The sequence below is a fragment of the Paenibacillus silagei genome (assembly GCF_017874735.1).
Taxonomy (GTDB): Bacteria; Bacillota; Bacilli; order Paenibacillales; family Paenibacillaceae; genus Paenibacillus_AQ; species Paenibacillus_AQ silagei.
Map to the genome: position 1 here is coordinate 1 of NZ_JAGGLV010000004.1, position 55,837 is coordinate 55,837.

Genomic DNA, 55,837 nt, shown 5'->3' on the forward strand with positions numbered 1-55,837 from the left:
ACTCCCGTTGCGCCCGTCACTCCAGTTACCCCGGTTGCTCCGGTGACTCCCGTTACACCTGTGGCCCCGGTTGCTCCCGTAGTTCCCGTAGCTCCAGTCGCTCCTGTTACACCTGTGGTTCCGGTCTCTCCCGTCGCCCCCGTAATTCCAGTTGCCCCGGTTACTCCCGTTGCTCCGGTTGCTCCTGTAGTTCCCGTTACACCTGTGGTTCCGGTTGCTCCCGTAGTTCCCGTAGCTCCAGTAGTTCCCGTTACACCTGTGGTCCCGGTCTCCCCCGTTGCTCCCGTAGCTCCAGTAGTTCCCGTTACACCTGTGGTCCCGGTCTCCCCCGTTGCTCCCATAGCTCCAGTCGCTCCCGTTACACCTGTGGTCCCGGTTGCTCCCGTAGTTCCTGTAGCTCCAGTCGCTCCCGTTGCCCCGGTTGCTCCTGTGGCTCCCGTTACACCTGTGGTTCCGGTCTCGCCCGTTGCTCCTGTAACACCAGTTGTTCCCGTAATTCCAGTCGCCCCGGTGACTCCCGTTCCTCCCGTAACGCCTGTCGTCCCGGTAACTCCCGTTCCTCCCGTAACGCCTGTCGGCCCCGTCACTCCTGTTATACCACTCACTCCCGTGGCACCTGTCACGCCCGTTACGCCAGTCGCCCCGGTGACTCCAGTTCCTCCCGTCACGCCTGTCGGCCCCGTCACTCCTGTTATACCACTCACTCCCGTGGCACCTGTCACACCCGTTACGCCTGTCGCCCCTGTGACTCCAGTTCCTCCTGCTATTCCTGTCGTCCCTGTGGCTCCAGTTACACCAGTCGCTCCCGTTACTCCAGTCACGCCAACGGCTCCAGAATAACCTAATAATTCTGCTGAGACTAGCCGATGAGGCGTAGTTAGCTGTCCTGAGCTTCCTTTTCCCCATACGGATATATCTGTATTTTCTACAGCTCCGCCAGTGATTGTAAATACAAACTCAAAGGAATTAAGATTACTATAATAATTCTTTGAAAACACCGTATTCGGCAGAATCTCATCCTGACTCAAGATAAATAATGCTCTGGTCCCACTGAGATTGTATCCCTGTGTTAAGACAACTGCGGTTTGAGTTGTACTTTCATTGACGATGATTATAGTCGTTGATACCGTTGGTCTAGAGCCGTTAACAGCGTTATTCTCAATAGGCCCTGTATTCCATACCGCCATTACCCGCCCTCCTTATCTAGATTGAACTACACATTCATCCAGAACCTATCGGCTCCTTCTTTCTATATGAATCCTGTAATAAAATAGTATGTAGTCTATCCTATTCATGCTAATTCCAACTGCGTATGCCGTTGACCCTAGTAACCAGATTTTTAGTTCAATTCGTACCGGGGTTCAAGCTATGTATAAAGAAGTTACTATGTATGTAGGGAACAGACAAAGGGGTAAGCCGGATCGCTTCAAAAAAACAAGCCGTACGCCAGCAATCTGCTGATTCGTACGGCTTGTTTATATTAACGTAGATTCCAGAGTGTAATCCGCTCCGGCTAGTAACGCGTTACCCCATCCTTGGTCACCAGCGCAAAAACCAGCGGCTGCGGCGGAACCGGCTGAGCGGAGATGCGGTACGCCTCCAGCACTTTGCCTTCGGCTTCCTGCATCTTGCTCTCGCTGGCATCGTTCACATGCAGTACTGCCAGCGTATCGCCTGCGGCCACGGCGTCGCCGACCTTCAGCGAGAGCTGAATGCCGACCGCCAGATCGATCACGGACTCCTTCGTCTCGCGTCCGGCACCGAGCAGCATTGCGGCCACACCGATCTCTTCGGCCTGGATGCTCTCCACATAGCCTGCGGCTGCCGCCTTGACTTCAATGAATCTGCGGGCAGCGGGCAAAGTGTCAGGCGACTCGATCTGTGAGACATCTCCGCCCTGGGCAGATACCATCTGCTTGAATTTATCCAGCGCACTGCCGTCTTCGATATGAGACAGCAGCATGGAGCGTGCTTCTTCTTCGTCCTTCGCCTTACCGCCGAGTACAAGCATCTGGCTGCCCAGGATCAGGCAGACCTCCTGCAGATCCTTCGGCCCGTGGCCGTTCAAGGTCTCGATGCCCTCTTTGATCTCCAGGGCATTGCCGATGCCGAAACCCAGCGGCTGGTCCATGTCGCTGATGACCGCAACCGTGTTGCGGCCAAGGTGAGTGCCGATATCTACCATCGCCTGGGCGAGCGCAATGGAATCCTCCAGCGTCTTCATGAACGCGCCGCTGCCGGTCTTCACATCCAGCACGATGGCGTCCGCGCCTGCGGCGATCTTCTTGCTCATGACGGAGCTGGCGATCAGCGGAATGGATTCCACCGTGGCCGTCACATCACGCAACGCATACAGCTTCTTGTCGGCCGGCGTGATGTTGCCGGACTGGCCGATCACCGCCGCGCCAATCTCGCCCACCTGGGCGAAGAACCGTTCCCGGTCCATCTCCACCGAGAATCCCGTAATCGACTCCAGCTTGTCCAGCGTGCCTCCGGTGTGGCCGAGGCCGCGCCCGGACATTTTGGCTACCGGAACTCCGGCCGCTGCGACCAGCGGTGCCAGCACAACTGTCGTCTTGTCGCCCACGCCTCCGGTAGAATGCTTGTCCACCTTGATGCCCGCAATCGGGCTAAGGTCCACCTGGTCGCCGGACATTGCCATCTCCAGGGTCAGGTCACCGGTCTCGCGGGCGTTCATTCCGCGGAAATACACAGCCATCGCCCAGGCGGAAATTTGATAATCCGGGATTTCCCCTTTGCTGTAGCCTTGAATCAGAAATGCTATTTCTTCGCGGCTAAGCTCACCGCCGTCTCTTTTCTTCTGAATAAGATCAACAGCACGCATTAGATCTGTACCTCACGGACGAAGGAACGCACCAGTCCGATGAATTTGGGCTTGGTCAGGTTCGCCACTTTAACCACCTGCTCATGGGTGAGCGGCTCCAGCTCATCGCCAATCGCCATATCGGTGATACAGGTAATGCCGAGCACACGCAGCTTGCTGTGACTGGCCACGATAACCTCTGGCACGGTGGACATGCCTACGGCATCGCCGCCGAGATAAGCCAGCATTTTCAGCTCAGCCGGGGTCTCATAAGTCGGGCCGCTGATGCCGGCATATACGCCTTCCTGCAGGACAAGCGCTTCACCGTCCACACCTGTAACTCCGCCTGCAAGCTTTTTCGCAAGCTGGATATATTCAGGGTCATAAGCACTGGACATATCAGGGAATCTTACGCCCAGCTCCGGATCATTCGGTCCGATCAGCGGGTTGTCGCCGGTCATATTGAGGTGGTCGGTAATCAGCATCAGGTCGCCTGCCTTGAACGCTCTGTTCATCCCGCCGCCTGCGTTGGTAATAACAAGGGTGCCGATGCCCAGCTTAGCCATTACATAGACCGGAAGAACTACCTTGCGCATCTCATAACCTTCATAGTAGTGAAAACGGCCCTGCATGATCATAACAGCCTTGCCTTCCAGCTTACCGATCACGAACCGTCCGGCATGGCCTTCTACCGTTGAATGGGGGAAATGCGGAATTTCTTCATAAGGCAGGTAGACTGCATCTTCGATCTGATCGCCCAGGTCGCCAAGACCTGAACCCAGAATAAGGCCGATTGCCGGTATATAACCGCCGAATTTGGATTGAATATAAGCAGCCGCTTCCTGAACCTGGGTGCCGTATGGGACTGTTGTTGGTGTTGTCATAGGTTGATCCTCCCGGATATGAATTGTGTATAGAATAACGCGTATGTGAAGCAGTTCCTACATTTTGGGAATAAAAGCAAGCACAAGCTTCAGGAACTGCTCGCGCACACGCTCAGCGGTCTCCATCACCTCTGCATGATTCAGCGGCTGCGGCAGAATACCGGCTGCCATGTTGGTGATGCAGGAAATACCCAGCACTTCAATCCCGGCATGGCGGGCAACGATGGTCTCGGATACGGTGGACATGCCTACGGCATCTGCTCCCTGGCGGCGCAGCATCACGATCTCAGCAGGCGTCTCATAGTTCGGTCCGAGCAGACCCGCATATACGCCTTCCTTGAACTCAAAATTCAGGGCTGCGGCAGCTTCCTTGGCAGCTGCAATCAGACGCGGGCTGTACGCCGAGGACATATCCGGGAACCGAACGCCCAGCGCATTGTCATTCGGTCCGCTCAGCGGATTGCGGCCGGTCAGATTCAGATGGTCCGTAATCAGCATGAGATCGCCCGGTGTGTATTCGGTGTTGACGCCACCGGCAGCGTTGGTGACCAGCAGGCTGGTTACGCCCAGCTCCTTCATTACCCGCACCGGGAAGGCTGTAACCTCAGGGCCGTAGCCTTCATACATGTGGAAGCGGCCCTTCATCATGACCACGCGGCGGCCTTCGATCATGCCGATCAGCAGCTCACCTTCATGACCTTCTACCGTGGACACCGGGAAATGAGGAATCTCATGATAAGGAATAACGACTTCATCTGTGATCAGATCCGCCAGGATGCCTAGGCCGGAGCCCAGGATCAGCCCGATTTCGGGGGCGACGGTGCATTTATCTTTGATATATACGGCGGCTTCTTGAATTTTGCTTGAGGTTATAGTGGTCATGGGTTACACTCCTTCTTTTTTCAAAAAATCCAGTTCAAGCTGTGGTGTGATTACTGTAATTCAGACAAAAAGCTTGTCCCGTACTGCGGAGCCTTCGCCCCGAAGTTATCGGCGATTGTCGCGGCCACATCCGAGAAGGTCTGGCGGATGCCGAGGCTGCCGGGTGTCTTGAATCTTGGGCTGTAGACCAGGAGCGGCACATATTCGCGCGTATGATCTGTTCCTGCATGAACCGGGTCATTGCCATGGTCTGCGGAGATGATCAGCAGATCATCCTCACCAAGCGTAGCGAGCAGCTCAGGCAGCGCCTGATCGAACACCTCCAGCGCACGGCCGTAGCCTTCCGGATCACGGCGGTGGCCGTAGAGGGAATCGAAGTCCACCAGATTGGTGAACAGGAATCCGTCGAACGGCTTGCGCAGCTCATCAATGGTGATCTGGATGCCGTGTTCATTGCTTTTGGTCGGATAGGTTGCGGTTACCCCTTCACCCGTAAAAATATCATTAATCTTGCCGACAGCAATCACATCCTTGCCGATATCCTCCAGCGCGTTCATCACCGTAGGCTCCGGCGGCTTCACCGCATAGTCATGGCGGTTAGGTGTACGCACAAAATTCCCCGGCTCGCCGACATAAGGGCGGGCAATCACACGGCCTACGGAGAACTCGGGTGCCATCGTCAGCTCACGGGCAATTTTACAGGCGCTGTACAGCTCCTCCAGAGGAATAATATCTTCATGTGCCGCAAGCTGGAACACGCTGTCCGCCGAGGTATAGACAATCCATGCCCCCGTCTTCATCTGTTCCTCGCCGTATTCCACAAGAATCTCCGTGCCGGAGGCCGGCTTGTTGCCGATGACTTTGCGTCCGGTAGCCGCTTCGAATTTCTCGATCAGCTCCGCAGGGAAGCCGTCAAAGTAGGTGTTAAAAGGAACCTCGATCTTCAGCCCCATCAGCTCCCAGTGGCCGGTCATCGTGTCCTTGCCTACAGATACCTCCTGCATTTTGCCGTAGTAGCCTGTAGGGGCGGATACCGGTTCAAGCGGTGGCAGCGGTGCGATATTCGCCAGCCCGAGCTGCTGCAGATTCGGAAGCTTAAGACCCGGAACCCGTTCCAGAATATGGCCCAGCGTATGGGAGCCTGTATCTCCGAAATTAGCGGCATCCGGCGCTTCACCGATACCTACACTGTCCAGAACAATAAATCCGATGCGTTTAAATGAGGACATTGCCGTCTTCACTCCTTTTATAGTTTGCCTAATCTTGTCGTCTGCTCTAAGCATGAAGAAACTCCGGGAGACCCTCTCCCGGGAGCGATTTCTTCAGTATGATTCCATCATAACTTTCTTACTCACAAAAAGCATCTTTTCGGCCCAATCCGATCCGCCCGCCCGTATTCCTAAGGTCCCTCATCCCTGTACAGCCGGCTATTTCGCCCGGGGATGATGATTCTCGTAGACCTCCTTCATATTCTTGCGGGCAATTCCGCTGTATATCTGAGTGGTCGAACTATCGGAATGGCCCAGCATCTGCTGCACAGAGCGCAGGTCTGCCCCGCCTTCAAGCAGATGCGCAGCGAAGGAGTGGCGCAGAGTATGCGGTGTGATGTCCTGCTCAATCTGAGCTTCACGTGCGTATTTTTTGATGATTTTCCAAAAGCCCTGACGGGTCAGCCGTCCGCCCAGACTATTCAGGAACAGCGCAGGCTCCTCCCGGCTCGCACGCAGCAGCTTGTCCCGCATCCCTGAGGTATAACGGGCTACGCAATCAGCCGCAATCACGCCGATCGGGACCACACGCTCCTTGCCGGAGGCGCCGCTGCAGCGTGCGAACCGCAAGGATGTATTCACATCCTCCACATTCAGCGAGATCAGCTCCGTCACACGGATACCCGTCGCATACAGCAGCTCCAGCATAGCCTTATCGCGCATCCCCTGGGGAGCAGCTTCATCCGGAGCCGCCAGCAGACGCTCGATCTCCTCAATGCTGAGAATGATCGGCGGCTTGTGACTCGGCTTCATGGCTTCCATATCCAGCGTAGGATCTTGGACAATCAGCCGTTCCTTTAGCAAAAAATGAAAATAGGCGCGCAGCGATACCGTATTCCGGTTCACCGTGGCTGCTGCCTTCCCTGCTCCGCGCAGGGCACCCAAATAGAGCATAATATGCGTTCTTCTAATCTCTTCGGCCGCGTCCAGGCCCCGCTCTTCCGTAAACTCCAGAAACTGCGAAATATCCCGTCCATAGGATTCCAGCGTACTAGGAGACAATCCTTTGTCCCCGGACAAATACTGCATAAACGGCTGTAAGTATGACTTCATCAATTCACGCTCCTGTCAGACTCAGGCTGCTTCATGCGGCTTCGCAGCGGGTTGAGATCCAGCAGCCGGAACAGCGTTGTTCCATGACATGCTATAGATTGATTCGACATACTTCTCCCTTAATCCTGCAATCCGTCCCGTTACTCCCCGTACCAGTAAAAAAGGCGCAGGCGATCCCCTGCACTTATCCCCTGTTCCCCATACTGGACATCCTGAAACGCCCGGACGGCGGTGCCTTCCGGAATCTCAACATTGCGGGCCGGACTGATCCATGCGCTGACCCAGCTCAAAACATAATACAGCACACAGCTTACCGCCACAAGCATCGTCATGAAATACAGCCGTCGCACCGTGCGGGGGAGAGAAATAATCATCTTGGCAGCCTCCTCAAAATGAAATCAGCGTCTGCGTCAGCATTCTGCATATGCTCCCCTTCTGCTGCGCTTGCGCAAGCGCACGGCAGGGTTTCCAGCAGAAGGGATAACGGTAGAAGGGATAACAGCAGAAGGAACGTGAACAGAACTCGTCCTTCACTCTATGCGTCAGAAGGCCTTGTTATGTATGTCGGGGAACAAATTCGCCTTAGGTTACTTAATCTACCTCTGGCTGGCGGCATCCGGGTTAACGGGGTTTAATGAGGCGCACTTATACACCTCATTCGCTTCATATAGCCCGCATCCGCTCAATTCAGGGGCACTTGTGCTCTTCATTTGCCCATATAGCCCGCATCCGCTCAATTCAGGGGCACTTGTGCTCTTCATTTGCTCATATAGCTCGCATCCGCTGAATTCAGGGGCACTTGTGCTCTTCATTTGCCCATATAGCCCGCATCCGCTCAATTCAGGGGCACTTGTGCTCTTCATTCGCTCACTTAGCCCGCATCCGCTCAATTCAGGGGCACTTGTGCTCTTCATTCGCTCATATAGCTCGCATCCGCTCAATTCAGGGGCACTTGTGCTCTTCATTTGCTCATATATCCCACATCCGCTCAATTCAGGTGCACTTGTGCTCTTCATTCGCTCATATATCCCACATCCGCTCAATTCAGGTGCACTTGTGCTCTTCGTTACTCTCCCTCTACTATCCCTCCAGCCTACTTTAAGCGAATTTAGGGGGATTTATCCCTTTCATTCCTCTTCAACCCCGCCGCTGCCAGCTAACCTGCTCTCCAAGCATTAAAAAGCTCCCCTCCAGCCATTCAGCCGGGGGAGAGCTTGCGCGGTCATTCTTCATCTGAAGATGAACTTAGGAAATCCGCAATGAAGCATTCTTAAGTCCACATTCTATATACGCTTATTCGGGAGTATTGTCCTCTGCCGGGTTCTTATCCTTGCAGCGGTGGCATATTCCGTGAAAATCAAGTCTATGATCAACCACCGTGAAGTTGTATTCCTGCTCCAGCCGCTCTTCCAGCGGTCCCAGCCAATCCTCACGAATCTCATCCATACTTCCGCACTGCACACAAATCAAATGATGGTGATGATGCTTCGCCGTATCCGTACGCAGATCATAGCGGGCCACACCGTCTCCGAAATTGATCTTCTCCACGACATGAAGCTCGCTAAGCAGTTCCAGGGTACGATACACGGTGGCAAGACCGATCTCGGGCGCCTTTTCTTTTACAAGCATAAATACATCTTCCGCACTTAAATGATCATCCTCGTTCTCCAGGAGAACTCTTAAGGTCGCTTCCCGTTGAGGTGTAAGCTTGTATCCTTGGGATTGTAGTTGTTGCTTAATCTTGTCTATTCGGGCTTCCATTGTCTGCCTCCCCCTTGGAAAATTACCACACCGGGCTTCAAGCCACTTCTTCCATTATAGGGGGATTTCCTTTGAGAAGTCAAACGGTTTTAGCATCTCGATCGGGCTGGCCCGCACATTCACAGATCCTCCATATTTGAAAATTCTTCCTCACCCGGCCGACACCAGAAGCGGCGTCACCCAGCGCATCATCACCGGCGTCACCCAAGCCTCGAAGCCAGAGACCCCCATCACCAGCAGCGCCATCCCCAGCGAGAGCAGCGTATACATCATGAACGGATGAGTCACCTGCGTGCGGCGCTGCTGTCCCAGTACCCGGCTGCGGATCATTAGCAGGGAGAAACCGAGGGCCGCCGCGCTGCATACCAGCAGCACCGGAATCAGCACCAGATTATGCGGAGCGACGGAGACCAGGGCGAACAGCATACCGTGCCAGGAATATTGGCTGACGAGAGTGCCGACGGTGAAGCCGATCAGCACGCCTTTGAGAAAATCCAGAATCAGAATGCCCGGAAGTCCGATCACGGACAAGCCGAGCACCCAGATCAGGCCGACCCACTTCAGATGAAAAGCGGCGATGCTCCAGTATGAATCCTGCGCGGCAGGCAGTCCCTGCTGATCGACCGTCACGAAGAAATTGCTTAAGTAATCGCCCAGCTCCTGCTGCTGATCCAGCGTAAGCGCAGTGACGATAAGCGCTCCGAAGACCACCCCGACCAGAAATAATACCGCGACAAAAATATAAAGAGGCGTCTGTTCCTTCACCATCAGCTTTAGACTGCGCACCCTGACATTCCCCTTTCCGGTCACATGTTACACCATATGAGGGAATGTCCTGATCTATGACTTGTCCTTAGTTCTTGAGCACCTTGCCGTAGGTGCCTCCGCCACCCGAGGAGAGCACGAGCTGTCCTGTACGGGCCAGCACGATCAGCCCGGCCAGCTCCGCTCCCGCTACAGCGGCAAGCTCGGCTTCCGCAGCCCGGTGCAGAATGTTCATCTCTGTGCCAAAAGCCTCCAGCAGCTGGTTCAGCTTACGCTTGCCGAGGCCGGGAATGAATTCCAGCGGCACCTGGTAATGGTACGCAGGCCGATATTCCGGAACCTGCGGCAGCAGACGGTCGGCAATGTGCAGAATGCGGTCCAGCACACCCTGGACCAGCTTCGGACTGCCGCAATACGGGCAGCGCTCCGAGGTGCTGTAGGCTTCATCGATGATGCTGCCGCAGCCGCCGCAGTAGGTCCGGTGATATTTGCCCAGCCGGGGATTCAGCCCGAAGTTGGCGCTGACCCTGCGTCCTTCCGAGCGCCGGAGCGCCAGCTTCAGCTCCTCGAAGGAGGGCTCCCGCATCTCGATGACATTGTACTCGCGGCCAATTTTGCCGAGGGAGTGGGCATCGGAATTGGTCAGGAAGCTGTAACGGTCAAGCTCCGAGATATACCCTGCCATCTCTGAATCCGCACTGAGGCCAAGCTCCACCGCCGCGATGCGGTCCAGATCGAATAACTCCGCCATCCGCTCGGCCGCGCAGCCATAGAGCCCCTTATGAGGCGTGAAAATATGTGCCGGAATCAGCAGCCCGCCCCGCCCGGTAATCTCGTCCTGAAGCACCCTGGAAGGAGCGTACAGGCGCTGCGAGCTGAGATTCACATTACGCATATGGGCGCTCATCCATGTGCTGAAATCCTCCATCGTTCCAAGGTCCGGCATGAAGGCCAGGACATGGCACTCCCGCCGCCCGGGCTCACGGATCTCAATCTCGGTTCCCAGCAGGATCGTTGTCCCCCGGTACGCAATTCCACCGCCTGCGGCTATCGTCATTTCACCGGAATCCAGCGCGGTATGAATATCACGCAGCACGCCCGGTGAGTGGCTGTCGATAATGCCGATCAGGCCAATCCCCTTGCGCTCCGCCGCTTCCCGGGCAATCCCGGCGAAGGTCAGATCACGGCTGCCGCTGATTTTGACCGCCTGGCCCTCCGAAGTCCGTCCGATATGCACATGCAGATCGCAGTAGACGCTGCTGAGCTCCTCCGCTAGTGCCATTGGCCTGTCAGCGTGTAAAGATGCCAGGCATAGACCGCCATCATCGTCTTGGCATCGGCAATACGTCCGTCCGCAATGTACTGGTAGGCTTCCTCCAGCGTCAGCTCGGAGACCTCCAGGAACTCATCCTCATCCAGTGCCATCTCGCCCGGCTGGGCATCTTCGGTCACATAGAGGTGAATGATCTCGTCGGCGAAGCCGGGCGAGGTGTAGAACGACTTCAGCAGCTTCAGTCCCCCGCTATGAAAGCCGGTCTCCTCCTGAAGCTCACGGCCCGCAGCCGCCAGCGGATCTTCTCCCTGATCCAGCTTCCCTGCCGGAATCTCCACCTCGGTACGGTGCATCGGCTGACGGTACTGCTCTACGACAAGCATTTTACCCTGATTCAGGGCCAGCACGGCTACAGCTCCAGGGTGCTTCACGACCTCGCGGGTTGCGGTGTTGCCGTCAGGAAGCCTCACGGTATCCACCTGAAGCGAAATAATGTGGCCTGCAAAAATCGGCTTCGTTGATAATGTTTCTTCATCCAATGCGGGGTTGCGGTTTATTTCATCTTTTTTCATAGATTTGTGGTCTCCTTTGGCATCGTTATGCATAGGGTGTATTATAGCAAACTTAAGAAGAAAGAAGGAATGCAGGCATGAATAACATCCTTGTCCAAGCAAGCTCATCCGCAGTTACAATGGTAGGTAAACCGGAACAGATTATGGCCGTAATGGCCGGGTGGATGAAGCAATACGGGCGCGATATGCCCCTGGCTTACATCCTGCTGCTCCAGGCAGATTCGCGGATCAAAGCTTCCAAGGCTGGATAATGCCGCTTCGTTCTTCCGGCAGCGTCTATGATATTCCAGGGTATAAGAAGGAGCTGTCTCCCGGATCATCCCGGAAGCAGCTCCTTTAATGTTATTCTTAAGCGGCAGCAGACCGCCTCAGCAAAAGCCTTGCCCTGGCCGGTCCCTGCACAGCCTCTTATTTGGCTTAGCCCTTCTGGCTCTCGGCCACAATGGCTACAACCAGGCTGGCCACCTTGACGATGTCTGCGGCCTTGATCCGCTCCTTCGTGGTGTGGATATCCTCGTAGCCAACCGCCAGATTCACAACCGGAACGTTCAGGCCGTTGAACACATTGGCATCACTGCCGCCGCCGGAGGCGAACAGCCGGGTAGTCAGGCCCAGCGAAGTGATCGCCCGGTCAGCCAATTGAACAACCGGATCATTCCCATTAAAGCTGAACGCCGGATAGATAATCTCGCTGCGGAATTCACTCTGCGCGCCGTGGTCGCGTGCGGTAGTCTCCAGCGCCTCCCGCATGGAGGCAATCTGCAGTTCAACCTTCTCCTGCACAATACTGCGGGCCTCCGCATCCAGCTGCACATGGTCGCAGACCACATTCGTCGGTCCGCCGCCGGCGAACTTGCCGATATTCGCTGTCGTCTCGTTATCGATCCGTCCAAGCTTCATCGCCGAGATCGCTTTGCTCGCTACCTGAATGGCGCTGATGCCATCCTCCGGGTTCACGCCTGCATGGGCGGACTTGCCGAAGATCTGCATCGTTACCTTCGCTTGTGCCGGTGCTGCAATCGCGATGGCTCCCACTTCTCCGTTGGAATCCAGCGCGAAGCCCATGTCTGCATCCAGATATGCCGGGTCCATCGCACGTGCGCCCATCAGCCCGGACTCTTCGCCTGCCGTAATGACGAACTGAATCTGGCCGTGCGGCAGCTTCTGCTCCTGAATGACCCGGATTGCTTCGAACAGGGCAGCCAGTCCCGCTTTGTCATCCGCTCCAAGAATGGTGCTGCCATCACTTCGAATCCAGCCGTCTTCCCCCAGGGCAGGCTTGATCTTCTGGCCGGGCACCACGGTATCCATATGGCAGGTGAACAGCAGCTTCGGCGCGCTCACTCCGCTGTCCGCAGGCCAGGTCACGAACAGGTTGCCGGCTCCGTGCCCCGTTCTCTCCTGCGAATCGTCCTCCACCGCAGTCAGCCCCAGGCTGCTGAACTTCTCCTTAAGCACATCGGCAATCTGCCGTTCATTCCGGGTCTCACTGTCAATCTGGACAAGCTCCATGAACTCATGGATCAATCGGTCTTCTGATATCATATGGACTTCCCTCTCTTTCTCAGATACGTTACAATGGTTGTACTGCGTTCAATTGTGGGCTTATGCTCATAACTTAAACTAATCTCAAAGGAGTCACTCATGCAACGACAAAAATGGTTTCGCATTATCATCTACATCATGCTGTTCGCTATGATCGCCTCTACGGTGCTGTTCGTCATCGAACCGTTTATGGCCGGTTAATCATGCTTAGCGCTAATTAACAGCGTCCGGTTCCCCGGGCGCTGTTTGGCTATACGGAAACTGCTCCAGGAAATAAGGCACCAGCTCTTCAGCAACCGTTCCGATGTCAAAAGCGCGCCCTGTGCATTCCTCAAGCGAGGTCACTCCGTATTCCGCAATACCGCAAGGGATAATGCCTGTGAAGCCGCTTTGCCCGATCCCGGCCGATACGTTGAAGGCGAAGCCATGACTGGTGACAAACCCCCGGCGGAATTTACACTTATTGAACTTTACGCCGATTGCACAGATCTTCTCATCACCGACCCACACCCCGGTATACCCCTGCTTGCGGGTTCCCGTAATGCCATAGGCCTCCAGATACGCTATAATCACCGACTCCAGCTTGCGCAGATAGCCGTGCAGATCAACCTTGCCGTTCTCGCCCAGCTTCAAAAGCGGGTACCCGACCAGCTGGCCGGGCCCGTGATATGTAATATCTCCCCCGCGGTCAATCTCAAACAGTGCAATTCCCTGCTGCCTGAGCTGTTCCCCGCTGAGGAGCAGATGCTCCGGATGATTCTGCGAACCGATGGTGTATGTGGGCGGATGCTGCAAAAGAATCAACTGCTCGGAAGCAGTGCCCGCGTCAATCGCATGCACCGCTTCCTTTTGCAGCTCCCAGGCCGCCCCGTACTCCATCACCGGAAGAATGGTAACTGTAAGTTTGCTTAGGTTCAGGTTCTCCATCATCATAAGTTCCCCTTTGCTTCTCATTCTCCCTGTCCCAGGAGTCCGCAGCCGCCTTACTTAGTAGAGCTTCGTCTCCGGGGTGTAGCCTTCCACATTATCCTTCACGCGCTGCAGGAACCGTCCGCTGATGACTCCGTCCAGAATCCGGTGATCCAGCGACAGACAGATATTCGCCATCGAACGTACGGCAATCATATCATTGATGACGACAGGCTTTTTGACAATGGATTCAAAAGTCAGAATTGCCGCCTGCGGATAGTTAATTATCGGATAAGACAGAATCGAGCCGAACGAGCCGGTGTTGTTCACCGTGAATGTGCCGCCCTGCATATCGTCCAGACGCAGCTTGCCCTCCCGTGTCTTGAGTGCCAGTTCGTCGATCTCGCGGGCCAGCCCGGCGACATTCTTCTGATCGGCTTTTTTGATGACCGGCGTCATGACGGAATCCTCTGTGCCTACGGCCAGCGAGATGTTGATGTCGCGTTTGACGATGATTTTGTCAACGGCCCAGACCGAGTTCATGATCGGGTAATCCTTGATCGCACTGACCACAGCCTTCATCAGAAAAGCGAGATAGGTCAGGTTAATGCCCTCTTTGCGCTTGAACTCATCCTTCAGCTTGTTGCGCAGCACCACCAGATTGGTCACATCGACCTCGATCATCGTCCAGGCATGCGGGATCTCCGAGACGCTCTGGCGCATTCTTGTAGCGATCGTATTACGGATCGGCGTAACATCGATCAGATATTCCGAGCTGCTGCCCCGTCCGCCTTCGATCTCAATCGTCGGAATCTTCGGTGATTCGCTAAGGTGCAGGCCGGAGTTACGGACCTGCTGATGCTCATCATGTACCGGCTGGAACACAGGCTGCAGCGCAGCGGGTGCAGGAGCGGCGTCAGGTACAGGCGCAGCTGCAGGGGCTGCTGCGGGTGCCGGCGGCTGAACGGAGGCGCCGTTCTCCAGGAACGTGAGCACATCCTTGCGTGTGATACGTCCGCCCAGGCCGGTGCCCGGCACGGCCGCCAGGTTGATGCCGTGCTCGGCGGCCAGCGTCTGCACAGCCGGAGAGTAACGGGCCCGCATTGGAGCTGCGGCGTCATAAGCCGCAGCGGGCACGGGCGGCCGCGCGGCGGCGTGGGCCGCCTGCGGGGCGGTGCCGGATGCCGCAGCCGGGGCAGCGGCAGGTACAGTGGCGTCGCCGGAAGCTGCCGGTGACGGGGCCGCAGCGGCTGGCGCAGCGGAGCCAGCCACTGCGATGCGGGCGATGATCTCGCCGACGCTGACCGTCTGGCCCTCTTCGGCCAGCAGCTCGGCCATGGTGCCGTCTACCGTTGCAGGCAGCTCCGCGTTCACCTTATCCGTGATTAGCTCGCAGATTGGCTCATATTGCTCTATCGAATCACCCGGCTGCTTCAGCCACTTCCCGATAGTCGCTGACACCAGCGATTCAGCCAGCTGCGGCATAATTACATCCGTCAGCGTTGTATTGTCAGACATAATGTCACTCCTTAAAGTTTTGTAAGCGCGGACTTCTTGAATTTACTTTGTACAAAACTGCTTCGGAAGCATAGGCTTAGTTTTGTAAGCGTGGACTTCTTGAATTTGCTTCGTACAAAACTGGCTTCGAAAGCCAGCCATGAAATCCTGCACTTAATACAACATTCGCTCATACAAATCTGCCCAAAATCAAAAATGTTGCTCAAAACGCAGCAATTCTCTTCATTCGGGCGGCTGAGCGGACATATTGTTGTATTTCGTGCAGCATTCTTCCCAATTCACTGTATATTTCATATCCAAGTTGCACTTTCTGCAGCATTCTTGCTCGGGTCCCGGTCGCGGTGTCAGGTAGGATGAACTATTGAACTTAATACTGCGCCAGACGCAGCATCTCAGCCTTAACCTTATCCTTGCTGAGCAGGAAGAACTTCTCCATCGGCGGTGAGATTGGCATCGCCGGGACATCGGGTCCGCACAGGCGGAAGATTGGGGCATCGAGGTCAAACAGGCAGTGCTCGGCGATAATCGCCGCCACTTCAGCGCCGATGCCTCCGGTCTTGTTGTCCTCATGGACAATCAGCACCTTGCCGGTCTGCCGGACAGCGGCAATAATCGCTTCCCGGTCAAGCGGTTGGAGCGTACGCAGATCCAGGATATGCGCGGTGACGCCATGCTCCTTCTCCAGCTCCTCCGCTGCCTGCATCGCAAAATGCAGCGGCAGGCTATACCCGATCACCGTAATATCGCTGCCTTCACGCAGCAGATTCGCTTCACCAATCGGCACCGTGTAGTCGCCTTCCGGCACATCGCCCTTGATCAGCTTGTAGCACTTCTTGTTCTCGAAGAACAGCACCGGATCAGGATCACGGACAGCAGCCTTGAGCAGACCCTTCGCATCTGCAGCCGAATAAGGAGCCACAATCTTAAGCCCCGGCGTGCCGAAGAAGATAGACTCCGGGCACTGCGAATGGTACAGCCCGCCGAAGATGCCGCCGCCAATCGGCGCACGGATGACGACCGGACAGTTCCAGTCATTATTGGAACGGTAGCGAATTTTGGCGGCTTCGCTAATAATCTGGTTCGTTGCGGGCAGCATGAAATCCGAGTACTGCATCTCGGCAATCGGCTTCATGCCGTACATCGCAGCGCCGATGGCCACCCCTGCAATAGCAGATTCCGCAAGCGGCGTATCCAGTACCCGTTCTGCGCCGAACTGCTCCTGCAAGCCTTTGGTCGTTGTGAAGACGCCGCCCTTCACGCCGACATCCTCACCCAGCACGAACACCGACTCGTCACGTTCCATCTCTTCCTTCATCGCCAGCCGGATTGCATCGATATATTCCATCATCGCCATGGCTTAAGCGCCCCCCTTCAGGCCGGATTCATCGTAGACATGCAGCAGCGTATCTTCCGGTTTCGGGAACGGCGCATTCTCCGCGTAGGTTATAGCCTCTTTCAGTTCAAGATTATATTCGGCAGCCAGATCACGCTCCTGCTCGTCACTCCATAGACCGAGTCCGGTCAGATAAGTGCGGAACGCGGCGATGCCGTCTTTTTTCCAGTTCTCATCCACTTCCTCCTGGGTCCGGTAAGCCAGATCATTATCCGAAGTGGAGTGCGGCGACAAGCGGTACATCATCGCTTCAATCAAGGTCGGGCCTTCACCGGCAAGCGCACGTTCCCGGGCCTCCTTCACCACACGGTAGACCTCCAGCGGATCATTGCCGTCCACCCGGATGCCGGGGAAGCCGTAGCCGAGCGCACGGTCGCTGACCTTGCCGCCAAGCTGCTTGTGAGCAGGAATCGAGATCGCATACTGATTGTTCTGGCAAAAAATAATCATAGGCAGCTTATTCACACCGGCAAAGTTACACGCTTCATGGAAATCCCCCTGGTTGCTGGAGCCTTCCCCGAAGGTAACGAAGGAGACGAACTTCTTCTTCTGCATCTTCGCCGCCAGCGCGAAGCCTGCCGCATGCGGAACCTGGGTCGTGACCGGGCTGGAGCCCGTTACAATCCGCAGGCGCTTGCTGCCGAAATGGCCCGGCATCTGCCGGCCGCCGCTGTTCGGATCTTCCGCCTTGGCGAAGACGGAGAGCATCAGCTCGCGCGTGGTCATTCCGACAGAGAGGACAAACGCATAGTCCCGGTAATAGGGCAGGAAATAGTCATTCTCCCGGTCCAGTGCAAATGCCGCCGCGACCTGTGCCGCCTCCTGCCCGATGCCGGATACATGGAAATTGATCTTGCCCGCACGCTGCAGCAGCAGACTGCGCTCATCATATTTCCGTCCGAGCTGCATGAATCTGTACATATCGATAACCTGGCCGTCTGTGAGTCCAAGCTGCTTATGTCTGTTAACGGTGTCTACAGTACCTTGGGATTCCATATAAGAGGTACCTCCTAAAAAGTATTGCCGGCGCTCAGCTTCCAGCCCCGCTATCTCTAACAGGTTCAGGATGCGTCCGCCAGGCGGGTTGACCCTAATACTAAATATATATATGCCCTGATCCTATCACCAGGTACTAAATCCATTATAATCTTTTTCGCGGCAAAAAGAAAAGCCAAAATCCCTCCGCCAAGGCAAGGCTCTGGAACCGAACAAATATAGCCGGTATGGAGCGATATCGGCGCATTATGCGCCTCCCGCTCCCTCCGGCCTTCTTGTTAAGCTCTCTATCGCACGTTAGAATCCGATTGCTCTTCCATCCACCGCCAGCATCGCCTCGCCCAGCACCTCCGACAGTGTCGGATGAGCATGTACAGCCTCCCCGACCTCCCAAGGTGTAGCATCCAGGATCTGGGCCAGCGCCGCTTCGCCGATCAGATCGGTCACATGCGGGCCGATCATCTGCACGCCGAGGATATCCCCGTTCTTCGCGTCAGCCACCACCTTCACGAAGCCGTCCTTCATGCCGTAGACAATGGCTTTGCCGATGGCGGAGAACGGGAATTTGCCGGTCACCGTCTCACGGCCGAGCTCCTTCGCTTCCTTCTCTGTGTAACCGACACTTGCCACTTCCGGCCGTGTATAGACACAGCGGGGAACCAGATGAGTCTCATAAGGATGGAGCGCTTCGCCCGCCAGATGGTTGACCGCACGAATGCCTTCATGGCTGGCGGCGTGAGCCAGCTGCAGTCCGCCGATACAATCGCCAATCGCATAGATATGCGGCTCACCCGTCTGCATATTGGCATTTACCGCAATGACACCTGTATCGAAGCGGATATCTGTATTTTCCAGTCCGAGATTCTCGATGTTCGCCACGCGTCCCACGGATACGAGCAGCTTATCAGCCGATAGACTCTGGCTCTGCTCCCCCTTGCGGGCTTCAATCGTAATCCCTGTCTCTGACACCGTGCAGGTCTCTGCATCTACCGTTGTTCCGGTGAGCACCCGGACTCCGCGTTTCTTCAGCAGGCGCAGCAGCTCGCGGGCCACCTCTTCATCCTCCTGCGGCAACAGCTGCCCGGCTGCCTCGACGACAGTCACCTGCACTCCGAAATCAGCCAGCATGGATGCCCACTCCACTCCGATTACCCCGCCGCCCACAATAATAATCGAGGCCGGTAGCTCCTCAAGCGTAAGCGCCTCTTCACTGCTCAGAATCACCTTGCCGTCAGGCACCAGGCCAGGCAGAATGCGCGGACGCGAGCCGGTAGCGATGATGAGATTCGTAGAGACCACGGTCTCCATCTCGCCATTCTCCAGTTCTACAGCTACAGCGCCGCTTCGCGGGGAGAAAATCGAAGGCCCGATGATCCGGCCTTTGCCCTTCAGCACCTGAATCTTGTGCTTGCGCATCAGATACTGCACCCCCTGATGTAGCTGCTCTACTACCGCTTCCTTGCGCTGCTGCACTTTGGGGAACACCAGCTTGGTGCCCGTAGTCTCTATACCGTAGCTTTCGCTCTCGTTGATTTCAGCCAATACCTCTGCACTGCGCAGCAGTGATTTGCTGGGAATACAGCCGCGGTGCAGGCAGGTTCCGCCCAGCTTGTCCATTTCAATAACGACAACGGATTTGCCCAGCTGCGCAGCGCGGATCGCTGCCACATAACCGCCGGTGCCTCCCCCAAGTATCGCCACATCACAGGTCATTGTCATGATATGTATCCTCCAGTCATTCCTCTTGAATTCAGTTCAATCTATTATATTGTACTCTCTTTCGGGAGTAATACAAAACATACAAACGTCATGTATTCATGGACTTTTGCAGGTTAAAGCGTTATCATATGGGTGAATTCAAACGGCTGCGAAGAGGAGCGACTGTGATGAAACTGCTGATTTCACGCTTCATTGCCATCCTTATTCTGGTGATCCCCGGCCTCCTGGCGATGACGGGCTTCCTGATGATGAAAGATGATCTGTTCAACTATTTCGCCATGCATGGCGATGAGACTGCTATTCCCAAATTTGCGTGGCTGCATTTCGGCGGCGGCCTGCTTTTATTCCTGGCGGGCATGACCTTCCTCGGCGGCTGGATTCTGGCCCGTGACCGCAAAAAGAACTACGTTGGCCCCCGCTTCCGGGAGAAGCAGCAAGCACAGCAGCCCCCGTCCTCCGAAGCCCGCTCCTAATTATATTCCATTGAAACAGGGGATGCCTCAAGCCATGAACGAACCGGCTGCTGAGGCATCCCCTTGTTGTTAGCTATCGAACTTTTAGCTGGAGGACTCCCGATACACACCAGACGCCGCGTGAACAGCACGCTGTACTCTGTGAGAGTGCGCTACGAGTCTATCGCTCAAAGTCTAAGAGTCTAGGGTTACGAGTCCATCACTCAGGCACTACGAATCTATCGCTCATGCGCTGCGAGTCTAACACTCATTGCGTTACGAGCCTGTGACCCAAGCGCTAAGTGTAGTTTGTACAACTATAATGCTTCGATTTCGGCCCATGGAGAGGTATAGCTGCACTTCGTACACTTATAAATCACTACTTTACGTATAAAGACTAATATGCCCAATCTTAGTTGTACGGAATACATCTATCCGAGCTTATTGGGTAATCCGCAGCTTTATAGCTGCACGAAATACAACTATCCGTGAGATTACGAGATACGAGATACGAGATACGAGATACGAGATACGAGATACGAGATACGAGATACGAATCACAGTATGCGGTACGATAGTAGAGCTTACCAACAGTACAATTGCACAATGTACAACAGAAAAGAGTAATATCAGGCAGAATTCAGAGGCTATTGCACTTCGTACAGCAGAATTCAGGCAAAACACGCTTTTCACCCTAAATCATCAAAATCTAATGTACCAAATACAATAGAATGCAATTTCCCGCTGAAAAATCAGATGTCTATTGCACAAAATACAGTTACCTTATAAATCATGCGCCACAGCTTCTGCATCCCGTTCGCCGTATGCACCAGTGTGAGCATTACCCCGCTTCTTCTCACTTACAACAACACTTGCCACACTTGCCGTACTTATCGCACTTACTGCACTTACAACACCTAATGCGCTTACAACACTTTCCATACTTGCCACACTTGTCGCATTTATCGTAATTACCTCACTTACCTCACTTGCCGCCTTACGCACTTACCCTTAACCCTCACTCATGCCTCAGCTTTGTCTCACCCATGCCTCAGCCAAGACTCACTTATGCCTCACTCATGCCTCAACCATCCCTCATCCTTACTCCTCGGCCGCGTCCTTACTTCCCCGCACCAGCTGACTATAGAGGCCGCCCTGCCGGAGCAGCTCCTCATGCGAGCCCTGCTGAAGCAGGCGTCCGCCCTCAAGCACCAGAATGCGGTCGGCTGCGCGGATCGTGCCCAGCCGGTGGGCGATCACGAAGCTGGTCCGGCCGCGCATCAGCGCCTGGAGCCCTTCCTGAATCTTGATCTCGGTCACCGTATCGATGCTGCTCGTCGCCTCATCCAGTACCAGCATAGACGGATTCGCCAAAATTGCCCGGGCAATCGCCAAGAGCTGCTTCTGTCCCTGGCTGATACCGCTGCCGTCCACAGACAGCATCCGGTCGTAGCCGTCCTGGAGTCTCATGATGAAGGCATGGGCATTGGCCAGCTTCGCAGCCTCCTCCACCTCTTCATCGGTTGCATCCAGCCGGCCGTAGCGGATATTATCGCGGATCGTACCTTTGAACAGGAAGGAGTCCTGGAGGACGAAGGCCATATGGCTGCGCAGACTCTCACGGGTGACCGTTGACAGCTCCCGCCCGTCCAGCGTAATGCTGCCCCGGCTCGGATCGTAGAAGCGGGACAGCAGGCCGATTAGCGTCGTTTTGCCAGCACCGGTAGGTCCGACCAGCGCAATCATCTCACCGGGCTTCGCTTCAAATGAAATATCCTGCAGCGTATCTGTCCCCCCATCATAGGAGAAGGAGACCTCCGAGAACTTCACAGCGCCCTCAACATGCGCAAGCTTCACCGCCGCGCCCTCATCCCGGGCCTCCGTCTCTTCATCCAACACCTCGAAGACGCGCTCCGCACCGGCGATCGCCGACAGCAGCGTGTTCCATTGGTTCGCCAGATCATTCAGCGGCCGGGTGAACTGGCGGGCATATTCGGCAAAAGCGATAATAATCCCCACCGTCACCAGCCCGCGGATCGCAAGCAGCCCCCCGACTCCGGCCACGATGGCAAAGCTCAGATTGTTCAGACCATTCATCAGCTTAGGAATGAAGCCCGAAATCGATTGCGCCCAATACCCCGACAGCATAATCCGTGTATTGCGCTCTCTGAAGCCGGTAATTACCCGCTCCTCCTGCGAGAAGGCTTTGATAATCCGCTGTCCAGACAAGGTCTCTTCAATGAACCCGTTCAGCTCCCCCATATTCCGCTGCCGCTCCTTGAACAGCGGGCCGGTCCGCCGGGTAATCCAGCGCATGCCCAGCATCATCAGCGGCACCACAATGAAGGTTAGCAGCGTCAAGAGCGGGCTGAGCCATAGCATTACGCCAACCGTTCCCACCAGCGTCAGAATACTGGAAAAAATCTGAATCGCCGAGCTGTTCAGCGTCGAGCTGATATTCTCGATATCATTGGTCAGACGGCTCATAATCTCTCCCTGCTGCCTGCGGTTGAAGAAGGAGATCGGCAGGCGGTGCAGGTGCGAGAACAGATCCGTCCGCATCCGGTAGACCGTCTCCTGGGCCACCTCGATCATCCAGACATTTTGCAGCCAGGAGACCAGGGAATTCAACAGGTAGACGAGCGCCAGCACCAGCAGGAAGAGGCCCCACGTTCTGCCGCCCTCCCCGCCCAGATAGTCGTCCACTGCCCGGCTGATCAGGTAGGGTCCAAGGAGCGACAAGGCTGAGCTTAGCAGAACCATGAACAGCACCAGTATCAGCTTTGTCCGGCGTTCAGCGAGATAAGTCCATATGCGTCCTAATGTGCCAGACCAGTTCTTGGCCTTCGCCTTCGGCTTCCGGCTGCCCATCGCCCCGAAGACCTTGGCTTCGCCGTGGCCTACTTCCAGCTTCGGATAGCGGAACGGCTCAATGAGTGCTTTGAACATGCTGCCCCTCCCCTGTCTGCGATTGATAGATTTTGCGGTACAGCGCGGACTCATCCATTAGTTCGGAATGGGTCCCCTGCGCAATGAGCCGGCCTTCGTCCAGCAGCAGAATTAGATCCGCCGAAGCAGTGGAGCTAATTTTCTGTGTGATCAGGAAGGTCGTGCAGGACAACTTCTTCAGCTCTGCCAGCAAAAGCCCCTCCGTCACCGCATCAAGCGCACTGGTGCTGTCATCCAGAATCAGGATCGCCGGTCTGCGCACCAGCGCCCGTGCAATGCTCAGACGCTGCTTCTGCCCGCCCGACAGATTAACTCCGCGTTGCCCAAGGGCAGTATCGTAGCCCTGCGGCAGCCCGGCAACTGTGTCATGAATCTGCGCTGCCGCTGCTGCCTGCTCAATCTCTGCCTGACTCGCCGCTGCATTTCCCCAGGCTATATTCTCCCGGATCGAGCCGGTGAATAGCAGCACCTCCTGAGGTACATAGCCAATCGAGCCCCGTAAGGTCTGCATATCCATCTCCGTATGCTTCTGTCCGTCCACCAGGATGCTCCCGCTGCCGCATTCATACAGCCTTGGAATCAGCGTTACCAGAGAGGATTTGCCTGAGCCGGTCGCGCCCATAATCGCCACTCGTTCCCCCGGCTGCACCGTGAAGGAGATATCGTCAAGCACCTTAATATCACTGCCGGGATAGCTGAAGCTGACCCGCTGGAATTCAACCTTGCCTTGAACAGCTGACGCAAGACCTTCTCCAGAAGTCATACCCAGCTCGCCCGGGCCATCGCTTGCCGCCATCACTTCAGTGACCCGTCCCGAAGACGCCCGTGCGCGGGAGAAGCTGACCATAATCCAGGATAGCGCTGACAGCGCTCCCATCGTCCGCAGCGAGTAGTTAATAACAGCAACCGTCTGTCCCAGCGTCGCATCCCCTGTAGAGATCTCTATCCGCCCAAACCATAACACGGCCAGAATACCGGCGTTGACGATGATCATAATGAACGGGGTCGAGGTCTCGGTAAGCCGCAGCGCAGCAATAGTCGATCTCATCAGCTCTCCGCTGAATGTTGCGAACCGTCCAATCTCATGGCCCATCCGCACAAATACACGGATCAGCCGGATTCCGGTCAAATTCTCCTGAATAACACCATTCACGCCGTCGAGCCGGCTCTGCACATTGCGGAACAGCTCGGACGCTCTGCGCATCAGCCAGATCATGAAAATCACCAAAAACGGCAGCGTCACGGTCAGCAGCAGCCCCAGCTTGATATGTACCACAAGCGCCATAATCACGCTTCCAATCACAACCAGCGGAATACGGGTCATGAACCGTAGCCCCATGAATATCGTATCCTGAATTTGTGTTACATCCCCGGTAAGGCGGGTGATCAGAGATGAGGTAGGGAAGCGGCTAAAAATATCGTAAGAGAACGACTGTACCTTTTCATACAGCTTGTCACGCAGGTCGAATGCAAACCCCTGACTGACATGCGACGCAAAAAAGGAGCTGAGTATTCCCGCCAGAAACGCCACAGCGGCACTCCCTACCAGCACCCCGCCCCACAGCCAGACGACAGCCGTGTCCTGTTGCCGGATACCGTCATCAATGATTTTGGAGATCAGCAGCGGCTGCGACAGCTCCACGGCCAGCTCAATCAGCATCATGACCAGCGCGGCAATAGCGGCGACCCGGTATTTTTTAAGAAAAGTCAACATTAGCTTCATCGAAGATACCCCATTTGCTTATTCGTAGAGCGCATCCCGCAGGCGGGTAGACATGGCAGAGCCTTGTCCCGACTTCAAAATGACCCGGCGCAGTGCCTTGTTGCTGCGGTTCAGCTCGGTGAGCTCGGCCAGCATGTCTTCCAGTAAATTCTCAGTATCGGGGATGAGCTCCCCCTTCTCCCGCAGCGCATTAATCCGTTCCTTATATTGCTCCAATTTCTCTGTCACCTGACTAACTTCCCTTCTGTTCACTATATTCTCCTGCTGAAGACACAATTGCGTTCATTATAGCACATCCCGGGCGGAAGCAATGTTTGCACTGGCTACTCCGGCCCCGAGTATGATACTCTAGAAAGGTCGATTTTTGGGTCGTGTTGCAGATTAGCTCAACAGTGAAAGGATAGATGGACGTGGCACAATTATTTTTCAGGTATGGAGCTATGAACAGCGGCAAATCCATTGAGATTCTCAAGGTTGCACATAATTATGAAGAGCAGGGCAAGTCGGTGCTCCTCTTCACACCTTCCATTGATAACCGGGATGAAGTGGGATACATCTCCTCCCGGATCGGACTGCGCAAGCAGGCCATTCCTATCGACGAGCAGACCGATATCTACAGCATTGTCAGCAGCAGTCTGCCGAAGCCGCACTGTGTACTGATCGACGAGTGCCAGTTCCTGAGCAAGGACTGCATCCTGCAGCTGGTGCGTATTGTGGATGAGCTTGACATTCCGGTGATGGCCTTCGGCCTCAAAAATGATTTCCAGAACAATCTGTTCGAAGGCAGCAAATATATGCTGATCTACGCCGACAAGATCGAAGAAATGAAGACCATCTGCTGGTTCTGCGCACGGAAAGCCACCATGGCGCTGCGGGTCGAGAACGGCAAGCCGGTATACAGCGGCAAACAGATCCAGATCGGCGGCAATGAAGCCTATTACCCGGTCTGCCGTAAATGCCACAAGAATCCTCCATTGTAAAATACCCTAAAACAGAACATTAAAACGCACTCCAGCCCTCAACAGGCCAGAATGCGTTTTTTTGTGTGCCAGTCTATTGAACCGCTTGAAGCGCCTTGTGCTCATCTTCCTTGCGGACGAACAGATCATGCTGGATCGTAGCCTTCCCGCCGAAGTTAGCACGCCTTGTGGTCTCTCTCATCCCGCCATTAATCCGGGAACGGTGCGGGATGCCCGCTTCTGCAAGGCGGCTTTTGACCCGGAGATATTGTCCCTGATCGAAAGTAGTGTACACTAATGTGCGCTCCCTCGGGACGAAGACATGCCAGATACCTCTAAGCAAGCCCACATGCGTCTCCTCCCTTTAGTTCAGATAACGTTCATGAAGAACCCGCAGATGATGCCGTTCATGCCCGATGATCAGAGCAATCTGCGCTCTAACCGACATCGCAATGCCATTGGAGCTGCCTGTACGGGTATAATCATTATCCACCAGACTGTCTACCAGCGCCAAGGTGGACTCGCGGACGATCCGGTAGTGCGCAAGCATCTCTTGCAGTGTGAAGCGGTCGAACGCCCCGGCAGCCGCATAATCATTCTCCTCATAGCCCGGCAGCGGCGCCTGTTCTCCCCTCGCAAAACAAAGCAAGCGGTAAGACATAATGCGGTCATTATCCGTCAGATGCCCTAGCATTTCCTTGATACTCCACTTCCCGGGGGCATAGCGGTAAGCCCCTTGCTCCTCTGTCAGCCCGCCAAGCAGAGCCAGCACCTCCTGAGTCTGCTCTCTTAGAATAGCGCTCAGTTCTCCTTCCGGCGGCACCAGTGTAATATATCTGGACTGAAATTCGGTATACTCTCCTTGCGCAGGACGCTGATTCATGGTAAAAACCCCTCTCCAAACCAATTTTCAAGAAATATTTGCCGGATTGTGTCAAAACCTGTTGTTGTATCTTAGCCTATTATGTATAATATCACCAGGATTACAGATTTGTTAATCTATTTCCCGGGAGTGTAAGCATGCTGGATTTTGTGCTTTATATGGTATTTTCCATATTGGAAACATACGCAATGTTTTATTTGGCTTTTAAAGTTTTTAAGATTGATCTTTATCCTATAGAAATGGTATTTGCTTCTACATTAATGGCATTTGTCTCGTTTGTTCTCCGTAATGACTATAAAATGATATTAACTGATGTATTCTTCCAATATTTATTGACCTTCTGCTTTATCTGGCTTTTATTTAGAATTCATATTTTTTACGCTGTTTCTATGACAGGACTGACATACCTTGCCTATATGTTCATTCAATCCTCATGCTATCTCTTTATGAAATTAATAGGACTGTACCACCTTGGTTCACCTTACGCGACAATTGGTGTTTATATTCTTCAACTTATTTCTGCTCTCACAGCCATGGCTATTGGGCTTTATATAGGTAAAAAGAAAAAAGGATTCGACTTCGTGCCTGACAAACAAAATGTCAAAATTAAAATTGAACTACGTGAAATTAAAATTTTCATTCTGAGTGCACCCTCCTTAATCTTTGTTATATTATTGGTGATCCTAACAGAAAAATATTCGCAATATTTCTTCCTTATGCCCATGATTTATGCTGTTTTGCTGTATGCTTACCTATACCTTTCATATAAAAAGGATCGAACGCACAATGAATTTATTAGCTAATAAGATTGCAATCTCAATTAAAAATGCTAATCCTGAAGAAACTCATTCTGTTGAAATCATGCAATACTCGCTGGGCATTATATTAAATACATTACTTATCATAGTAAGTACAGCAGTTATAGGCCTTTTTGCCGGCCGTTTTGCAGAATGTATGCTCTTTCTGTTAAGCTTCTGCACATTGCGCCTCGCCTCTGGCGGGTTTCATCTAAAAACAGCGATGGCTTGTAATATTGCCACCACTTTATTAAGTACATTACTGCCCTCTCTAATAATCTTGTCAGAATCCGGCTTTTGGGTTGCTAGCTCGTTCAGCTTAATCATGATGATTCTCTTCGCACCGAATCCTGACAGAAATGCAAGAATTCCGGCTTCGATATATCCTTTATTGAAGTTGATTTCTATAGTAATGGTCTTTACTAATTTCTTTCTTCAATCAACTGTGCTAGGATTGGCCTTTTTGGTCCAATCATTAACAGTAATTCCCTGGACAAGGAGGCAGACACATTGAGAAAAACGATCGCAAAACAGCTTTCATCCGCTCTTGCCGGATCAGCGCGTTTTTTTGTTTCAATCATGAAACCAGCGATTCACAGCCCGGAAGCACCAAAAGAATTACGTAAGTAATTACACAAGGATGGGGAGTACATGCGTGTCTTACTAAACGACGGCTCATCCCGCAATATTGAGGATGAGGAGATATTGTATTTCTCTAACCATAAGAATACGATATTTGTCCATACGAAAGAAGGCGAATTTGTTCTCCCTACCACTCTTTCCGATTTGTACATAGCTTACGGAGGCATGGGCTTTGAACGTCTTGACCGCAGCAATGTAGTCAACATTGGCAATATTGACGGTTATGATCCGGAACGGAAGATTGTTCTGTTCAATCAAGGGGAACAATTTGCAACGGTATCTGAATCCAATGAACCACGTATCCGCAGATTTTTGGCTTCGCATAAGAACGAACCACAGTCATAGAATGTAAAGAGAGCAGCGATCCTTTTTATAGGTTCGCTGCTTTTTTGTAGTCATGACAGGCTAAGAGAAACAAAATCAATCATTATCACATATTATCCAACTTATGTAAAGTAAAATTCAGAGGGCGAATGACAGCAGACGGATTATATTCCAGATGGTACCATTTACATAGAAGCATTTCATTAATATCTTAATTATCTTTTCCACTACTCTCAACCATGATGGAGGAATACAATGGATACTTACTTTCATCCTTCTCCGCGCCCCTCATCACTTGAGCTATTGTCTAACGAACAATTAATGAACATCTACGAATTGGCGCTGGAAGCCAAGGCTTCACCGGATTTTATCCAGATTATCAGGAATGTTCTCACCACGCGGAATCTTTCAGGTACCCAACATCATTAGAATGCGAAGCTCTCCACCCATAGGATATACCTCCACAGATGCCAAAAAACCATCCTCCACAATGTGCGGGGATGGTTTTTGGTGAGCAGCAAGCTTACGCCTACTCGATGATTTCGGTCTTGAACACATTCTCCAGCTTCCCGCCGAGCCGCTTCTTGAGGGGAACCTTGATATCGCGTCCCAGCTCCTTGAAGAAGGTCTCGGCATCACATTTGACGTTCTGGGCCATAGCAATGACGGTTCCATCGGCAACGATATTCTGATTCACTTCAAGCGGCACATCTACTTCAATATCGTATTTTTTGGTCAGTGTCTTGATGTATCTTGCAAAAATCTCCAACAGCTCTTCGTTGTTGAAATTCTCGATGGCCGCTTTCCCTTTGCTGGTGAACTTCATATTGATTCTCATGATTCTTATCCCCTTTTCTGTCTAACCATTTGTAGTTTGTTTATGGATCAAGATGAATAGATGGCTGCAAGAAAGGGCAACATTATTCATTTTGCAAGCACGCTAAGCCGGGCCCTTCTTTACTTGTACACGCCCTTGATCTGTTGTACTTTGAACTGGGTGAATTCCTTCAAGGCCTGAATGACCTGGTCCTGTTCCTCTTCCTTCAGCTCGAAGATACCTTCACGCAGCCATTCTCCGAATAAGTATGCCTGACGCCCTTGGCGCGGCTGCCTGCGGAGACTGTCCAGACTTCCCTCGAATATATCGTTAAGCACATCGGTCAGGTTGTACTTCTCGATCTTCTCTATAACCATTCCTGCCCCATATTCCGTCTCATAAACGATGACCTCGTCAGAATCAAAGGAAACATATGACGTTTCTTTGTCTTCCTTCGCCCGGAATTCCTTCAGCTTGTTGAACGCCGTCTCGTAAATGTAGTCCTGGGACTGATTATGCTTAGGCAGCTTGTAGCCCTGCTTCAGCGTCTTGATGTACTCAATATCAGGCATATAGTCGGCCAAATGATACATCCGGTTCTTGAGATCCCCTCCGAGTGCTTCAATGATCTTATCCAGGTTATCCTTAAGCGGGATACTCTCTCCCCGTTCAATCTTGCTGAGCTGTGAATAACTGATGCCGCTCTTCTCTTCCAGCCCCCTGAGGGTTAACCCCCGGGCCTTCCTGAAGTGCCGGATGAAATTCCCCAGCTCATCGGGGTAATTATCGAAATCGTTCATAAGAGCCACCTCTACCTATATCATAACACAAGACAACAATTTGTGTTTCATAATAACAATTGTTTGTGTAAATTCTTTAGGCGAGAAGCGTAAAACCCTCCATATCCCCTTAATATATGGGGTTAATTCCCATAAATGAGAACCATTCTAATCCGTTTTCCTTATTCTCTCAAATAGACCCCAATCTTATCCGATATAACCTAATGTAAACTTAATACCACAACTGGAGGAATGTTCATGTCTTACACAATGGAAGTCAATCTTGCAAAAAACCAGGTGATCGTTAGAGCCTACGGCCTCACTGAGAGTGACGTACCCGCCTACATAGCAGATTTTGAAAACGCTCTGAAGCAGCTGAAGCCAGGCTTTACCGGAGTAACTGATGTGACAGGTTCCCCAACCGTGCTCTCTCCTGAAGTAGCCGCAATGCTCGCTCCCACCGGTGACCGCGCGGTAGAAGCAGGAGTAGGCGGCTGGGTATACGTTGCAGACTCCCCGGTCTGGAAAATGCAAATGAAAAGACTGTTCGGCAAATTCGCCGTACATTATCCTACATATCAAGAAGCCGATGCTTACCTGAGCAGTCTGGGCAACCAGTCCGTTAATTAAGGTATATGAAATATAAGTTTATATTTATAACAAAACCGACCAAGCAATGGCTTGGTCGGTTTCTTTTACAGAACAGTATCAGCCAATTCGGTAACTAGCTGCTATAGATTCACCACATGTAATGACCCAGGTGTTTTTTGTTATTCCTTAATACCCCGGCCAAGGACGCCGCACACAATATAATATAGAGTCCCAGGAAAAGCGGCATGGACAGGACCGCTTTACGCTCAACAATCCCCATTCCAATAAAAGTCATCCCTAATATGAGATAGGGCAGGACCATCCCTCTTTGAAAAGAGGCCCGCGCCTCCTTACTCAAACTATCCCTAACGGATTGCCGAAGGAACACATCAAGTCCAAAAAAGTGACAAGCCGCTTGTGTGAGCATCCAGATCCCTAAAAGAATCTGCGCTATGATTTCTCCCACCTCCTTTGCTTATCCCTTCATTATAAACTAAAAAAGCCACTCGAATGAAGGAGTGACTTGATTTACTACCTATTTGTCGTACAGTCTAATGAATGGCTAAGTATCTTTATTGCCTTCGTTGCAATGTATGTATGCGCTTGTAACTGGTGTTTTCAGACTCACACGCAAGTCATGACCCAGACGCGGCTGTTAATCAATGGGGACTGTCTCGGGAGCCTGATTGTTGCACATTTTGCAGGATTACACTTAAAAATATTAATGGCCACGGTGCATTGTTGCATTATTTTCAGTAATTCAGACTGTTTAAAAAGTCTTTATTTCACACGACACCGCGTTAATTTGGTATAATATAGGTAACTTTATTTGGAAAGCGCGGTGTCTTATGTTAAACGAAAAGGATCATGGAGATAGAGGGAAATATCAAATGGAGCTTGTTTGTTTAGACCAATTGGTCCCTCCCGATCACCTCCTTCGCTTGATCGAAAAACATGTGGATTTTTCGTTCATCACCGAAAAGGTACGCTCCCTGTACAGCGAATCCCAAGGGCGCCCTTCGATTCCCCCCATTCGTTTATTCAAAATGATGCTGATTGGCTACCTCTTTAATATCGGCTCTGAACGGATTCTGGAGAAAGACATTGGTGTGAACCTGGCCTACCGCTGGTTTTTGGGCCTGGGCCTCAGCGACCGCGTTCCAGACCACTCCACGATTAGTGCCAATCGCAATGTACGATTCAAGGGAACGACCGTCTTTCAGGATATTTTCGACGAAGTGGTACGGCTTGCGATCTCTCACCACATGATTGCAGGACGGCTTCTCATCACCGATTCGACGCATATCCAGGCCGATGCCAATCACAATCGTTACACGCAACAAATCACAAGCGCGTCGCCTCAGGCCTATCTGCAGGAATTGGACCAGGCCGTTCAAGAAAGCCGGGAGGCTCATGGAAAAAAGCCCCTGGCTCCTCTACGTAAAAGAGCGGCAGAGGAGCCACTGAAAAAGGAAAAGGTGAGTCTGACCGATCCCGAGAGCGGCTACATGAGCCGGAAGAACAAACCGGAAGGGTTCTTTTACCTGGACCACCGGACGGTGGACCACAAATACAATATGATTAGCGATGTGTATGTGACGCCAGGCAATGTCAATGATTCCACGGTATATATGGAACGTTTGAACCGGCAACTGGAGACGTTTGGTTTTGGAGACACGCTGGAGGCCATCGCCTTGGATTCAGGCTACATGGTCCCCCATATTTGCAAGCAAACGATCTCCTGGATGACGGTCATTGCCGAGCGTAAACCCCCTAGCAAGCCTGGCTTTTATACGAAAGAAGACTTCACGTATGACAAGGAGAATGATCTGTACCTCTGTCCTTTAGGACACCAACTTGGTTACCGAACGACAAGCCGGGCAGGCTATGATGAATACCTCTCGGACAAGCAACACTGCAAGAGCTGCCCGATGTTGGCACAATGTACCGAAAACAAGAAGCACGAGCGCTTGATTCAGCGGCATGTCTGGGAGGAATATAAAGAAAGAGTGCAGCAAAACAAGAAAAGTCCGGAAGGCGAAAAGATCTACAAGTACCGCGCTCAAACCATTGAGCGTAGCTTTGCTGATGCCAAAAACCTCCATGGGTACCGTCGATGCCGGATGCGAGGCAAAGCCAAGGTACAGGAGCAGGCGTTGATGACGGCTATGACGCAGAATCTGAAGAAAATTGCCCGGCATTTAGCCAAAAAGGAGGCCTACGTTTTGCATGTGGATCTGAAAAACGATAGATCTTCTGGTTTTAGCTATTATTTAGGGAATGCAGCAGCTTGAAAATCGGCTTTTTCAACAGTCTGCAGTAATTCCGTTGTTTAGAGCAAGTTAGCGCTGGCTTTGTTGCATTTCATGCAGGATTTCAGCATCGGTCGATTCTATTGGGCAACATTGCTGCACTTCTTGCAGGATTTCTCTACAATGTTACGGGCTGTTAAGCATTAGGCCCATACATCATCGCAGCAGTATAAATTGTATTCGGTTTTTCGCATACAAACTACTTGGGTGTAGTAAAACAAAATACCACTTGCTATTGGGGAATACAATTTCCCATTAGCAAGTGGTATTTATTATTATGCTATTCCGGTATTTTTAGGCTCTAGACTACTTAACCCTCCACATATCCAGCTCCTAACCCTTTCAAGACACCTTATGCTCAATGCGCAGCTTGTCGGCGACCATGGCAATAAATTCCGAGTTAGTTGGCTTGGATTTGGAGATATTAATGGTATAGCCGAACAGGTGGGAGATGCTGTCGATGTTGCCACGGGTCCAGGCGACTTCAATCGCATGGCGGATGGCGCGTTCTACGCGGGAAGGCGTGGTCTTGAATTTCTCGGCTATCGCCGGATACAGCGTCTTGGTGATGGCACCAAGGATCTCAATGTTGTTATAGACCATGGTGATGGCTTCACGCAGGTACTGATAGCCTTTGATATGCGCAGCGACGCCGATTTCATGAATGATTGAGGTAATATTCGCATCCAGGTTCTTGCCCTTGGACAGCGGAACCACATTACTGGAAGATCTGGAAGAAGAATAGCCGGACATGCTTCCGGAAGTGCTCATACTGCCCTGCGTGCCGACCAGCTGGCGCACACGGTTCGCCAGAACCTCCATGTCAAACGGTTTCAGAATATAATAAGAGGCGCCAAGCTGAACGGCTCTCTGCGTAATATTCTCCTGGCCAAAAGCGGTCAGCATAATGATCTTGGGCTGCGGGTTCAGATCCATATCACGCAGGCGTTCCAGCACGCCGAGGCCGTCCAGATGCGGCATAATGATATCAAGAATAAGGACATCGGGGATCTTACGTGCTCCGCTGAGCATCTGTAGTACCTCTTCCCCATTATAGGCAATGCCTGTTACGGTCATATCTTCTTGTTCAGTAATGTACTCGGCGAGCAAGTTCGTGAACTCCCTGTTATCATCGGCCAACAACACTTCAATATTCTGCACTGGCTACTTCCTCCTTATATATCTGCTATTCAGAAAATAATGATCATCTTCTCTCCCTATAACTTTCGACATCAGGTTTGAATATCCTTCTGTCGAAAATTATTTTTCTTTATTTTTTTTCGGTGTTGATTTATAATTAAATATTTTGTTTCACGTTTCGAGGATAATCGCTGCCCTTCGACAAAAAAATCTTAAGGCTAAACCGCCTTAAGATTGTATTGAGGCTCCTGATCCTGTTGAACCACACCGGAGTCCCTGAGCATCCACTCAATGAAGCAGCCATACCCTGACTTGGGATCATTGACGAACACATGGGTCACTGCACCGATTAGACGGCCGTTCTGGACAATCGGGCTGCCGCTCATTCCCTGGACAATCCCTCCGGTCTTATCGAGCAGACGCGGGTCGGTGATGCGCAGCACCATACCCTTAGTAGCAGGTGTCTGCTGACGGGCCACATGGATGATCTCTACGTTGAAGCGTTCGACCTGCTGACCATCGACAACGGTAAGAATTTGCGCCGGTCCTTCCTTCACTTCAGTGCTCATGGCCACCGGAATCGGCTCCTGATATAGGCTGTGCTCAGGATTACGGGTCATTTTACCGAATATTCCGAAATCCGTGTTGCTCTCCACATTCCCGAGAACCTGGCTTTCCTTCAGAAAATGGGCCCGTTTCTCCCCAGGATCGCCATCCTGGCTCTTGGAGATTGAAGTGACGCTGGACTGCACGATATGGCCGCTGCCGACCACAATCGGCGTACCTGTGTTCATGTCGGTGATGACATGCCCAAGGGCCCCGTACACACCCTGCTTCGGGGCGTAGAAAGTGAGGGTCCCTACACCTGCTGCGGAATCACGGATGTAGAGACCGAGCCGCCACACCTTGTCTGTGCGGTCATACGCGGGCTTTAGCTGAGCTGTGTGCTCTTTACCGCCGCGTTTGTAGACGATGCTTAAGGAATCATTGCTCCGGCCGGCTTGCTCGACCAGCCTTGCTACCTTCGATACCTCGTCCAGCTTCACCCCGTTAATGGAGATCATCAGATCGCCGGGCAGGATGCCGCTGTTCTCGCCGGGTGAAATCTTGGACTGCTCCGATACTTCAATCAGATGATGACCAACAACCAGCACGCCTGCCGACTTCACCTTCACGCCAATCGTCTGACCTCCGGGGATGACCTTAAGTTCACTCTCGGTTCCCTGTACCGCCCTAAGCGGCTGATGTTCAAGCGGTGCTGCGTGGATCTGTGAGGGTCCCGTTATGCCTGATAAACTGAGAAAGAAGGCAAATAAAAGGCCGGGCATTAACTTCCTGAGGTTAGGCTTCAATGGCTGTCACACTCCCTTTTGCTTCTTTCGCTTGACGAAAAAGGTGGTCGCCAATTGCGTACCTATAAGATAACCTTGCCCTCAGGCTTTTATTACTGTCAATCATTGTCCCGCTTAGCTTGCAGCTGCCTTGCTGGCCTCGGCCAGACCCAGCATCTCCTGCGCGTGATGCAATGTTTTTTCGGTAATTTCCACACCGCCCAGCATCCGGGCCAGCTCCATTACGCGGCCTTCGGCCGAGAGGGAGTCCACCTCAGTCATCGTGCGTCCGTCTTCGACTTTTTTGGCAATCAGATATTGATGATCCGCCATACAGGCCACCTGCGGCAGGTGGGTAATGGAGAACACCTGGCAGGTGGAGGACAGCTTATATAGCTTGTCCGCGATGGACTGGGCCGCCCGTCCGCTGACCCCGGTATCCACCTCATCGAAGATAAGGACAGGAATCGCATCATGCCGCGCAAAAATACTCTTCATCGCCAGCATGATCCGCGACAGCTCTCCGCCGGAGGCGATCTTGCCCAGCGGACGCAGCGGCTCGCCGGGATTCGGCGAGATCATGAATTCAGCGCTGTCGATCCCCTGCCGGGTCAGACGGTACCGCCGTCCCTGATACTCCATACCGCGCGGATCTTCGAGCGTCTCCATCTTCACCTGGAGGGAGGTCCGCTCCATCTGCAGATCCTTCAACTCCCCTTCGACCTGTGAAGCAAGCTCAGTTGCGCACTGCCGCCGCGCTCCGCTCAGCGCTTCGGCTGACTCCATTAAGATATGAAGCAGGCCATCGCGTTTGGCCGTTAATTTCTCAATATATTCGTCCTTATTCTCCAGAAGATCCGTCTCCCGCTCAATCTGCTGATAATACTCCAGAATCTGCTCCACGCTATCCCCGTATTTGCGCTGCAGTCCGGTGATCAGATCTAGCCGGTTTTCAATATCCTCCAGCCGTGCCGGATTGAATTCGATCTCTTCACGGTAGTCGCGCAGCTGAAACGCCGCATCCTCCAGCTGGTAATAAGCCGACTGCAATTGCTCGAAGACTGCCCGCAGACCCTTTTCGTCATACCGCACCGCATCTTCAAGCCTGGAGATTACATTGCCAATGGACTCCAGCCCTTGCCTGTCATACAGCAGCTCGTATGCGCCGGATACTGAATCCATCATTTTCTCACTGTGGGATAGTTTTACCCGTTCTTCGGCAAGTAATTCATCTTCTCCCGGTTTTAGTCCCGCAGCAGAAATTTCCTCCAGCTGAAAACGGTACAAATCCAGCATCTGATACGCCTTTTGACTGGATTCCTGAAGTTCCCGGAGTTCTTTTTCCACTTTGGCGAAGGCTGTATATTTCTCCTGATAATCCGCTTTGAGCGGTCCGATTACCGCCTCCCCATAGGTATCCAGCAGACCCAGGTGACGTTCAGCCTTCAAAAGGTTCTGATGCTCATGCTGTCCATGAATATTGACCAGCTGCTCCCCGATTTCGCGCAGCATGCTCAGATTGACCATCTGACCGTTCACGCGCGAAGTACTCTTGCCCTGGGAGGTAATCTCCCGGCGGATCACCAGATGCTCCTCACGTTCTGCCCCGATGCCCAGCCGCTCCAGTGTATCCCAGACCGGATGACTTCCCGGCAGGCTGAAAAGCGCTTCCATTTCGGCCTTCTCACACCCATACCGGATGGAGTCAGCGGAACCGCGGCCCCCGGCAATGAGTGCGAGCGCGTCGATAATAATTGATTTCCCGGCACCGGTCTCCCCTGTAAGGACATGGAACCCCGGATAAAAATGCACATCCACCGCCTCAACCACGGCCAGATTGCGTATAGACAATGTCTCTAACACGAATACAGCACCTCCGACATGATGATTGCCTGTCTGCCCGTAAGCAGAACTACGATATATAGCCCATAATTTGTGAAATAACGTCCTTGCTGTCCTCCGGCTGGCGGCAGATTATCAGAATGGTGTCGTCTCCTGAGATCGTACCCATAATTTGGGGCCAGTCGATATTATCGATCAGCGCAGCCACGGAATTGGCCGTTCCCGGCAGACATTTCATCACCACAAGATTCGCGGAATAGTCGATTTGCACAAAATTGTCCACCAGCACCCGCTTCAGCTTCTGGGTCGGGTTGTAACGCTGGTCGGTGGGCAGGGAATACTTGTAACGCCCGTCATCCATCGGAACCTTGATCAGCAGCAGTTCCTTGATATCGCGGGATACGGTAGCCTGTGTGACTTGAAAACCCGATTCACGCAGTGCCTCCACCAGATCATCCTGGGTTTCGATTTCCTTTTGCGAGATAATCTCTCTAATCTTGATATGCCTGTGTCCCTTCATTGTTGCCTCCCGTATTTATATAGTGCTTAACTGGATTCTCCGTCGTCCTTGCCGAAATTAATTACATGAATGTTGGAATTCACCGTATCCACATAGAGTACCCCGCTGCAATCCGGGTAGATCAGCAGATAGGGGAGGATATGGTCCCGAAGTCCGCTGCCGGTGAATTCAAGCTCCTTGCGGGGGCGGGACAGGATGACCAGATAATAATGCTCCTCATTCCTGGTAGCTACATAATCAATGAACAGCCTGCTGTACATCGGTGCCCCATTCACCTGAAAAGACAGCGGAATCTTCAGTTTGCCGCCGATGACCTCATATCCCGCATCCTCCAGCAGAGTGATGGACGGATGGGACTGAATGACCTTGTTGATCGGCACCCGGTCCTTCATGAAGGAACCCGGAGACCCCTGCAGCCAGATATAGATTCTATAAAGGATAAAGATTGCCGCCGCCAGTCCCATAAGTGCCACTACAGCCTTGTCCGAGCTCGCCACTCCCATCACCTCGGTGAATCTATTCGCGCGAGGGCGGGCGAAATCCTGCTTCGGTCTGACAATCTGCCGTTAATTTCCGGTTCGGGGAGACCTGTAATTTCTTATATTGGCAGCAAAAGAAACTCATCTCTTAGATGAGTTTCCATGGCCCGCAGCGCTGAAGGTTGCATTCGCTTCCTTAATGACCGAGTCGGCAAGCGCGGCGAAATTATTCGGCTGTGCTTCAGCCGCAGAAGTCTGCTGCACTGAAGGCTGCTCCGCAGCCTCAGCAGGAAGCAGCTTCCAGTGTGCCAGAAATTCAATATTGCCTTCCCCGCCGGTAATGGGGGAATACGTCAGTCCTGCAAGCATGTAGCCCAGTTCGGCTGCCATGGACAGTACGTTTATCAGCACCTCCCGGTGAACAGCCGGTTCGCGCACAACTCCAGACTTGCCCACCTTCTCGCGCCCGGCTTCGAACTGCGGCTTAATCAGCGCAGCGATATCAGCAGGACGGTTCAGCAGCGCCATAAGCGGCGGCAGGATGATCTTCAGTGAAATGAAGGAGACATCGATACTTGCAAAGTCAGGTACCGGTCCCTTCAAATCGGGCGGGGTCATGTAACGGAAGTTGGTCTGCTCCATTACGGTTACCCGTTCATCATTACGCAGGCTCCAGTCAAGCTGGTTATGTCCCACATCGATCGCGTACACATGGGCCGCTCCGTTCTGAAGTGCACAATCGGTGAAGCCTCCTGTTGAGGAGCCGATATCCAGCATATTGCGGCCGGTCAGCTCGATGCCGAACTGCCGCAAGGCCTTCTCCAGCTTCAAGCCGCCGCGGCTGACATAGGGGTGCAGTGCTCCCTTGACTCTTAGAACAGAGCTGCGCAGCACTTTCATCCCCGGCTTTTCTATCCGTTCTTCGTTCGCAAGCACAAGCCCCGCCATAATGGCAGCCTTGGCCTTCTCCCGGCTGTCGTAGAAGCCTTGCTCCACTAACAGCACATCAATTCGTTCCTTAGGGTGTTCCATGTTCATCTCCCGATCACTTCGGTCCGCCTTCCGCCCCTGCCCTTACGAGGTGGAAGTTGACTTATAGGTATAAGTGCTAAGACCCTTCATTGACTTTATACGTGCGCACACGGCTTCAACGGTAAGGCCGGTTTCCTGGCGTTGCTCCTTAATCGACCCATGCTCGACGAAAATATCCGGCACGCCCATCAGGTGGACATGCGCATCATATATCTCATGCTCTGCAAAGAACTCCAGCACCGCACTGCCAAGGCTGCCGGCCTGGCTCGCTTCTTCCAGCACCACCATCCCTGTTCCGGCATGTGCCAGATCAAGCAGCATGGTGTTATCCAGCGGCTTCAGGAAGCGCGCATTCACCACACCGACCTGAATCCCTTCACGCTTGAGCACTTCTGCCGCCTCTTCAGCAACCTGAACCATCGGGCCGCAGGCAAGCACGGCATAATCCTCACCAGGACGCAGACGTTCCCAGGTGCCGATAGGCAGACTGTGCAGCTCAGCATCCATAGCCACACCCGTGCCGTTAATCCGCGGATAACGGTAAGCAATCGGTCCTTCATTATAGTCCAGCGCCGTCTTCATCATGTGGCGCAGCTCATTCTCATCCTTCGGCATCATAAGCACCATGTTCGGGATATGACGCATAAAAGCGATATCGTACACGCCCTGATGGGTCTCCCCGTCCGCGCCGACGAAGCCAGCACGGTCGATGGCGAACATAACATTGGCATTATGGCGGCAAATGTCATGAACGATCTGATCATAGGCACGCTGCATGAAGGTGGAATAGACGGCAAATACCGGCTTCATGCCTTCCATAGCCAAGGCCGCACATAATGTGGCAGCATGCTGCTCCGCAATCCCGACATCAATCATCCGGTCCGGGAATTCCTTGGCGAACGGGAAAAGTCCCGAGCCGCCCGGCATCGCCGGTGTGACTGCAATCAGCCGCTTGTCCTGATGCCCCAGCTCAATTAACGTCTGTCCGAAGACTTCCGTGTACATCGGATTGCCGACCGCTTGAAGCACCTGGCCAGATTCGATTTTGTAGGGGGAAATGCCGTGCCATTTATAGGAATCAACTTCCGCCGGTTTGTAGCCCTTGCCTTTGGTGGTAAGCACATGCACCAGCACAGGCCCAGATACATTATCCGCCTGATGGAAGGTGTCGATCATCTTCTCCAGATCATGGCCGTCCACGGGTCCCAGATAGGTAAATCCGAGTTCTTCAAACAGAACGCCGGGCACCAGCATGTTCTTCAGGCCATCCTTCACATTCTGCGCAGTCTTCGCCAGACGTCCGCCGATGGCCGGAATTTTCTTCAGCAGGCCTTCGACCTCGTCCTTGGCCCGCAGATAATGACGGTCTGAACGGATCTTGCTTAGATAGTTATGCATAGCCCCTACATTAGGAGCAATCGACATTTCATTATCATTAAGGATAACCATCAGCTTGCGGCCCTCATGTCCAATATGGTTCAAGGCTTCAAAAGCCATACCGCCGGTAAGGGCACCGTCGCCGATCACGGCAATTACCTTATTGTCCCCGCCCTTCAAATCACGGGCCATCGCCATACCCATGGCTGCGGACAAAGAGGTACTGCTGTGTCCGGCTTCCCAGACATCATGCTCGCTCTCTGTACGCTTGACGAAGCCGCATAATCCGCCGTGCTTGCGCAGTGAATCGAACCGGTCCTGGCGGCCGGTTAATATTTTGTGGACATACGCCTGATGCCCTACGTCATAAATCATTTTGTCCCGTGGACTGTCATAACAGTAATGCAGGGCCAGTGTAAGCTCCACGACGCCCAGATTGGATGCGAGATGCCCCCCTGTTACAGACAGCTTCTCGATCAGAAACTGGCGGATCTCCTCCGCAAGTGCAGCCAGTTCCCCGACTGATAGAGATTTAAGTTGCTGAGGATCATTTATTTGTGGAAGCAGCACGAGTATTCCCCGCTTTCCTAGATGTTGTAAAATATAAACCCCATTATAACACAAACGAAACGGCTGTCGAAACACAGCCGTTTGCGAAACTTCATTTAGTGATCGCGTGACATCAAATAATCGGCAATTTCCAGCAGCCGGGAAGGGTCCTGGAACCCACCCTCAAGGATCGCATGACGCGCTGCTGCGGTCAATTCCTTGACCTCCGCGCGCGAAGCTTCCAGCCCGATGAAATACGGATAGGTTACTTTTTGCTGCTTGATATCACTGCCGGTTTTTTTGCCCAGCTTGCTCTCATCGCCGATGAGGTCCAGAATATCATCCTGAATCTGGAAGGCCAAGCCAATCTGTGTGCCGAAGCGGCGCAGGGCTTCCAGCTGCTGCTCATTCGCACCGGCGATTCTGCCGCCCGCAAGCAAGGAGAAGATCATCAGATCGCCGGTCTTGTGCAGATGAATGTACTGAAGCTGCTGCAGATCGGTCATTCCCTGCTCGCCTTCCATATCAGCTACCTGACCGCCGACCATACCGCGCGGGCCGGCCATCTCGGCCAGATCCTCCACGATGGAGAGCACGCGCTCTGCCGGAACCCCATGCTTACGGGAGGCTTGTACCACACTGTAGAACGCATGGGTCAGCAGCGAATCCCCGGCCAGAATGGCCATCGCTTCCCCAAAGACCTTATGGTTCGTCAGCTTGCCGCGCCGGTAATCATCATTATCCATCGCCGGCAGATCGTCATGAATCAGAGAATAGGTATGCACCATTTCAATCGCTGCTGCTACAGGCAGCGCAGCTTCACGGCTGCCGCCCAGCGCCTCGCAGGCAGCGGTGACCAGCAGCGGCCGCAGGCGCTTACCACCAGCTTGCAGTGAGTATTCCATCGACTCTCTTAGGACCCGGGGGACGTCCCACTGCTCCGGTACAACCCCGCTGAGAGCAGCGGCAACCCAGCGGCTAACGTCTGCTATATATTCCTCCAGCGGTTCGCGGCCCTGCGCCGCTGCCGAACCGCCCGATGGCTCAAGCTCAGAATGACTCATCGCTATCGCCTTCCAGCCGGTTGCCGAATGGCTTCTTGCGAAGTTCGCCATCCTCCACAGTGATCATTTCAATTTTGCGTTCCACTTGCTCCAGCTTACTGCCGCATAGCTGCGAGAGCTTCATTCCCTGCTGGAATAAATCAATCGCCTTCTCCAGGGGAACGTCACCGTGTTCAAGCTCACGCACGATACCCTCCAGGCGCTCCATAGCTCCCTCAAAATCCAGTTCAGCTTCCTTCGCCATTCGCTTTGCCATCCTCCTTCATTCCCCATACGTGGCAGTTTAATTGTCCGTCATTAAGCTTTATGTTGACCACATCGCCAAGCTCTACTTCCTTCAGCGATTTGATTAAATGCTGTTCTTTCTCGTCATACACAAGGCTGTAGCCCCGTGACATGACCTTAAGCGGGCTGAGCGCATCCAGATGGCGCAGCTCTGCCCCGAACCGCGCGCGCTTATCTGCAAGGCGCGCCTGCATGGCCGCCGTCAGCTCACGGGTGAGGCCATCCGTGCGCCGGCGGGCAGCGCTGACGCTGCTAAGCGGATGGAAGCGCTGCAGGCTCTGGTGCAGCAGCGCGCTGCGCCCCTGCGCGCGGCTGTGCCTTGCCTCTGCTGCGCGGAGCAGGGCCGCGCGCAGCATGTCCAGCCGCTGCGCGTGCTGGGCCAGCTGCCGGCGGGGGCCGGCCAGCGCCAGCGAGCGCTGCAGCGCAGCGAGGCGTTCGCCGCCGCGCTGCGAGCGGCGCAGCAGCCCTTGGCGCAGCCGCTGCCGGGCCATGCGCAGCTGCCCGGCCAGCTCGGCTGCGCTCGGCACAGCGAGCTCCGCCGCTGCCGTAGGGGTGGCCGCCCGGAGATCGGCGGCGAAATCGGCGATCGTGAAGTCGGTCTCGTGGCCCACGGCCGAGATGACCGGAATCCCGGAGGCCGCAATCGCCCGGGCAACGGCCTCTTCATTGAAGGCCCACAGCTCCTCCAGGGAGCCGCCGCCGCGCCCGACGATCAGCACATCGGCCTCTCCCATGGCATTCAGGTTCTGTATCGCCTGTACAATGGACGGTCCAGCCCCCTTACCCTGAACTAGTACAGGGTGGAGTACAATCGCAACCTGCGGGTAGCGCCGCTGCAGGGTGATGATGATATCCCTCACAGCCGCTCCTGTCGGGGAGGTCACAACCCCGATGCAGCGCGGGAATTGCGGCAGCGGACGCTTGCGCTCCGCTGCGAACAGGCCTTCCTTCTCCAGCTTGCTCTTCAGCTGCTCGTAAGCCAGATACAGACTGCCGATTCCGTCAGGCTGCATATGCGTTGCATAGAACTGGTATTGCCCGTCCCGTTCATATACAGTCACATTTCCCCTGGCGATTACCTTCGTGCCTTCCTTCGGCACGAACGGCAGCCGCGAGTTATGCGAAGCGAACATGATGGCTTTGATCCGGCTGCTCTCATCCTTCAGCGTGAAGTACATATGCCCGCTTCCGTGATGGGTGAAATTCGAGATTTCACCGCGAATCCATACGTCGGACAGCAGCACATCCGAATCCAGCTTCATACGGATATATTTGTTAAGCTCCTTGATGGAGTAGATCTGCCGCTCTGCCGCCATAAGTCCGGCCTACTTCAGGCCGCGGCGGCGTTTGGCCGCGATCAGCGTGTTGCTCATCAGCATGGTGATGGTCATCGGTCCCACTCCGCCCGGCACCGGCGTAATGAACCCGGCCACTTCCCGGGCACTCTCATAATCGACATCGCCGGCAAGCTTTCCGGTATCCAGACGGTTCATGCCGACATCAATCACAATCGCACCCGGCTTCACGAACGAAGCATCGATGAAGTTGGCTCGTCCAATCGCTACCACCAGGATATCGGCCTGACGGCTAAGCTCAGCCATATTCGCTGTGCGCGAGTGGCACATGGTTACTGTGGCATTCTCCCGCTGTAACAGCAGGGATACAGGCTTGCCGACAATATTACTGCGGCCGATCACTACCGCATGCTTGCCGGAAATGTCCGTACCGGTCCGCTTGATCAGTTCAATGACCCCGGCAGGCGTGCAGGGAAGCAGACTGTCGTCCCCGATGACGAGGTTCCCCACATTGACCGGGTGGAAGCCGTCCACATCCTTCTCTACCGAGATCGCATCAATTACAGCCTTCTCCTCAATATGCTTCGGAAGCGGCAGCTGAACGAGGATGCCGTCAATATCACTGCGGCCGTTCAGGTCTGCCACCAGTGCCAGCAGCTCCTGCTGGGTGGTAGCGGCATCCAGCCGGTGCACCTCGGAATGGAAGCCCAGCTCAATACAGGACTTCTCCTTGTTGCGCACATAGACCTGGGAAGCCGGATCTTCACCGACCAGAACGACAGCCAGACCCGGCTTCACGCCGCGCTCTGCTAAATCTGCAACCTCCCGGGCAATCCCGATCCGAATGTCGTCCGATACCTGTTTACCGCTGATAATCGCTGCTGTCATGTAAAGTCTCTCCCCTATATGTCTATTGAAGGCTTATAAGCCTGTTACTGCCGCATGCTGCTCAACCTGAATCTGAAGCTGAAGCTGAACTACAGCTCAGCTCTAAGCGTGTCCACATCCTGAATCATTTTGCCGAGAACACCGTTTACGAATTTACCGGAATCCTCTGTGCCGAAATGCTTGGCCAGATCAATCGCCTCATTGACAGACACCTTGGCCGGCACATCGCTGGCGAAGATCATCTCGAAGGTAGCCAGACGCAGAATCTGACGGTCTACACGTGACAAGCGGCTCATCTGCCAGCCCTTGAGATAATGCTCCAGCATATCGTCAATCGCCATTTTGTGCTCCCACACGCCGTTGACATGCGTAACTACATATGCCTTCAGTTCAATCTCATCTGTAATAACGCGCTCGATTTCATTCTCATCTGCCGCTTCTTCAATCAGCATGTCAACCGCTTCGGTAACCTCTACATCGTTCATTTCCATCTGGTACAGGCTTTGTACAATAATTTCTCTCGCTAAACGTCTCTTCATGTGTTCCTCCTACGAACTAACCTCTTGTTTTGGTGTTACAGATTACAACGATTATAACCGGACCAGCTTCTATACTACATTTCCTCACATAAACAGCCGCATAGGCTGATATAGGAGCATTTATACCCTTAATTTTCTTAAAAAGCCCACTCCGGGCAATTTATATTGCCTTTTCAGCAAAAAACCGCGCAGCCTTTCTTCCGCAGGTCAGCAACTCAAAGTAACGGGTTCCAGGCTTCCGGGAGAAAGACTATCGCGGTTCATTTGAAGGGACGCCAGCGTCCGGACAGCCGCTCTGCGATCTCCTGCCATTGAAACAGGGGACCCTGCGCGGTATCCTTTCGTTTGCCGAACGTATATCCGATGAACACTACCAGTGCAAAGAACAGCATATCCCAAAAACCGCTAATCAGATAAATCAATCCGAGAAAGACACCGAAGGCAACTCCGGTAATTCTACCCCCGTGACTTTCCCATACTTCTCTCCAGGACATAAGGGAAACTCACCTCTATTCCACTCGACTTTTGAAGCTTGGTGCCTGTGTGAGGTTAGCAATGTATACAGACACATCTGCAACCGGAATTCCGGTTGTCTCCTGTACGAAATCATGCACCTGGCGCTGTACATCCGTAGTAAGCAGCGGCAGTGAATGCTCGCCGTCGACGACCGCCCGGATCATAATCTCAAGACCCGCCTGTGAGACACGGATGCGCGATTTCAGGTCGCGGATGCCCTTCACTTTGCCCGCAGCCTTCAGACTCAGGTTCTCAATGGTCTCCATTGAGATCTGAATATCCCCATACTCTGTACGCTGATCCACAGACGGCAGGGAAGCGCGGTCGCGGCGCAGGGAGATGTAGAAGAAGCGGATGCTCAGCAGGAACAGAATGACCGCCACCGAGATCGCAGCGATATAGACCGCCGGTCCGTCCGAAATCTCATACTTGTCCGGAATGACACCGCTTAAGAGGAGGATGGCAGTTACAGATAGTATTCCAATGCTTAAGCTGTACAGGAACAGCAGAAGCCTGTCCAGAATTTTGGCCACGAGTCTCACAACCTCCTTAAATTAAGGTAAACCCTCGACGCACTGTCGGGGGTTTATGGAAGAACTGAACCCTTACTTCACGCGGATAACCGCATCCGTGTCCTCGCTCTTGTCAATGCTTGTATTGCTTTTGAACTGCACATCATGGATATGAACGTTCACTTCCACAACGGTCAGACCGGTCATGGTTTCGATGGAACGCTTAACATTGCGCTGAATTTCAGCAGCCACTTCCGGAAGACGGTAGCCGTATTCGATAATTACGGACACATCCACCGCAGCCTCGCGCTGTCCAACCTCAACCTTAACCCCTTTGGACAGGTTCTTGCGTCCGAGAAGCTCCACGATTCCGCCGGCGAAACCGCCGCTCATTCCGGCCACACCTTTCACCTCAACGGTTGCCAAACCGGCGATAACCTCGATCACCTCTGGAGCGATCTGGATTTCACCGATTTCCGTACGTTCAAATTCTGTCGGCAATGTACTCATTTGGACTTCACACCTTTCCAGCAAAAAAGTTGTAGGGGCACTTCAAGCGGGCAGTACGCCTCTTATTAAACATACTATATCATTTGACGAACTTTATGACAAACCATGAGAAGCCGTCCTAAACTTCATACTCCTCAAGGAACTTGATATCGAAGTTCCCGTCCAAAAACACCGGATGCTCCAGCAGTCTCTGGTGGAATGAAATGGTGGTATGTATGCCCTCCACCGCAAATTCAGCCAGTGCACGCTTCATCTTGGCTATAGCCTCTTCCCGGGTCGGTGCCCAGACGATCAGCTTGGCAATCATGGAGTCATAAAAAGGTGAAATGGTATAGCCCGGATACGCCGCGCTGTCGACCCGCACCCCAAATCCGCCCGGTGGCAGATAGAAGCCGATTTTGCCCGGAGACGGCATGAAATTACGCTCAGGGTCCTCGGCATTAATGCGGCATTCAATCGACCAGCCGTTGATCACAATATCCTCCTGGGTGAAGGAGAGGGGATTACCTTCCGCTACTGAGATCATTTCCTTAATGAGATCGACGCCGGTGACCATCTCCGTTACCGGATGCTCCACCTGAATCCGTGTATTCATCTCCATGAAATAGAAATGTCCGTCAGGACCCAGCAGGAATTCCAGGGTACCTGCCCCCGAGTAATTAACCGCCAGTGCAGCCCGTACCGCCGCTTGGCCCATCGCATCGCGGACCTCCGGGGTAAGTACGGCGCAAGGCGCTTCTTCGATCAGCTTCTGGCGGCGGCGCTGCACAGAGCAGTCACGCTCGCCCAAGTGGACGACGTTGCCGTGATTATCGGCGATGATCTGAATCTCCACATGCTTCATGCCGGTCAGGAATTTCTCCAAATAGACTCCGGCGTTGCCGAAATTCTTCTGCGCTTCCTGCTGGGCAGCGGTAATCTGCTTCACCAGTGACTCTTCATCCTCGGCGATGCGGATGCCCTTGCCTCCGCCGCCTGCCGTAGCTTTGACGATAAGCGGGTACCCGATATCACGGCCGAGCATCACGGCTTCCTCTAAGTCACCGACAATCCCGTCCGAGCCCGGTATAATCGGAACTCCGGCCAGCTTCATCGTTTCTTTGGCAACAGCCTTGTCGCCCATCCGGGTAATCGCATCCGGAGACGGGCCGATGAAGGTAATGTTACAGGATTCACAGATCTCGGCGAAATCCGCGTTCTCGGCCAGGAAGCCATAGCCGGGGTGAATAGCATCGCATTCCGTCAGCGTGGCAACGCTCATAATATTAGTAAAGTTCAGATAGCTGTCCTTGGCGGGCATCGGTCCGATACAGTACGCCTCATCCGCAAGACGTACATGCAGGGAATCGCGGTCCGGCTCCGAATAGACAGCCACGGTGGCAATACCCAGCTCGCGGCAGGCCCGGATAATGCGGACCGCAATCTCGCCGCGGTTGGCAATCAACACTTTTTGAATGTTCATGCGTTTCCTCCCAAAGTTTAGCGAAGCTTGCAAGCTCCTCTTCATTCTCGCGGCAATTATTCCGCTCTCACCAGAAACAGCGGCTGACCGTATTCCACCAGTTGGCCGTTCTCAACCAGGACAGAGACAATCTCGCCCTTCACTTCGGCTTCCAGCTCATTCATCAGCTTCATCGCTTCAATGATGCAGACCGTAGATTTCTCATTCACCCGGTCTCCGACATTAACAAAGGAAGGCGTCTCCGGTGAAGCGGCACTATAGAAGGTCCCAACCATCGGCGAGACGATTTTATGTAATGCGCCTTCAGCGGAGGTTGCGGGCTGCTGCGCCGCAGCAGGAACTTCACTAACAGCCTGAGGGGCAATAATCTGCGGACTTTGCGGCTGCGGGGCTGGCGTAAAGGGGTAGGTATAAGGAGCCGCCTGAATTACTGTTCCTTCAGCTTCAGAGCGATCCGGTTTACGGATAGCCAGCTTCATACCTTCGCTTTCAATCTCCAGCTCGTGCACGGAGGAAGTCTGGTCCAGCAATTGAATCAATTCCTTAATCTCGCTTAACTTGAACATTGGGTAGTTCACTCCTTCAGCTTTCTCTCGAAGCCATTTTGGGACGCTGGCTGAGCAGGGTACGATATCCGTCCTGACAAGCATACCCATAACGCGGGTCTGCTCTGTAATTCTCTTGAATCGCTACCTTGTGTAACCGCTGCCTGCGTAATCTTCTTTTTCTATGCATCGATAACTTTATGTATTATATCACAAACGCTAGAAATGGAAAGAGCCTGGGACGCGCCCGGGCTCTTTCGGCATTTTATTCTATTTTCCCTGATTTTATTCAGCCGGCTTACTGCTCCGAGACGTATTGGACCTTAATCTTGTCCTGGGTAACGCTCAGTTCCTTCATTACAAAATCCACGATGCCGACCGCCTGCTTCACATCCAGCTTATCGCTAAGCACCACGATCGTGTAGGCATCACCGGCTTCTTCTTTCACAATGGCCTCACCGTATTTTTGTTGAAGCTTCTCTTCAATCCCAGTGATCTTGGACTCTTTCTCTTCCAGCTTGCTGAGCTGCTCCTGGGCTGCTGCATTCTCAGCCGGTGTCTTATCCATATCGTTAATCAGCGCCAGCAGATCATTGTGATCCTTCAGGTTCTTCTGTTCGCGTTCGTACAGGTAGTTCGTGAACAGGCTGCTCGCCGATACGCTCTGCGAAGCAACTTCATCCAGAATCGCCTCGTCGTCCTTTGCCGGAGTCTTGTCTACAGCGGCTGACGTATCCTTGCTGTCTTTGCTGTCCTTAGTATCCTTGGCATCCTTGGTGTCCTTATTTTCCTTGGTATCCTTGCTGCCAGCCGTATCCTTGCCTTTATCAGCCGTAGTAGTGGCCGCCTTGTCCGTTGCAGCAGTTGTATCCTTGGCAGTGTTACTGCTGTCAGCAACCACACTGCTGTCATCTATCACGGCCGGAGTCGTGCTGTCATCCGTTGCCACTGTCGATGCCGCTTCATCCTTGGTGGTCTTGCTGCTGTCATCCACGGTTCCTACTGCAATTCCTTTGTCCGTGCTGACCTCTTTGATGACAAGTCCGCTGTCCAGCGTAGTCGCGGTTCCGCCGCCCGTTCCGTCTTTTATAGTGTCCACCTGGATGCTGCCTGCGGTTTCTTTGGGGATGGGAGCCCCCGTATCTTCCGTGAACAGATAATATGCAGAGAGCACTACCATCAAACTGAGCATAGAAACCAGCCAAATCGTTTGTCTTTTGCCCTTCATTGTTTATACCTCCTATAATTTTGTTGCCAGCCCTCTTGTCGTCTCTGAGTCGTGTGCATCGTACAAGCCTCTTCTGTTAAAGCATATGCCGGGGTTGCCGGAGACATGCCTATTCCTGCTTGCGCGGGACAACAGAAATCCGGTAGACCGGTACGTTAAGCCCTTTTTCAACCGCCTGCTCAATCAGACTGCGCACGACCTTGTTCTCTGCCCCTTTGGCGACCACCAGCACTCCCCGTACCTGAGGCTTCACCCGCTTGGTGATGATCGGAGCCTCGTTCCCTGACTGGCTGTAAGTGACGATCTGGCCGTCCCTGGTGTACTGTGTGGTATGGCGTTTACCGCCGCTGGCATCTGTTTCTTCACTTTGCTGCTGCGAGTCGTTCATATTGCGCTGCACGATAATCTCCTCTGTGGAATCTACGGTGACCATGATATCCACAGTACCGACCCCCACGATTTTCTCCAGAATCTCCTTCGTGCGGTTCTCCATCGCCAGTTCGATGCTGTCAAAAGAATTCGCGCTCCCGGTCTCCTGCTGCAGGACTGTCTGCGAGGTCCCGCTGTCCGGCGGTTCACGCCCTGTGTTCTCGTTGTCCAGCTTCTTCACATTCACGAAGGAGTTGAACAGCATAATTGCAACACCCAGCAGGCCGATAATGATCAGCCAGCGGAAGGTGTGGCTGCGCTTCGGGCTGCCGCCCCCGCCACCGGCCCACTGCTCCAGCTTTTTCAGCCAATTGCCCATTGATTTCCCTCCTTCAATTATGATTTCACGGTACCGCCCCCGCTGCTTTGCACCTTGATCAGAGCGGGGTCCAGGTTCCAGTTCTTCTCCAGCAGCTGGATAATTGTTCCGGCTTCTTCCGCCTGGGTCTCCTGCACTCCCTCAGTGCCGCTCCCGGAAGAGGAGGACGCCGGAGCCGAACCACCACCTGAGGATGACGCTTCCTGCGCTTCACCCTCTCCCCCGCTGCCTTCCAGGCTGACCTGGACCGGCTCCACAGGGTTAATCTGTATCGGCCCGGCTGACGGGAGGGATGATGCGCCCCCACCCTGGACAGCGCCTCCAGAGGCGCTCTGCTCCGGCGGAAGCGCTACTGTGACCGAGGAGATCAGCGGCACCTCCTCGCCGAGCGGCGCATTTGGATTCGGGCCCATGGCCAGGGCCACCGTTACCTTCACCCCGCCGAGCCCGGTGCTCCCGGCAATCTGGTCGCGCATCTGGCCGGCGATTTCCTCGGCAGCCAGCTTCAGGCTCTGGTCGCGGGCTCCGGCAGCCAGCATCCGCCCGTCCGCCAGAATCTTGTCCAGCGAATCCGGTGCGCCCTCCGCTCTGTTCAGCAGCCCCCCGCTTCTCTCCTGCTGCTGCATCGCCACGGTCAGCTCCTTGCTGGCATCCCCCTTCAGCAGAGAGATTATCGGGCTTAGCATTGTCAGCAGAACCAGCAGGCTGAGCACCAGTCTGGCGTAGCGTTCCATGGATTTGCTGGGCAGCAGCATCTCCACGAATGCAGCCATCAGCACGACGAGAATCAGCTCATGGAGCCAACTGCTGAGCCAGGACATGGCGCACCTCCTTATCATTTCGTTCTAGCGCATCATCACGGTGACATTGCCCGCAGTCAGCATAATGGTTACCGCCAGGAAGAACATCAGCGAGACGGCGGCCAGCGCCGCGAAGACATAAATCATGCTTTTGCCGATCGTCTGCAGGCAGGTCACGATCGGTGTCTCGCCCAGCGGCTGCATAACGGCGGCGGCCAGATTGTAGATCAGGGCGAGGATCAGAATTTTGATTGCCGGGAACGCACACAGGAAGAGGATAATGATCACTCCCGACAGCCCGATGGCGTTCTTCACCAGCAGCGAGGCCGAGATGACCGTGTCCGTAGCATCCGCGAACATTTTACCGATCACCGGCACGAAATTCCCTGTAATATATTTGGCCGCGCGTATTGTCACTCCGTCTGTAACCGAGCTGGTAATCCCCCGGACGGAGATCACGCCGAGGAACACCGTCAGCAGCACTCCGAGCAGCCCGGCCCCGATATTGCGCAGCAGATTCGCCAGATGGGTCAGCTTATATTTCTCTGACATGGCGCTCACCAAATGCAGCACCGCCGAGAAGAACAGCAGCGGGAAGACCAGGGTATGAATCAGCGTGCCTACGGTATGGATCATGAATACGATCAGCGGATGGGTCACCGACACCGTGACGATATTGCCCATTGAGGCCAGCAGCGCGAACAGCAGCGGAATCATAGCCATCATGAAGTCGATCATCCGGTCAATGGCATCCTTGGCATAGCCGATAGCGACATTGAAGCTGTTAACGGCGATGACCAGCACCACCATGTAGCAGAGCATATAAGCAATCTTGCTGACAGATTTCCGTTCAAAAGCGGTCTGAAGCGTCTCCAGAATCATACTCAGCACACTGATCATCACAATCGTGACCAGCAGCTTGCCGTTGTAGAGCACCTCATGCCACATGAAGTTCATCAGGCCGGACAATACGCTTTTGAAGCTTAAGCCCTTATCTCCCGGCAGCAGCATATCCATCAAGGAAGGTGTCCGTCCCTCCGGGAAAAATCCCCCGTAATCCTTCATCAGCTGGTCCCAGTAAGACTCGACTTTATCTTTTGGCAGATGCTCCACCTGCCCTTTCACCCACTGGTCAACAGGAGACGTAGGGCCTCCGCTGCCGCCTGTAGCCGGAGCTGAAGGAACAGGGGACCCGCTTGCAGTACTTGCCACACTTCCCGCGCTTGCAGCATTCGCAACACTTGCCGCACTAGCCGTGCTTCCACACAACAGAAGCAGCTGGAGCACCAGCAGCAGAGCTGGCAGAAGCAGGAGCGCTTTTACCCCTTTTGGCGGCCGAAAAATACTATGCTCCTGCATTCCCCTCACCTCCGCTCTACTCCAACTTGTCCGGCATGTCCGCTGTATCAGGCTGGCAGCAGCTTCATGACCGTTTCAATAATAATGCTGATAATCGGAACAGCCAGCACCATGATCAGCACCTTGCCGGCCAGCTCAATCTTGGAAGCAATCGATTCCTGCCCGGCATCCCTCACGATCTGCGCTCCGAATTCCGCGATATAGGAGATGCCGATGATTTTGAACACGGTTTTGATGTGGATCATTTCCATCCCGGAGGACTCCGCCACCCGCTCCAGCGTACCGAGAATCGTTCCGATCTTGCCGATCAGGAACAGGAAGATCAGGATGCCGGCCGCAGTGGTCAGCAGGAAGGCGAATACCGGCTTTTGTTCCTTCAGGACGAGGATAAGGACCGTCGCCAAGATGCCGATTCCCACAATCTGAATGATTTCCATAACCTCAGCCTACTGAAAAAGAAAAATCGTTTTGATTTCCTGCAGCAGCCCATCCAGCATCCGGATGACCATGAACAGGACGATGATAAAGCCGACAATCGTTACCCAGTGGGCGATATCCTCTTTGCCCATCTGCTTAAGCACCGTATGGATCATGGCGATAATGATGCCGATGCCGGCAATCTGAAAGATCGCGTTGACTTCAATATTCATTCCTGGCACCTCGCTAAAAGATCAAAATGACGATCAATGCTCCAAGCAGCAGACCCAGGCTTTTACTCACCTTCTCATACTTGCCCTGATCTTCTCTGGCCGCTGTCTCCTCCTGCTTCAATTGCTGTAAAGCCAGTGCAATATGCGTGCTCTGATTCGGCCGGTCACTGGTTCCGAGCGTGCAGCTAAGCTGCCGGATGATCTCCTTCTCCGTGCCCCGCAGCGATGCGCTGCTCCAGTGGGTTTCCATCGCCCGCCGGATGGCCTCTTCCGCACTGTAGTTATGCGGCGGGTTCATCTCCTCCGCCGCCTTAAGGAAGAAGGCCCGCAGCGGCTCCTTCGTCTGCATTCCAATCCGGCGCAGCGCCTCCGGCAGCGGCGTGTAGCCGTACTGGATCTCGGTCTCCAGCCGCTGGAGCGCTGCAATCAAGGCCCGGATATGTCTCGGCCGGTCAGCATACTGGGCCGCCCGCTTGAAGCCGGCCAGGGTTCCCGCCAGCACGATCAGTACCGCGCCAAGCAGCTTAAGCATGGCGGTCACCCCCTGACACCGGCTGCTGCTCCGGCGAGACCAGCAGCAGAGCCCGCTTCTGGGCGTCCAGAATGCGGAAGGACAAGCCAGAGGCTCCGCGGTGCAGTATCACATACCGCTCGAACATCCGGTGCTCCAGCAGCCCGCCAAGTCCGGGCCGCCGGGCAAGCTCGGACACTTCCTTGCCGTGCGCAGAAGCGACCACCGAGATCCCGGCGTGCAGCGCCTCGGTCACCGCCTCTGCATCCTCCATGCGGCCGATTTCATCGGCGATAAGCACATCGGGCGACAGGGAGCGGATCATCATCATCATGCCCTCCGCCTTGGGGCAGCCGTCCAGAATGTCCGTACGCGGCCCGACATCGAAGGCCGGAATTCCCCGGCGGCTGCCTGCGATCTCAGAGCGTTCGTCGACGATGCCGACCTTCAGCCCCGGCCGGCTGCCTTCCCGGCCGCCGCTTGTACCTGCCGACAGCTGCCTGGCCAGATCGCGCAGCAGCGTGGTCTTGCCATGCTGCGGCGGGGACAGAATCAGCGTATGCATCACACGCTGCCGCCCCCGGTCCAGCAGATACGGCAGTACGCCGTCGGCGATGCCGTGCACCTCACGGGCAATCCGCACGTTGAAGCCGGTAATATCACGCAGATGCTCCACGCCGCCCCCGCTCAGCACCGTCCGGCCGCAGAGACCGATCCGGTGTCCGCCGGGAATCGTGATGAAGCCCTTGCGCAGCTCCTCTTCCATCGTATAGAGGGAATGATTGCTGATGAGGTCCAGCAGCCGGTGCGTATCCTCCCGGTCCGGCCGGTAAGCCTCGCCGGGAAGCTGGGTCAGGGTGCCGCCGGCACCGATGAAATGATACTTGCCGGAATAGTTGATCTCTAGCGGCCGTCCCTCACGGACGCGAATCTCCTCCACCTTGTCCAGGAGCGCAGCGGGGAGGCCGCCGAGCAGCGCTCTTACTTTTTCGGGAAACAACAAAAGCCAGTCATTTGCCATACCAGGTCCCCCCAAGCTGTCCTCTACTAAATAGCTTTATCTCATATTTATGCTTGTACTTATGCTTTATGCCTATCATCTATCATTTCTTGAGAATCCCGAATAAGAGAATAGCCACCCCGCAGCCAATCCAGCCGAGCTTCCCCCAGGACAGCTGCTCTGCCATCCCTGTAAGGCCCACAGCCGTAGTCAGAATGAGAATCGTAGGGCCGACAAGCGCCAGTCCCGAATTGACAGCCAGTGCCTTATCCACCTGATTCAGCTTCAGCATAATCAAAGCCGCCGCAATCTCTACACTGCCAGACAGCAGCCGCAGGGCCGACATCCAGCTTACATACTTGTCCAAATATCCCATCTCCCTTTTCCAAATCTATGGGCCCGCCCGCCATTTCACTGCAAATCAAACAAGCTGTTATCCATGGATATGCGGAAGGGGGCGACTTTAGACAAGAAGAAATGGGGATACTAGCACAGATTTCAGGAGGTGTGAAAGATATCATAGTGCCGCCCTCCATAAAAAAATATCATCGGTATGATAAAATTAATTTTTCCGCATCCAAAGATAACTGAGCAAAGAAGGGGATCACAATCATGCAAGTTCGTAATTTCGTAGTACCGCTTGTATCAGGAACGATAGGCAGACAGGTAAAAGAGGTAGCTATCATTGTATTTTCAGCCTTTCTGGTAGCAGCCGGGCTCCGCCTGTTCCTGATTCCGCATCAGCTGCTCAGCGGCGGTGTAGCCGGGACAGCTTCCATCATCGGGTATTTGACCCATCCAAAGTATATTTCGTTGTATTATTTCGCCATCAATCTCCCGATCCTGATCTGGGGCTTCGTCGCCGTGGGCAAAAAGTACATCTGCTATAGCATGCTGTCTGTACTCTCCACCACCTGGTTCCTGAACGTGATCCCTGTGGTGAAGCTTACCAAGGACCCGATTCTGGCCAGTATCTTCGGCGGGGTGATTATTGCGGGAGGGGTTGGCTTCTCTCTGCGGGCGGGAGGATCTTCCGGGGGCTTCGACATTCTCGGCTCCATCATT

General features: G+C 53.7%; 62 protein-coding genes (1 of these 62 cut by a window edge). 12 read left to right on the forward strand and 50 right to left on the reverse strand.

Features of this window, described 5'->3' with window-relative positions:
* From J2Z70_RS07335 to J2Z70_RS07385, 11 genes are all read right to left on the reverse strand, one after another.
* Window positions 1-821, reverse strand: an 821-nt coding sequence (locus tag J2Z70_RS07335; RefSeq protein WP_342592998.1) for a hypothetical protein, incomplete at its 3' end; no start/stop codon positions are given.
* 692 nt (window positions 822-1,513) lie between these two features.
* Complete coding sequence (locus J2Z70_RS07340) at window positions 1,514-2,845, reverse strand: pyrimidine-nucleoside phosphorylase (RefSeq protein ID WP_209871098.1); 1,332 nt, start codon at window positions 2,843-2,845, stop codon at window positions 1,514-1,516.
* Window positions 2,845-3,708, reverse strand: coding sequence for a purine-nucleoside phosphorylase (locus J2Z70_RS07345; RefSeq protein WP_209871101.1), 864 nt, complete (start codon window positions 3,706-3,708; stop codon window positions 2,845-2,847). The genes J2Z70_RS07340 and J2Z70_RS07345 overlap by 1 nt, the downstream gene beginning before the upstream one ends.
* 57 nt (window positions 3,709-3,765) lie before the next feature.
* Window positions 3,766-4,590: a purine-nucleoside phosphorylase gene (locus tag J2Z70_RS07350; protein ID WP_036732029.1), complete on the reverse strand. Its 825-nt coding sequence runs from the start codon at window positions 4,588-4,590 to the stop codon at window positions 3,766-3,768.
* A gap of 50 nt (window positions 4,591-4,640) precedes the next feature.
* Window positions 4,641-5,819: a phosphopentomutase gene (gene deoB / locus J2Z70_RS07355; RefSeq protein WP_036732027.1), complete on the reverse strand. Its 1,179-nt coding sequence runs from the start codon at window positions 5,817-5,819 to the stop codon at window positions 4,641-4,643.
* Window positions 5,820-6,017: 198 nt separating this feature from the next.
* Window positions 6,018-6,911 (reverse strand): site-specific tyrosine recombinase XerD, encoded by an 894-nt coding sequence (gene xerD / locus J2Z70_RS07360; RefSeq protein WP_036732025.1) that lies wholly within the window; start codon window positions 6,909-6,911, stop codon window positions 6,018-6,020.
* A 140-nt stretch (window positions 6,912-7,051) separates the two neighbouring features.
* Window positions 7,052-7,285, reverse strand: a complete 234-nt coding sequence (locus J2Z70_RS07365; protein ID WP_076086452.1) for a DUF4227 family protein — start codon at window positions 7,283-7,285, stop codon at window positions 7,052-7,054.
* A 919-nt stretch (window positions 7,286-8,204) separates the two neighbouring features.
* A complete protein-coding gene (gene fur / locus J2Z70_RS07370; RefSeq protein WP_036732017.1) occupies window positions 8,205-8,672 on the reverse strand; it encodes a ferric iron uptake transcriptional regulator in 468 nt (155 codons plus the stop codon).
* Between the two features lie 150 nt (window positions 8,673-8,822).
* The gene (gene spoIIM, locus J2Z70_RS07375; protein ID WP_340951517.1) at window positions 8,823-9,458 is read right to left on the reverse strand and encodes a stage II sporulation protein M; all 636 of its coding nucleotides are present in this window, start codon (window positions 9,456-9,458) and stop codon (window positions 8,823-8,825) included.
* Between the two features lie 67 nt (window positions 9,459-9,525).
* Window positions 9,526-10,719: an endonuclease Q family protein gene (locus tag J2Z70_RS07380; protein WP_209871104.1), complete on the reverse strand. Its 1,194-nt coding sequence runs from the start codon at window positions 10,717-10,719 to the stop codon at window positions 9,526-9,528.
* Window positions 10,710-11,282 carry an NUDIX domain-containing protein gene (locus J2Z70_RS07385; RefSeq protein ID WP_209871107.1) on the reverse strand — a complete coding sequence of 191 codons (573 nt, stop codon included), beginning with the start codon at window positions 11,280-11,282 and terminating at the stop codon, window positions 10,710-10,712. The genes J2Z70_RS07380 and J2Z70_RS07385 overlap by 10 nt, the downstream gene beginning before the upstream one ends.
* Before the next feature lie 77 nt (window positions 11,283-11,359).
* On the opposite strand from J2Z70_RS07385, the gene J2Z70_RS07390 reads away from it, so the two are divergent.
* Window positions 11,360-11,533, forward strand: a complete 174-nt coding sequence (locus J2Z70_RS07390) for a hypothetical protein (protein WP_209871109.1) — start codon at window positions 11,360-11,362, stop codon at window positions 11,531-11,533.
* Window positions 11,534-11,699: 166 nt separating this feature from the next.
* Here J2Z70_RS07390 and J2Z70_RS07395 read toward each other — a convergent pair whose 3' ends face one another.
* Window positions 11,700-12,827, reverse strand: coding sequence for a M20/M25/M40 family metallo-hydrolase (locus tag J2Z70_RS07395; protein WP_209871111.1), 1,128 nt, complete (start codon window positions 12,825-12,827; stop codon window positions 11,700-11,702).
* Between the two features lie 99 nt (window positions 12,828-12,926).
* On the opposite strand from J2Z70_RS07395, the gene prli42 reads away from it, so the two are divergent.
* Window positions 12,927-13,028 (forward strand): stressosome-associated protein Prli42, encoded by a 102-nt coding sequence (gene prli42, locus J2Z70_RS07400; RefSeq protein WP_155991680.1) that lies wholly within the window; start codon window positions 12,927-12,929, stop codon window positions 13,026-13,028.
* Between the two features lie 12 nt (window positions 13,029-13,040).
* On the opposite strand, the gene lipB is transcribed toward prli42, so the two are convergent.
* The 5 genes from lipB to lpdA form a co-directional block, all read right to left on the reverse strand.
* Window positions 13,041-13,781 (reverse strand): lipoyl(octanoyl) transferase LipB, encoded by a 741-nt coding sequence (gene lipB / locus J2Z70_RS07405; RefSeq protein WP_425355100.1) that lies wholly within the window; start codon window positions 13,779-13,781, stop codon window positions 13,041-13,043.
* Between the two features lie 33 nt (window positions 13,782-13,814).
* On the reverse strand, window positions 13,815-15,254 hold the full coding sequence (locus J2Z70_RS07410; RefSeq protein ID WP_209871113.1) for a dihydrolipoamide acetyltransferase family protein: 1,440 nt from the start codon (window positions 15,252-15,254) through the stop codon (window positions 13,815-13,817).
* Window positions 15,255-15,621: 367 nt separating this feature from the next.
* Entirely contained in the window at window positions 15,622-16,608 is a 987-nt protein-coding gene (locus tag J2Z70_RS07415; RefSeq protein ID WP_036698320.1) for an alpha-ketoacid dehydrogenase subunit beta, read from the reverse strand.
* A 3-nt stretch (window positions 16,609-16,611) separates the two neighbouring features.
* Window positions 16,612-17,643, reverse strand: a complete 1,032-nt coding sequence (locus tag J2Z70_RS07420) for a thiamine pyrophosphate-dependent dehydrogenase E1 component subunit alpha (RefSeq protein ID WP_036731999.1) — start codon at window positions 17,641-17,643, stop codon at window positions 16,612-16,614.
* Window positions 17,644-17,940: 297 nt separating this feature from the next.
* Entirely contained in the window at window positions 17,941-19,362 is a 1,422-nt protein-coding gene (gene lpdA, locus J2Z70_RS07425; RefSeq protein ID WP_209871115.1) for a dihydrolipoyl dehydrogenase, read from the reverse strand.
* 167 nt (window positions 19,363-19,529) lie between these two features.
* On the opposite strand from lpdA, the gene J2Z70_RS07430 reads away from it, so the two are divergent.
* Entirely contained in the window at window positions 19,530-19,835 is a 306-nt protein-coding gene (locus J2Z70_RS07430) for a DUF2627 domain-containing protein (protein WP_036731993.1), read from the forward strand.
* Window positions 19,836-20,915: 1,080 nt separating this feature from the next.
* Here J2Z70_RS07430 and J2Z70_RS07435 read toward each other — a convergent pair.
* From J2Z70_RS07435 to J2Z70_RS07445, 3 genes are read right to left on the reverse strand one after another with little or no spacing between them, the layout of a single operon-like run.
* Window positions 20,916-22,763 (reverse strand): ABC transporter ATP-binding protein, encoded by a 1,848-nt coding sequence (locus J2Z70_RS07435; protein WP_209871118.1) that lies wholly within the window; start codon window positions 22,761-22,763, stop codon window positions 20,916-20,918.
* Window positions 22,744-24,486, reverse strand: coding sequence for an ABC transporter ATP-binding protein (locus J2Z70_RS07440; protein ID WP_209871121.1), 1,743 nt, complete (start codon window positions 24,484-24,486; stop codon window positions 22,744-22,746). The genes J2Z70_RS07435 and J2Z70_RS07440 overlap by 20 nt, the downstream gene beginning before the upstream one ends.
* Before the next feature lie 18 nt (window positions 24,487-24,504).
* Complete coding sequence (locus J2Z70_RS07445) at window positions 24,505-24,714, reverse strand: hypothetical protein (RefSeq protein ID WP_209871124.1); 210 nt, start codon at window positions 24,712-24,714, stop codon at window positions 24,505-24,507.
* Between the two features lie 182 nt (window positions 24,715-24,896).
* Here J2Z70_RS07445 and J2Z70_RS07450 point away from each other — a divergent pair, with 182 nt between their 5' ends.
* The gene (locus J2Z70_RS07450) at window positions 24,897-25,466 is read left to right on the forward strand and encodes a thymidine kinase (protein WP_036731981.1); all 570 of its coding nucleotides are present in this window, start codon (window positions 24,897-24,899) and stop codon (window positions 25,464-25,466) included.
* Window positions 25,467-25,539: 73 nt separating this feature from the next.
* Here J2Z70_RS07450 and J2Z70_RS07455 read toward each other — a convergent pair whose 3' ends face one another.
* Together J2Z70_RS07455 and J2Z70_RS07460 are read right to left on the reverse strand one after the other, a co-directional pair.
* Window positions 25,540-25,794 carry a hypothetical protein gene (locus tag J2Z70_RS07455; protein WP_209871127.1) on the reverse strand — a complete coding sequence of 85 codons (255 nt, stop codon included), beginning with the start codon at window positions 25,792-25,794 and terminating at the stop codon, window positions 25,540-25,542.
* A gap of 15 nt (window positions 25,795-25,809) precedes the next feature.
* A complete protein-coding gene (locus J2Z70_RS07460; RefSeq protein WP_209871129.1) occupies window positions 25,810-26,328 on the reverse strand; it encodes a DinB family protein in 519 nt (172 codons plus the stop codon).
* Window positions 26,329-26,465: 137 nt separating this feature from the next.
* Here J2Z70_RS07460 and J2Z70_RS07465 point away from each other — a divergent pair, with 137 nt between their 5' ends.
* From J2Z70_RS07465 to J2Z70_RS07485, 5 genes are all read left to right on the forward strand, one after another.
* Window positions 26,466-27,131, forward strand: coding sequence for a hypothetical protein (locus J2Z70_RS07465; RefSeq protein ID WP_209871132.1), 666 nt, complete (start codon window positions 26,466-26,468; stop codon window positions 27,129-27,131).
* The gene (locus tag J2Z70_RS07470) at window positions 27,115-27,639 is read left to right on the forward strand and encodes an accessory gene regulator ArgB-like protein (protein WP_209871135.1); all 525 of its coding nucleotides are present in this window, start codon (window positions 27,115-27,117) and stop codon (window positions 27,637-27,639) included. Before J2Z70_RS07465 ends, J2Z70_RS07470 begins: the two co-directional genes overlap by 17 nt.
* Entirely contained in the window at window positions 27,636-27,755 is a 120-nt protein-coding gene (locus J2Z70_RS07475; protein ID WP_209871137.1) for a cyclic lactone autoinducer peptide, read from the forward strand. The genes J2Z70_RS07470 and J2Z70_RS07475 overlap by 4 nt, the downstream gene beginning before the upstream one ends.
* A gap of 21 nt (window positions 27,756-27,776) precedes the next feature.
* Window positions 27,777-28,112, forward strand: coding sequence for a LytTR family DNA-binding domain-containing protein (locus tag J2Z70_RS07480; RefSeq protein ID WP_209871140.1), 336 nt, complete (start codon window positions 27,777-27,779; stop codon window positions 28,110-28,112).
* 234 nt (window positions 28,113-28,346) lie between these two features.
* Entirely contained in the window at window positions 28,347-28,520 is a 174-nt protein-coding gene (locus J2Z70_RS07485; protein WP_081751395.1) for a sporulation histidine kinase inhibitor Sda, read from the forward strand.
* Window positions 28,521-28,620: 100 nt separating this feature from the next.
* Here the strand turns inward: J2Z70_RS07485 and J2Z70_RS07490 are convergent, their stop codons facing one another.
* Entirely contained in the window at window positions 28,621-28,929 is a 309-nt protein-coding gene (locus J2Z70_RS07490; RefSeq protein ID WP_036698353.1) for a hypothetical protein, read from the reverse strand.
* Window positions 28,930-29,048: 119 nt separating this feature from the next.
* The gene (locus J2Z70_RS07495; RefSeq protein WP_036731967.1) at window positions 29,049-29,708 is read right to left on the reverse strand and encodes a helix-turn-helix domain-containing protein; all 660 of its coding nucleotides are present in this window, start codon (window positions 29,706-29,708) and stop codon (window positions 29,049-29,051) included.
* 237 nt (window positions 29,709-29,945) lie between these two features.
* Here J2Z70_RS07495 and J2Z70_RS07500 point away from each other — a divergent pair, with 237 nt between their 5' ends.
* Together J2Z70_RS07500 and J2Z70_RS07505 are read left to right on the forward strand one after the other, a co-directional pair.
* Window positions 29,946-30,317, forward strand: coding sequence for a hypothetical protein (locus J2Z70_RS07500; RefSeq protein WP_036731966.1), 372 nt, complete (start codon window positions 29,946-29,948; stop codon window positions 30,315-30,317).
* 809 nt (window positions 30,318-31,126) lie between these two features.
* Window positions 31,127-32,572, forward strand: coding sequence for an IS1182 family transposase (locus J2Z70_RS07505; RefSeq protein ID WP_245368066.1), 1,446 nt, complete (start codon window positions 31,127-31,129; stop codon window positions 32,570-32,572).
* Between the two features lie 360 nt (window positions 32,573-32,932).
* Here the strand turns inward: J2Z70_RS07505 and spo0A are convergent, their stop codons facing one another.
* From spo0A to J2Z70_RS07635, 26 genes are all read right to left on the reverse strand, one after another.
* Window positions 32,933-33,751 (reverse strand): sporulation transcription factor Spo0A, encoded by an 819-nt coding sequence (gene spo0A / locus J2Z70_RS07510; RefSeq protein ID WP_209871143.1) that lies wholly within the window; start codon window positions 33,749-33,751, stop codon window positions 32,933-32,935.
* A 197-nt stretch (window positions 33,752-33,948) separates the two neighbouring features.
* Window positions 33,949-35,058 (reverse strand): SpoIVB peptidase, encoded by a 1,110-nt coding sequence (spoIVB, locus tag J2Z70_RS07515; RefSeq protein ID WP_081751394.1) that lies wholly within the window; start codon window positions 35,056-35,058, stop codon window positions 33,949-33,951.
* Between the two features lie 138 nt (window positions 35,059-35,196).
* Window positions 35,197-36,924 (reverse strand): DNA repair protein RecN, encoded by a 1,728-nt coding sequence (gene recN / locus J2Z70_RS07520; protein WP_036731954.1) that lies wholly within the window; start codon window positions 36,922-36,924, stop codon window positions 35,197-35,199.
* 49 nt (window positions 36,925-36,973) lie between these two features.
* Window positions 36,974-37,423: a transcriptional regulator AhrC/ArgR gene (ahrC, locus tag J2Z70_RS07525; RefSeq protein ID WP_036698370.1), complete on the reverse strand. Its 450-nt coding sequence runs from the start codon at window positions 37,421-37,423 to the stop codon at window positions 36,974-36,976.
* Between the two features lie 26 nt (window positions 37,424-37,449).
* Complete coding sequence (locus J2Z70_RS07530) at window positions 37,450-37,920, reverse strand: hypothetical protein (protein ID WP_342592999.1); 471 nt, start codon at window positions 37,918-37,920, stop codon at window positions 37,450-37,452.
* Between the two features lie 123 nt (window positions 37,921-38,043).
* Window positions 38,044-38,934 carry a TlyA family RNA methyltransferase gene (locus J2Z70_RS07535; protein WP_209871726.1) on the reverse strand — a complete coding sequence of 297 codons (891 nt, stop codon included), beginning with the start codon at window positions 38,932-38,934 and terminating at the stop codon, window positions 38,044-38,046.
* A gap of 42 nt (window positions 38,935-38,976) precedes the next feature.
* Window positions 38,977-40,881, reverse strand: a complete 1,905-nt coding sequence (gene dxs, locus J2Z70_RS07540; RefSeq protein WP_036731946.1) for a 1-deoxy-D-xylulose-5-phosphate synthase — start codon at window positions 40,879-40,881, stop codon at window positions 38,977-38,979.
* A 95-nt stretch (window positions 40,882-40,976) separates the two neighbouring features.
* On the reverse strand, window positions 40,977-41,924 hold the full coding sequence (locus J2Z70_RS07545) for a polyprenyl synthetase family protein (RefSeq protein WP_209871149.1): 948 nt from the start codon (window positions 41,922-41,924) through the stop codon (window positions 40,977-40,979).
* A complete protein-coding gene (xseB, locus tag J2Z70_RS07550) occupies window positions 41,911-42,168 on the reverse strand; it encodes an exodeoxyribonuclease VII small subunit (protein ID WP_036731943.1) in 258 nt (85 codons plus the stop codon). Before xseB ends, J2Z70_RS07545 begins: the two co-directional genes overlap by 14 nt.
* Entirely contained in the window at window positions 42,152-43,525 is a 1,374-nt protein-coding gene (gene xseA / locus J2Z70_RS07555; protein WP_209871152.1) for an exodeoxyribonuclease VII large subunit, read from the reverse strand. The genes xseB and xseA overlap by 17 nt, the downstream gene beginning before the upstream one ends.
* A 9-nt stretch (window positions 43,526-43,534) precedes the next feature.
* Window positions 43,535-44,392, reverse strand: a complete 858-nt coding sequence (gene folD / locus J2Z70_RS07560; protein ID WP_036698383.1) for a bifunctional methylenetetrahydrofolate dehydrogenase/methenyltetrahydrofolate cyclohydrolase FolD — start codon at window positions 44,390-44,392, stop codon at window positions 43,535-43,537.
* A gap of 89 nt (window positions 44,393-44,481) precedes the next feature.
* Complete coding sequence (gene nusB, locus J2Z70_RS07565) at window positions 44,482-44,931, reverse strand: transcription antitermination factor NusB (protein ID WP_209871155.1); 450 nt, start codon at window positions 44,929-44,931, stop codon at window positions 44,482-44,484.
* A 260-nt stretch (window positions 44,932-45,191) separates the two neighbouring features.
* Window positions 45,192-45,425, reverse strand: coding sequence for a DUF2273 domain-containing protein (locus J2Z70_RS07570; RefSeq protein ID WP_036698387.1), 234 nt, complete (start codon window positions 45,423-45,425; stop codon window positions 45,192-45,194).
* Between the two features lie 15 nt (window positions 45,426-45,440).
* Window positions 45,441-45,980 carry an alkaline shock response membrane anchor protein AmaP gene (gene amaP, locus J2Z70_RS07575; RefSeq protein ID WP_036698389.1) on the reverse strand — a complete coding sequence of 180 codons (540 nt, stop codon included), beginning with the start codon at window positions 45,978-45,980 and terminating at the stop codon, window positions 45,441-45,443.
* 72 nt (window positions 45,981-46,052) lie between these two features.
* Complete coding sequence (locus tag J2Z70_RS07580) at window positions 46,053-46,469, reverse strand: Asp23/Gls24 family envelope stress response protein (RefSeq protein WP_036698392.1); 417 nt, start codon at window positions 46,467-46,469, stop codon at window positions 46,053-46,055.
* Between the two features lie 118 nt (window positions 46,470-46,587).
* Window positions 46,588-47,931: an acetyl-CoA carboxylase biotin carboxylase subunit gene (gene accC / locus J2Z70_RS07585; protein WP_036731935.1), complete on the reverse strand. Its 1,344-nt coding sequence runs from the start codon at window positions 47,929-47,931 to the stop codon at window positions 46,588-46,590.
* A 56-nt stretch (window positions 47,932-47,987) separates the two neighbouring features.
* Window positions 47,988-48,497: an acetyl-CoA carboxylase biotin carboxyl carrier protein gene (gene accB, locus J2Z70_RS07590; RefSeq protein WP_036698397.1), complete on the reverse strand. Its 510-nt coding sequence runs from the start codon at window positions 48,495-48,497 to the stop codon at window positions 47,988-47,990.
* Between the two features lie 277 nt (window positions 48,498-48,774).
* Entirely contained in the window at window positions 48,775-49,704 is a 930-nt protein-coding gene (locus J2Z70_RS07595; RefSeq protein ID WP_036731932.1) for a SpoIIIAH-like family protein, read from the reverse strand.
* A 109-nt stretch (window positions 49,705-49,813) separates the two neighbouring features.
* A complete protein-coding gene (gene spoIIIAG, locus J2Z70_RS07600) occupies window positions 49,814-50,452 on the reverse strand; it encodes a stage III sporulation protein AG (RefSeq protein ID WP_209871158.1) in 639 nt (212 codons plus the stop codon).
* A 17-nt stretch (window positions 50,453-50,469) separates the two neighbouring features.
* Window positions 50,470-51,273, reverse strand: a complete 804-nt coding sequence (gene spoIIIAF, locus J2Z70_RS07605; RefSeq protein ID WP_209871161.1) for a stage III sporulation protein AF — start codon at window positions 51,271-51,273, stop codon at window positions 50,470-50,472.
* A 24-nt stretch (window positions 51,274-51,297) separates the two neighbouring features.
* A complete protein-coding gene (gene spoIIIAE, locus J2Z70_RS07610) occupies window positions 51,298-52,611 on the reverse strand; it encodes a stage III sporulation protein AE (RefSeq protein WP_245368067.1) in 1,314 nt (437 codons plus the stop codon).
* A gap of 47 nt (window positions 52,612-52,658) precedes the next feature.
* On the reverse strand, window positions 52,659-53,048 hold the full coding sequence (gene spoIIIAD, locus J2Z70_RS07615; protein ID WP_036698407.1) for a stage III sporulation protein AD: 390 nt from the start codon (window positions 53,046-53,048) through the stop codon (window positions 52,659-52,661).
* A gap of 9 nt (window positions 53,049-53,057) precedes the next feature.
* Window positions 53,058-53,261 (reverse strand): stage III sporulation protein AC, encoded by a 204-nt coding sequence (gene spoIIIAC, locus J2Z70_RS07620; protein ID WP_020426549.1) that lies wholly within the window; start codon window positions 53,259-53,261, stop codon window positions 53,058-53,060.
* Between the two features lie 13 nt (window positions 53,262-53,274).
* The gene (gene spoIIIAB, locus J2Z70_RS07625; protein ID WP_209871164.1) at window positions 53,275-53,793 is read right to left on the reverse strand and encodes a stage III sporulation protein SpoIIIAB; all 519 of its coding nucleotides are present in this window, start codon (window positions 53,791-53,793) and stop codon (window positions 53,275-53,277) included.
* Window positions 53,786-54,793, reverse strand: a complete 1,008-nt coding sequence (spoIIIAA, locus tag J2Z70_RS07630; RefSeq protein WP_209871167.1) for a stage III sporulation protein AA — start codon at window positions 54,791-54,793, stop codon at window positions 53,786-53,788. Before spoIIIAA ends, spoIIIAB begins: the two co-directional genes overlap by 8 nt.
* An 82-nt stretch (window positions 54,794-54,875) precedes the next feature.
* Window positions 54,876-55,139: a YqhV family protein gene (locus J2Z70_RS07635; RefSeq protein ID WP_425355101.1), complete on the reverse strand. Its 264-nt coding sequence runs from the start codon at window positions 55,137-55,139 to the stop codon at window positions 54,876-54,878.
* Window positions 55,140-55,384: 245 nt separating this feature from the next.
* Here J2Z70_RS07635 and J2Z70_RS07640 point away from each other — a divergent pair, with 245 nt between their 5' ends.
* Window positions 55,385-55,837 carry the 5' portion of a YitT family protein gene (locus J2Z70_RS07640; RefSeq protein WP_209871170.1) on the forward strand. It continues 414 nt past the right edge of the window, so 453 of the gene's 867 nt are visible here — the first part of the coding sequence; its start codon is at window positions 55,385-55,387; the stop codon falls past the right edge of the window.

What these genes read in the sequence shown, in the direction of transcription:
- J2Z70_RS07340 (WP_209871098.1), bottom strand. Translation starts at nt 2,845, where the DNA reads ATGCGTGCTGTTGATCTTATTCAGAAGAAAAGAGACGGCGGTGAGCTT.
- J2Z70_RS07345 (WP_209871101.1), bottom strand. Translation starts at nt 3,708, where the DNA reads ATGACAACACCAACAACAGTCCCATACGGCACCCAGGTTCAGGAAGCG.
- J2Z70_RS07350 (WP_036732029.1), bottom strand. Translation starts at nt 4,590, where the DNA reads ATGACCACTATAACCTCAAGCAAAATTCAAGAAGCCGCCGTATATATC.
- deoB (WP_036732027.1), bottom strand. Translation starts at nt 5,819, where the DNA reads ATGTCCTCATTTAAACGCATCGGATTTATTGTTCTGGACAGTGTAGGT.
- xerD (WP_036732025.1), bottom strand. Translation starts at nt 6,911, where the DNA reads ATGAAGTCATACTTACAGCCGTTTATGCAGTATTTGTCCGGGGACAAA.
- J2Z70_RS07365 (WP_076086452.1), bottom strand. Translation starts at nt 7,285, where the DNA reads ATGATTATTTCTCTCCCCCGCACGGTGCGACGGCTGTATTTCATGACG.
- fur (WP_036732017.1), bottom strand. Translation starts at nt 8,672, where the DNA reads ATGGAAGCCCGAATAGACAAGATTAAGCAACAACTACAATCCCAAGGA.
- J2Z70_RS07380 (WP_209871104.1), bottom strand. Translation starts at nt 10,719, where the DNA reads ATGGCACTAGCGGAGGAGCTCAGCAGCGTCTACTGCGATCTGCATGTG.
- J2Z70_RS07385 (WP_209871107.1), bottom strand. Translation starts at nt 11,282, where the DNA reads ATGAAAAAAGATGAAATAAACCGCAACCCCGCATTGGATGAAGAAACA.
- J2Z70_RS07390 (WP_209871109.1), top strand. Translation starts at nt 11,360, where the DNA reads ATGAATAACATCCTTGTCCAAGCAAGCTCATCCGCAGTTACAATGGTA.
- J2Z70_RS07395 (WP_209871111.1), bottom strand. Translation starts at nt 12,827, where the DNA reads ATGATATCAGAAGACCGATTGATCCATGAGTTCATGGAGCTTGTCCAG.
- prli42 (WP_155991680.1), top strand. Translation starts at nt 12,927, where the DNA reads ATGCAACGACAAAAATGGTTTCGCATTATCATCTACATCATGCTGTTC.
- lipB (WP_425355100.1), bottom strand. Translation starts at nt 13,781, where the DNA reads ATGAGAAGCAAAGGGGAACTTATGATGATGGAGAACCTGAACCTAAGC.
- J2Z70_RS07410 (WP_209871113.1), bottom strand. Translation starts at nt 15,254, where the DNA reads ATGTCTGACAATACAACGCTGACGGATGTAATTATGCCGCAGCTGGCT.
- J2Z70_RS07415 (WP_036698320.1), bottom strand. Translation starts at nt 16,608, where the DNA reads ATGGCGATGATGGAATATATCGATGCAATCCGGCTGGCGATGAAGGAA.
- J2Z70_RS07420 (WP_036731999.1), bottom strand. Translation starts at nt 17,643, where the DNA reads ATGGAATCCCAAGGTACTGTAGACACCGTTAACAGACATAAGCAGCTT.
- lpdA (WP_209871115.1), bottom strand. Translation starts at nt 19,362, where the DNA reads ATGACAATGACCTGTGATGTGGCGATACTTGGGGGAGGCACCGGCGGT.
- J2Z70_RS07430 (WP_036731993.1), top strand. Translation starts at nt 19,530, where the DNA reads ATGAAACTGCTGATTTCACGCTTCATTGCCATCCTTATTCTGGTGATC.
- J2Z70_RS07435 (WP_209871118.1), bottom strand. Translation starts at nt 22,763, where the DNA reads ATGTTCAAAGCACTCATTGAGCCGTTCCGCTATCCGAAGCTGGAAGTA.
- J2Z70_RS07440 (WP_209871121.1), bottom strand. Translation starts at nt 24,486, where the DNA reads ATGAAGCTAATGTTGACTTTTCTTAAAAAATACCGGGTCGCCGCTATT.
- J2Z70_RS07460 (WP_209871129.1), bottom strand. Translation starts at nt 26,328, where the DNA reads ATGAATCAGCGTCCTGCGCAAGGAGAGTATACCGAATTTCAGTCCAGA.
- J2Z70_RS07465 (WP_209871132.1), top strand. Translation starts at nt 26,466, where the DNA reads ATGCTGGATTTTGTGCTTTATATGGTATTTTCCATATTGGAAACATAC.
- J2Z70_RS07470 (WP_209871135.1), top strand. Translation starts at nt 27,115, where the DNA reads ATGAATTTATTAGCTAATAAGATTGCAATCTCAATTAAAAATGCTAAT.
- J2Z70_RS07480 (WP_209871140.1), top strand. Translation starts at nt 27,777, where the DNA reads ATGCGTGTCTTACTAAACGACGGCTCATCCCGCAATATTGAGGATGAG.
- J2Z70_RS07485 (WP_081751395.1), top strand. Translation starts at nt 28,347, where the DNA reads ATGGATACTTACTTTCATCCTTCTCCGCGCCCCTCATCACTTGAGCTA.
- J2Z70_RS07490 (WP_036698353.1), bottom strand. Translation starts at nt 28,929, where the DNA reads ATGAGAATCAATATGAAGTTCACCAGCAAAGGGAAAGCGGCCATCGAG.
- J2Z70_RS07495 (WP_036731967.1), bottom strand. Translation starts at nt 29,708, where the DNA reads ATGAACGATTTCGATAATTACCCCGATGAGCTGGGGAATTTCATCCGG.
- J2Z70_RS07500 (WP_036731966.1), top strand. Translation starts at nt 29,946, where the DNA reads ATGTCTTACACAATGGAAGTCAATCTTGCAAAAAACCAGGTGATCGTT.
- J2Z70_RS07505 (WP_245368066.1), top strand. Translation starts at nt 31,127, where the DNA reads ATGTTAAACGAAAAGGATCATGGAGATAGAGGGAAATATCAAATGGAG.
- spoIVB (WP_081751394.1), bottom strand. Translation starts at nt 35,058, where the DNA reads ATGCCCGGCCTTTTATTTGCCTTCTTTCTCAGTTTATCAGGCATAACG.
- ahrC (WP_036698370.1), bottom strand. Translation starts at nt 37,423, where the DNA reads ATGAAGGGACACAGGCATATCAAGATTAGAGAGATTATCTCGCAAAAG.
- J2Z70_RS07535 (WP_209871726.1), bottom strand. Translation starts at nt 38,934, where the DNA reads ATGGAACACCCTAAGGAACGAATTGATGTGCTGTTAGTGGAGCAAGGC.
- J2Z70_RS07545 (WP_209871149.1), bottom strand. Translation starts at nt 41,924, where the DNA reads ATGAGTCATTCTGAGCTTGAGCCATCGGGCGGTTCGGCAGCGGCGCAG.
- xseB (WP_036731943.1), bottom strand. Translation starts at nt 42,168, where the DNA reads ATGGCGAAGGAAGCTGAACTGGATTTTGAGGGAGCTATGGAGCGCCTG.
- xseA (WP_209871152.1), bottom strand. Translation starts at nt 43,525, where the DNA reads ATGGCGGCAGAGCGGCAGATCTACTCCATCAAGGAGCTTAACAAATAT.
- folD (WP_036698383.1), bottom strand. Translation starts at nt 44,392, where the DNA reads ATGACAGCAGCGATTATCAGCGGTAAACAGGTATCGGACGACATTCGG.
- nusB (WP_209871155.1), bottom strand. Translation starts at nt 44,931, where the DNA reads ATGAAGAGACGTTTAGCGAGAGAAATTATTGTACAAAGCCTGTACCAG.
- J2Z70_RS07570 (WP_036698387.1), bottom strand. Translation starts at nt 45,425, where the DNA reads ATGTCCTGGAGAGAAGTATGGGAAAGTCACGGGGGTAGAATTACCGGA.
- J2Z70_RS07580 (WP_036698392.1), bottom strand. Translation starts at nt 46,469, where the DNA reads ATGAGTACATTGCCGACAGAATTTGAACGTACGGAAATCGGTGAAATC.
- accC (WP_036731935.1), bottom strand. Translation starts at nt 47,931, where the DNA reads ATGAACATTCAAAAAGTGTTGATTGCCAACCGCGGCGAGATTGCGGTC.
- accB (WP_036698397.1), bottom strand. Translation starts at nt 48,497, where the DNA reads ATGTTCAAGTTAAGCGAGATTAAGGAATTGATTCAATTGCTGGACCAG.
- J2Z70_RS07595 (WP_036731932.1), bottom strand. Translation starts at nt 49,704, where the DNA reads ATGAAGGGCAAAAGACAAACGATTTGGCTGGTTTCTATGCTCAGTTTG.
- spoIIIAG (WP_209871158.1), bottom strand. Translation starts at nt 50,452, where the DNA reads ATGGGCAATTGGCTGAAAAAGCTGGAGCAGTGGGCCGGTGGCGGGGGC.
- spoIIIAF (WP_209871161.1), bottom strand. Translation starts at nt 51,273, where the DNA reads ATGTCCTGGCTCAGCAGTTGGCTCCATGAGCTGATTCTCGTCGTGCTG.
- spoIIIAE (WP_245368067.1), bottom strand. Translation starts at nt 52,611, where the DNA reads ATGCAGGAGCATAGTATTTTTCGGCCGCCAAAAGGGGTAAAAGCGCTC.
- spoIIIAD (WP_036698407.1), bottom strand. Translation starts at nt 53,048, where the DNA reads ATGGAAATCATTCAGATTGTGGGAATCGGCATCTTGGCGACGGTCCTT.
- spoIIIAC (WP_020426549.1), bottom strand. Translation starts at nt 53,261, where the DNA reads ATGAATATTGAAGTCAACGCGATCTTTCAGATTGCCGGCATCGGCATC.
- spoIIIAB (WP_209871164.1), bottom strand. Translation starts at nt 53,793, where the DNA reads ATGCTTAAGCTGCTTGGCGCGGTACTGATCGTGCTGGCGGGAACCCTG.
- spoIIIAA (WP_209871167.1), bottom strand. Translation starts at nt 54,793, where the DNA reads ATGGCAAATGACTGGCTTTTGTTGTTTCCCGAAAAAGTAAGAGCGCTG.